The sequence below is a fragment of the Chlamydiales bacterium genome, assembly GCA_031292375.1.
GTDB lineage: Bacteria > Chlamydiota > Chlamydiia > Chlamydiales > VFKH01 > JARLHF01.
The window spans coordinates 1-45328 of record JARLHF010000020.1; the positions used below are offsets into that span (position 1 = coordinate 1).

Sequence of the window (45328 nt, forward strand, 5' to 3'; positions counted from 1 at the left end):
GAAAAAGAACATGCTGTCCACAAGGCTCAAGTATTAACCTATTTACGATTAACAAGACTTAAGCTAGGGCTGGTACTTAATTTTGGGCAAGGACGGCTTATTGATGGATTAACTAGAGTAGCTAATGATCTGTAACTCTCTACGCCATCGCGTCTCTGCGTAAAAGATGCAACGTACTCGTTGAAAACGCTATCACAAAATATACATAATAATTTTTTGCATTTTACGTTAACATGTCATTTTTATGAGAAGAATTTTCTTATAATTTCCTATTTTCTTTCGTAAAACATCCCGCTCCTAATTGCTGGCCTTAGCTGATCTTTTGCGACATGCTTTTACGACGTAAAAGAACAAATGGCGTCGTAAAAAATTGAAAACCTGATCGATAAAAGGGCAGGGCCCCCTATAGAAGACTAATTTGATACGTTACATACTCGCTCTAGTGCCGTCAAAAAAATGCGCACTTTCTTTTATTCAAGTTGCTCAAGGCATGTTCGCTCCCCTGAATGATGGGTATCTTCTCATGAAGAAAATAGTTTGCCCCATATTACCATATGCGCTTTTGAATGTGATGAATTTGAAAAAATAGAAAAGCTTTGTGAAGATTTGCGAAATTGCAAAGTTGATCCATGCCCAATCAAATTACTCTCTTACTCAAAAAAACGGCGATTTCCGAGCCGTTAATCAAGTGCCCATCCTCCCAAGAAATCCAAAGAACTTGCTTAATTTTTGTAGCAAGTATAGAAATAAGTTCATCATTTGGTATTTTCATAAGCCAAATAATGCTTATTTTTAGCTTTTATATACAAATAATTCTTGAACTTGTTTGTGTATACATCGTAAACGATTCTTCATTTACGATGTGTATAGATATTTACAGGGCATTTGCCATTTTATGGAGTTTATCACTGAGTGTAAGAAGGTCCTTTTTCATGTGATTGAGTTGTTTTTTGCCCTCAGGTGTTTTTTCAAGGTCTTGGAGGCGTCCTTGGAAATGCTGTAGAATATGTAGAGTGCTTGCAGGGTCTGAAATAAATAAGAATTCATCGCCATCTATCCTGCGGATACGGTTTAGAAGGGCAACGTCATCTTGATTATTGATTGTATCGGATGTGATAATATTGATGAATTCACCCCGTTCAAAAACTTCTTTTGCAAGGCGAATCAGTACAGAAAATTGATGTGCAATGTTCTTAAATAGATCATGTGATTTAGATCCTGCTAAAAGTCCTTCTTTTGCATTGCCTACAAGTAAGGATTCATAGAGGTCTTGGGTAAAATTTTGATTTCCTCCACTCAAAGATAGAATCAAGTTTTGAAGCTCACGAAATGTAGAGCGTGTAATTTTCATTGCAAAAATACGCTTTAAGGTATTTTCAAGGTGTAATAGTGCTTTTTCATCTAACATATTTTTACTCTATGTGGTTTTTTAAAAATTCATCTACTTGCTCTTCTGCCCTTCCAGATAACTTCTTGATATCTGAAAGCTTATCTAATTCATCTTTTGATAAATTGAATATAGGGTCATTGCTAATTAGTTCCAAGAGATTATTCGATTTTCCCTCAACTTTTATTTGATAAGAAACCGTTTGACAATGCCTTCTAAGAGCTTCGTGTAGTAATTGACGATCTCCACCTTTTTTTGTTGCCACCATTAAAATTTCTTCTGTGAGTAGAAAGGGAAGCTCTTCTTTAATGTGAGCTTCTATTATCTTAGGATAGACTGAAAGGTTATTAAAACAGTGTAGCATTAGGTTTAGGATGGCATCCGCTGTAAGAAATGCTTCTGGAAGTACAAGACGCCTATTAGCAGAGTCATCAAGAGATCGCTCTAGCCATTGTGTTGCAGCTGTATAGGATGGGTTTTCAGATAATGCAATGACAAAGCGAGAAAGAGAGCAGATGCGTTCCATTAAAATAGGATTGCGTTTGTGAGGCATGGCCGATGAGCCTACTTGTGCGCTTTCAAAAGGCTCTTCAATCTCTTTTAAGTGCGCCAAAAGACGCAAATCGTTTGCACACTTGTGGGCAGTGATGGCAATACCAGAAAGTACGTTTAAGATGTGCACGTCTTGCTTTCTTGTATATGTTTGTCCAGAGAGTGGGAGTACTTTTGAAAAGCCAAGTTCTTTTGCGATGAAATTTTCTAATTCTTGAACTTTTTGAGAATCCCCTTTTACAAGGGATAGAAAAGAGCTTTGTGTGCCAGTTGCTCCTTTTAAACCAAGAAAGCTGAGCGTGCTTTGCCTATAAGCTAGGTCTTGCATATCAAATAAAAAGTCTTGCAGCCAAAGTGCAGCTCTTTTTCCTACAGTTGTAGGGGTGGCTGGCTGAAGATGTGTATAAGAAAGGCAAATAGTTGCTTTATATTGCTTTGAAAAGGCTGCAAGGGATTTGCAAAGCGCTTTTAACTTAGTTTCAAGTAAAGAAAAAGCCTGTTTAATCAAGAGTAAATCGGCATTATCCGTAATGAATGCGGATGTGGCTCCAAGATGTAGAATAGGCTTTGCCAGTGGACAAATATCACCGTAAGCATATAAGTGAGCCATAACATCGTGTTGTGTGAGTTCCTCGTGAGTTTTTACAGCTTCATAGTCAATAGAATGGATTGCGTTTTCTAATTCATCAATTTGTTCTTTTGTAATGTTAAGACCTATGTGCTTTTCTGCCTTTGCAAGGGCTATCCATAACCTTCTCCAAGTGGTGTATTTGCTATGCTTAGAAAATAAGTATAGCATCTCATCACTTGCATACCTCAATTTAAGAGGACTCTCATAAACATGTTTAGTCATGTGGCGTCTTTCTCTTTTCCCAAAATAGCATAGAATGAATCTAGAATTGTTTCTAAATGCTTTTTTTGGTTTTTAGTGAGTTTTGCGTCCTTAAGAATAGGATGTATTTTTTCAAAAGTTGCAAGCAGCTTCTCGTAAGCGCTTGAGCCTCTTTTGTCTTCTGTGTGAATGGGAAAAAGTTCTCGAATAAGCATTAAAATTTCATGCTTTGTCTTGTTTATAAATGATTTAAGAACCTTTTCTTTTTTATCAAGTGGTGCATCTCTGCTTGCGAGTGTATAGACAGCTTGTCTTGGAAGTGTGTCGATAAGGGGATGTAATTCTTTGGAAACGGATATATAGAATTCATAGTATTGTAAGAAGTTATAGGGTGTTTGACGGTTTCCATAGATATTCATGAGCCAAGAAGAAAAAGCTCCTTCCTTATAGGTTTTGAGGAGTTCTTTTGCGCGTTTAATGCGCTCTCCATGAAGAAGAGCTGCTTGATTATTGATCGCTTTAACTTCTACTGTGATGTTTGTAAGAGATTTAAGATCAGATGATAAGTCATGAGATTCTAAGCTGTAGCGCTCGAGTAGAAGCTTTAGTTCGTGCATTTCGCCTTCACTGAGCTCGGAGGAGCCAAAGATCCCAGTAAAGCTTGTAAGAGAGCCAGATGCGCTTTTTTTTGCAAGGACTGCCATTTTGGGATGTTCTTCACTTGATTTTAAGCGCTCACTTAAAATAGCGTTCATTTTTGACATGAGGACTCCTGATGTGTAAAGCGGCTTTACATTCGTTTAAGTATTTCTTTGGTAAATGCTATGTAGTCTTCTGCTGCTCTACTTGTTGGTGCTGTTTCAAAAAGAGGTTTGCCAAAGATTGCGGCTTCAGACACTGTGATATCCCTTCTAATTTTAGAATCTAAAAGTTTTCCAGGAAACGTACTTTCAATGACTTCTAAAAAGGCTTGGTTGCTTTTACCTCGTGGATTCCAAAAAGAGAGGGCAACACCCAGGACGCTTAAAGGATGGCGCTCTGCTATGCTTTTAATAAAAAGAGCCAAGCGCTCAAGGCCTTTAATGCTGTAAAATTCGGGTGTTGCACAGATGAGAGCATGGTCTGCTGCAATGAGAGCGGATTCTGTAAGCCAGCAAAGTGAGGGAGGTGTATCAACAATGATGTAGTCATATTTTAAAGGCTCTAAAATGTTTTTTAGTCTTTCGTGGGAATAGCGATCGGAGGCAAGGTCGCCATAGACTTCAACTCTTTCTAAAAATGTATCCGCAGGGACAAGATCAAGCTTGGCGATATTAGTTTTACAAATGATCTGTTTTGCGCTTTTTTTGCCTTGCAATACAGAAGCCATACTATCAAGCTTGTCCGGATCAAATCCAAGGCCTGCAGTTAGATTCGCTTGAGCATCAAAGTCTACAAGAAGAACTTTTGCTTTATGATACTTTGCAAGGGCTGCACCTAGGTGAAGTGCGGTAGAAGTTTTTGCGGTTCCGCCTTTAAAACTGCTGATAGCAATACATTTCATAGGGAGCCTTCCTTGGTATAAGGAGAGAGAAGTGCTTTTGTATGCATTTCTTTTTCAATTGTTGAGATAAACTCGTCGATATTCAATTCCCCTATAACAAGGTTATCGCGGGTACGAAGAGAGCAATTTTGATGTTCAACTTCCTTGTCTCCAATTGTAAGCATATAACTTGTTTGCGCCACTTGTGCTTCTCTCACTTTTTTACTGATAGATTCGGACGTGTCATCTACTTCGCAAAGAATGCCTGCAGAATGAAGTTTTTTTGCAATTTCATTTGCAAATGGAACGTGTCTATCGGCAACTGTTAGTATGCGAACTTGTCTTGGATTCAACCAAAGAGGAAACCTTCCTGCAAAGTGTTCTATGAGTATGCCAAAGAAGCGCTCGATAGATCCGTAGATCACTCTGTGTAGCATAACAGGTCTGGGCCTTGTTCCATCATTACTTACATACTCTAGATCGAATTTTTGAGGAAGTGCAAAGTCTAGTTGAATGGTTCCACATTGCCAGGTACGCCCAATTGCGTCTTTAATGTGAATGTCTATTTTGGGGCCATAGAAAGCGCCATCTCCCTCATTGAGGCGGTAAGGCCTTTTCATAGATTCCAGAGCTTGTTTTAGACCACTTGTTGCAGCATCCCAATCTTCATCACTACCAATTGTATTTTTTTCTGGACGAGTAGAGAGTTCCAAATGGTAGGAAAGACCAAAAGTTGTATAGATTTCATCTACGAGGTGTAAGATGTTTTGAATTTCATTACCAATTTGTTCTCTTGTTAAAAAGATATGAGCATCATCTTGGTGAAATCCACGTACTCGAAATAGGCCAGAGAGCGCACCAGATGCTTCGTGACGATGAACATGGCCGATTTCGGCAATACGTAAAGGAAATTCCCTGTAGCTATGAGGAACAGATTTGTAGTAAAGCATGCATCCTGGGCAATTCATGGGCTTTATGGCAAATTCACGCTCCTCGATAGAGGAAGTATACATATTTTGGCGGTAGTTGTACCAATGGCCAGATTTTTCCCAAAGCTCTCTAGTCATCATGACAGGTGTTTTAATTTCTACATAATGTGCTTTTTTGTGACACTCTCTCCAGTATTCAAGGAGTTTATTCCAAATGATCATGCCTTTTGGATGGATGAAGGGCATACCAGGAGCTTCTTCTTTGAGTGAGAACAGGTCTAATTTTGGTCCGAGTACTTTGTGATCTCTCTTTTTTGCTTCTTCTTGCTGATGTAAGAACTCTTTTAAAGATTTTCTGTCAGGAAAAGATATCCCATAAATACGCGTGAGCATCTCGTTTTTAGAATCACCATGCCAATAGGCACCTGATGTCTTTAAAACCTTGAAAGCTTTAATTTTTCCAAGGTTTGGAATGTGTGGACCTCTACAAAGATCAAAAAACTCACCCTGACGATAGCCAGTAAGCTCTCCATTTCCAAATTTTTCAATGAGCTCTGTTTTATACTTATTGTTTTTAAAGGAGGCTAGAGCCTCTTCTTTACTTGCAAAGACTTCTCTTTTTGTTACATAGTTTTCATTGATAATTTTTTCCATTTCAGCTTCGATTCTTTCAAAATCAGTATCGGAAATCCAAAGATCAGCAAAATCATAGTAAAATCCATGTTCAATGGGTGGTCCAATTGTAGGTTTTGCGTTGGGAAAAAGACGCAATATGGCTTGTGCTAAGACGTGAGCAGTCGTATGCCAAAACATCTCTTTTCCAATAGGGTCATCAAAGGTCCAAAAAGTAACTAAATCGCCTTCATGTAGAGAATGAGATAAGTCAAGAGTTGTCCCGTTGATGCTTATACCAAGGCCTTGATTTGGCCCCGTTAGATTGAGCTTTTGCGCTAAATCTTTTGCGGTGGAATCATTATTGATTTCAACTTGTATGGTTTTAGAAGTTTTATTATCTATGACATTAATTAACATAATAGTGAATTCACACGGGTAAAGTTTTAAGTCGCCATAGTATACAAAATGCAGTCAAAAATAAAGATCAAAAAATATACACTGTAGATATGCGAAAAATACTTGAACAAATAACACAGCTTGCTGATCAACCAGGCTTTTTCTTGAGGGTATATGAGCTTGTTTGTGAGAAAAGAAAGAAAGATTCTTCTCTTGTTACATCGATTTTTGATCAAGATGTTGCCTTAAGTTTAGAACTAAAGGATTCATCTTTGCAAGAAAGTAGCCGCATTCGAAATGTAATTAAAACAAGAGCTATTGCAATTAGATTAATTACAGATAGCGGAGCTGTTCATGAAGAATTTTTAAAAGAAATGATAGCTTATCTTAGAGAGAAGCGCTTTCTTTTAGGGCCAAAAAGCATTCATGAAGCCCCTATGGAAGAGCATCTATTTAAATCGCTTCAATTTTTACAAGAGAGTAAAGAGGTAAATTTTTCTCTTAAGATGATTAGCAAGCCCCTTTCTTTTCCATACGTCGAACAGCTTGTTCGAGATACATTAGATCTGGATTTAAAACATGTTGTAACAGATGCGGATGTAAAAAGAGCTGTGCTCTCTGCGTGGCTTTGCTATTTTAGGCAAAATGTAGGTTCTTGTTTTGCAACGGCTCCTGCAATTGTAATTCATGATGAACAACCGATCCGCTTTTTGCATGATTGTAGAGATTTGTTCAGCACGGGCCGTCTTAAAAGAACATTTGGTGGTATTGAGTATTCTGTTCCTTTAAGTCCAAGTTTTGGTTCTGGATCGTTAAGAAAGCCTGTTTATTTAGCTCCTAAGGGCAAAGAGCTTTTGGGTGTCAAGGGACTTTTTATTGTCCTGAAGTCGTTGCAAATTAAAAAAAAATCGGAGAAGCTAATTGAAGAGGCATTTTCTGCCTATAGGGGCGGTATCATAACCGTAGAAGAAATTTTAAAAATATTGCTTCTTTATCATTATGAGTTGCAGGAAGATGAGATAAGAGAAATTGAAGACAAGCCTGTAGATCTACTACAGCAGAAGCTTCTTGCAGAAACTAAAGTTAAAATTTCAACAAAAAAGAGCAAAGCTCAAATTATCAGAGGCTTTCACGAGAGTTTTTCTAGAGCAAAAGTCATTTATAAGGCTGTGACGGACAATCCGATATTAAGAACATGGGAATTTACTGTTGCATCTTTTTCTGAAAGCAAAGCAGATTTTTGTACATGGAACATTTATTCTAGTTTAGGGATGCACTCCTCAGAGCCACAAGGAATTGGAGAGTGCATCTATAATTTTCTTTCTAAAAAATTGGAAGAATATAAAAAAGAGATAGATGAGATTCAGATTCACTATGAACAGGTATTCTACCAAGCAAAGACATTGGAATCTCAGTTAAAAAGAGCATCTAGTGAGTCTCAAGAACAGTGGGCTAGAATCGAATACAATTCGTGCCTAAGACAGATTGATGAGCTTTTAAATAAAAGAGATGCTTTTTCTGAAAAAACAAATTCAATTAATCAGTTCTATCAGTTTTTGATGAAAACATATGAACAGAAGTTTCCTGAATATTTTCAAGAAATTTATGATGCAGATATGCGCGAAGAAGCGGAATCTTTTTATGATGATAGCCCAGCAGGCTTTAGGTTGTTATTTAAACATGGAAGAAATAATCCATCTGTTTGGAGCATGATCTATACACCTAAGCAGTTTATTAATTATTTGGTAGAATTTTTTATTTTAACTGAAAATGAAATTATGCATTCAGAAGGTATTGACGATTTAAAAAAGGAGTATTCTGACCTTGTTGGAGAGATTACAAGACATATAAAGACAGATGAGTTTTTGGAGTCAGCATTTTATAGAGTTGCAAAAGTTCACAAAGTTGTACCTCAAAGTAAACCTCTTGAAAATCTTGACAAGATTTCAAAAAAGCCATGGGCATATACATCTGGAGGTTCAATGGCAACTTTAATTAGCTGCCTTTATAGTAGGGAAAGCCCCCCTACTGAAAAGTCAACATGGGTTGAGAGTGAAGAGGAGCTTTTGGCGTTTTATGTAGATTCTTTAAAAGAAGTGCCTCATTCAATTATTAAGGCGTTTATGAATGATGCAAAGCGTTCCATGCTTGCGTTTTCGCCGACACATGCTTTTACTTTAAAGCCTGGTCTAGAACCATTTGTTCTTAGCTGGATGGAGCAATCCTATACTTACACATGGGTTCGAGATCATTTTATTGTGCCAAGAAAAGACTTTGTTCAAAAAATTTATGTCTCAGAAATGATTTTAGAAGCTTTTTCAAATGTACTTTCTAAAAATTTACCAGAAGAAATTGCGCTTTTGCTAAAACGGTCTATAAAAAGTATTTCTGGAAATATGACATTGCCAGAATTTCGCTCTTCTTTGATTCAGCGCTTATCTCAAGAAAATTGGGTAAAGCGTATTGGAAAAGTTCCTCTCTCTTTAGAAGATATTGATGGTTCTCTTTATGAGCATTTTCCCTATATTTCAAGTGATCTTTTGGCAAATAGAGTAATAGATATTTTGAAGCATGTTTTGGGAGATCATTCTCTTTTAAAAGGCGATATAAGCTTATTATCAGAATATCTTAGTACAAATGTATCAAAGTATTCAGTAATTTCTTCAAGTGAATTGAGGGAAATTACTGAAGCTTGTCTCTTACTTTGTAAAAAAGATGTAAGTTTTGTACTCGACTACCACAATGAGATTGTTGTAGCAATGCAATCTCTTGGATTTTCCATGCCACGCCCCATTCTATTTGCTGACAGCAACTGGGTTAATACGCGTTTTGGCTTTGTTATTAACCCAGGAACCCTGGAATTAGAGTTTTGGGCTCTTGACTATGTTGGCTCTACAGGTCATCCACTTATGTCTTGGAAAAAATGGTTCAAGGGTTTTGGAAAAAAAACTTGGGGTCTTTACGTAAAGCCATTTGAATATGGGCAAGAGTAAAGTCTTTGCAGAGTCTTTAATTTCTTATTTACTTAATAATAGATAGAGGATATACATTTCCACTTAATTTAATAAAAGTGGGAGAATCATGAAACTTTATAAATACGTACTTCCTTTATTTGCATTATTACTTACAACAACACTTTTTGCTCAAATCGAAACAGACACCGAAGAAATTGAATCTGAACCATTTGAAGAATTAGAAGAGGCAGAAAGACGAGCTGCTGCAGAAGCTGCAAAGGGTGGTATATCTGTTACTGCCGACATTAGGCTTAAGTGGATTCCTCAACTTAAAAACAATTTGGGTTATCATACGAGAGGAGAGCCTGCTGTAAACCCTGTACAAGTCGATGGGGGTATACCATTAGTTACCACGGCTCCTGTTGCAACGCCTCTTAAAGCCCCCTCAAACTATTTTCAAGCAGAAGGCAATATCTATTTTGATTATGATGGCGGCAGAGATTGGGCTGAAACGCAATTTCAATTTAAAACGACAATGGGCGTAGAGAGTAGCGGTGTTACGGGTGTAAATGTGAGAAAAGCCTGGGTTGGTTATAGCTTCTACAGGGGTTGTAATAATTCTGACCTTTATGTAGAGCTTGGTCGCAAGGGCATGTCAAATATTTTTGATTCGCGTATTCAATACGATTCTTCATTTGATGGTATCTTGCTAAATTATGATACTGAAACTTGTATCGGTCCTTTTAAAACAGAAGCAGGCCCTTGTATTGTCGATTATAGGGATAGTCACTATGCATGGGCAGGAGAGGCTTTTCTCGATGAAATTATGGATACTGGTTTTTTTGCAAAATACTCTTTTGTCCATTGGAGAAAAAAAGGTGCTGATCGCTATGGTGTTTTAGATTCTCCAAAGTATCGTTTTGTCAATTCTCAGTTTATGCTCGGGTATGATTTTGTTCCCGACTACTGGGGCTTTGAAGGCAAAGAAGGAGCTATCTACGGTGCTTGGTTGATCAACCATGCTGCAAAAAAAGTTGTTACATCTAATTGGACGCGTGCGAATCAGGGCTGGTATATTTGTTTGGTATATGGAAAAATTGGTAAGACGGGTGATTACCTTTTTGATATTTGTTATCAAGAAGTGGGTTATCAAGCAGTGCCTAATTTTGATAGTGCAGGTATAGGAAGAGGAAATTCTACAGCTAGGGGTGACTATGCATGTACGGCAGACCCAACAGACCCCGGTAACTATGTAGACCCTCAGAGTGTAAATGTGGTCCCTGCATCCCAGGCAGAAGGTAATTCTAACTATAGGGGCGTAGAATTTCGCTCTTACTATAGTGTCACAGATCATGCACTTATCAGAGCAACATCTTCTTATTCTGTTGCAAAAGACAAAAACATTGGTGGCAAGAACAGATTTGTAAAGTTTGACCTTCAAGTGGTATACGACTTTTAAAATAGACTTCTTGCATAATTAGCTTTGCTTAGAAAAATTGAAATTTTAACAAGCAAATGTAATTATGTAAGAAGTCTAATCAAAGTTCTACGAAGAACATCATCAAATATCCAATTTAAAAAATAAATTTCCCAGGGGCCTCTCTCTGGGAGAAGCTGCCTTCTCTAGAACAATAGCTTTTCTTTTTCTAATAAAAATTATATATTTAAAGAAATAACTATAATTTTTTAGGGAGTTCGTATGGTGCTCAAATTTATGTTCCTCACAATTCTTTCCCTGGGTCTAATCTCAGTATCTTACGCTCAAACGCAGTCTAGAAGAGGCTATAATGTGCCTGCACAAGAAGAACGAGCTACTGAAAACACACCGAGAAGGTACAGAGTATATCAACAAAATGAGAACCCTACTTATGGAACTCGATATACAGAACCTTATATAGCACAACTAGATCCTGATGTTAAGTTTAGAGAAAGGCATGTTCGAAGAGCTATTCAAGATGTCAATGTAGAAGCCGCTAATAAGGGAAACTATGCAGTAGACTATGTTTTATCACGAGATGCTCATGGACGCTATATTGAGCATTATAATCGTTCAATGAGCAATCGAGAGTTAATGAAGAAAAGAGGACTTGCTTATTCCGAGATTCGAAATCCATCTGCTGCAACAGTAAGAGTTTTAAATGCTGATGGTTCTGAGGTGCGAAGGATTACTTCAATTAATGAAAAAGGACATTTAGCCATGGAAAATACACGAGATTATGTATTTACAGAGCCTCCCGATGCCCCAAATAGAGAGCCTTTCTCTTATTAACGCGAGTTTTGGATATATTAAATTTAAGTACTTTAATAAAAGTAGAGGAGATATTTTATGAAATTTACAGCACCTTTTGCGCTATTGTTAAGCACAAACCTTGCAGTTTTTGCACTGCCAGCACCAACAGATGCTCCTGGCACTGTTTTTACATCGCAATCGATGACAACAGAATCGTCATTGACTGTGCGTGCTACAGCTTTGAATTTTTCTAAGTGGAGCTCTTTGGCTCTTGATATCTATAGAAAAGATAATCAGCAAGGCTATATTGGTTGGTACGATCTTACTTCCAAAAGCTTTTCTGGCACATATACTTCTGGCTATCCTCAAGATACGTTAATGGGATCTGCGGATGTTGCAAGGCAGGCGCTTATTAATAATAGTGCAGCCTATGTGAGTGGTATTGTTACTATTTTAGATCCAAGCAACAAGCCAAGATGCAAGATCATCTTTATTGGAGCAAATGGTCAGCCAGATGCTAATGCTGCACAAAAGTTTGTAATACTTGTTAGTAGAAGTTCTGACTCTGTTCCAGTTCAATATCAACAATAAAAATAATCATTAAAAGAGGTAGTTATGAAATTTAAGTTAACGTGTTTTGCTATTCTAGGAGCTGTTGTTTCCTTTGTGATTTTTTCAAGCCAACAACAGGTTACTGCTACAAATCCACCTGCTAAAAAGGAGTCTCCAACGCTTACATCTGTAAATATAAGCCTTAAAGATGCAGAGAGCAGGATACATGATAAATTGTCTATTATTTTAAATGGGTATAATGAGGCAGGTGTTGCTGGAGGCGTTGCTGTATATGGAGTTACCAAAAATTCTAGTATGAGTGAGCCTACACTTACAGTACAGTTTTATCATGGTAGCGTAGCTTCCAATCCTAATACAACAGCTGTTCTTTGGAGTAATGCTCAAGCGGCTGCTAGTAGCGCAAACTATAGTGTTGCATTTCCTTTGGCAGACAAAAGTAATGCAATTGTAGGTTATGTTGTTGTAGGATCAAGTTCTCGTCCTGACTTGGATCAGCAAGCTATTATGAAAGCTTTACTGGTTGTAAAGGGAGTAAATCCTTTACAGCAAGATTTGCAAGCTCGGTCACAAGCAGAGCAAACAAGAAGCTCAAGGAGTTTTCGCTAGTACCCAAAAAGGCTTTTTAGAGGGAACCTTAAAAGATAGAAGAAGAGAAGGGTAACAAATGCTGTTATGATGCCAATGCACATAAAGCCAATATTGGCAGAAAACCCAAGAATATTGCCGATTAGATAGAGAAGAAAAGAAGCGAATAAAACGCCCGTAAAGCCCATTAAGTTGTTAGCAGCAACATTTTGCCCTCTCTTGTTGTTTGGGCTTGCAGCTTGTATGTAGGAGTCTAGTGGGATTAAATAGATTCCTCCAAAGGCTCCAAGAAAGAAAAGAGCTAAGAAGAGAAGGTAAAAATTTAGCTCACAAAAACTTAATGTGAGCGCGCTGATAGACATTCCAAGAGCGCCAATGGGTGATAGGCCAAGTTGAACTTTTTTTCCAGATAGCTTTCCAGCTACAAGAGATCCTATACCTATTCCAAGAGCCGTGATTAAAAAAAGATAACTTCCTTCTATTTCTGAAAGTCCAAGGCAGTATACAGCATAGGGAATAATGTTGAGCTGAGTAAAGCCTCCAATAAAAAGAAAATAAGCAGATCCAAAAATAGCTACAAGGAGATACTTGATGTTGCTTGCTTCTTTTAGATTATGAATAACTTCTAAAAAAAAGAAGGGGGTAAATTTTTTAGAGGAGCTGGCAGCAGGTGTATGGGGGATTTTTATAGCTGTAAGCATTCCAATAATTGCTAAGATTAAACAAGCAAAAGATGCAAAAAAATAGTTTCTGTCAGAGGCCTCTACAAGTGGTCCAGCAGCAGATGTTCCAATGATAATGGCGAGAAAGGTAAATGAAGATAGATAACCATTAGACTTAGAGAGCTCTTCTTTTTTAACAAGTTCTGGAACAATGCCATACTTGGTAGGACCAAAAATAGCACCAGATATTGCCAGTATAAAAAGAGCTGAGTATAGACCAAGAGCACTTTCTAGCCCAAAGGAGATGACACCGAGTATGGCCGCTGCAAGCTCAATTGCTTTGACATAGATAATGATGACCTTTTTGCTGATGCGATCTGCAAGTGTTCCTGCAGGAATAGAGAGAACAAGAAAGGGTAGCACAAAGATGGCTCCTGCAAGAGACAAAATTGTTTGACTTTGCTTTATACCCTGAATGTTGATGAGCGCAAAAATAAGAAGAAGTTTAAAGAGGTTGTCATTAAAAACCCCCAAAAACTGTGTCGCATTTAAAAAGGTAAAGGGTTTTATTTTCATGCTTAGTCTTTACGTTGTTTGTAACGAAGCAATTATATTAAGAAGAGGGAGTTATACACAAACAATTCTTGAACTTGTTTGTGTATAAAGTGAATGTCTTTCTTATTTGGAAGAATCGGGATAATATTGTAGAAAGGCTTTAACATTGCCTGCGTCTTTTTCCAAAATACCGCAAATTTTTGCCGTTTCTAAAGTCTCTACTTGGATTCTTAGCTTATTTAGTAAGTTAATATAGCCTGAGTAGTTATCTTTGAATCGTTTTGGGAGGATATGGGCATGTTTGTCAAATTTCTCTTTATCTATGGGCATAAGATTACCACCTAGTCCAGAATCAATAGTTAAGAATACTTGAGGTGTGGGATATTTAAATTGTGGATTTGTGCTTTCAAGAGATCCGAATAAGTGCTCAAAGTCGTGTCCATTTATGATCTCTGATTTAGGATCAATCATTTGAAATAGTTGTTTTGCCTGGTCTAAGGTATTAGTGGTTATCGAAGAGGAGGTTTTTTTGTCTTCATCACTAGTTTTTAGTAAATAGTCTGGGTCAGCCAAGATCCAGTTAACCTGGTAGCCAAGTTCTGTCAATTTAGCGTGTAATACGATTTCTTGGAAGCAAGAACCAGGAGCAATACTGCAAATCCAGAGAGGCTCTTTCTTAGAATGAAATTCTTTTGATATTAATTCTATCAGTTGTGTCTCGAAGATTCCGCGAGAGTCAGAGTCTTTATTTCTTGATAAAGAGGGGTGGCAATGGCATTCTGCAATGCCTGGATATTCCTTCATTTTTCCATTTTCATCTAAAAGTGAAGCTGGGTTTTGAGTAAGTGCTTGGATAAGGGCAGCTCTCTTGGGATTTAAAATATCTTGAGCCTTCTGGTCTGTTTTTTGCGTGGTTTGGTTCATGAGGCCAACTGTTATACGAAATGTAGCCAATGCTCCGATACCAACTGTTAAAATGCCCATTGTTAATGTGATTAAGGCAATCGCAAATTTTTTAAAAAAGCTACTATTCTTGTAAGTACTTAATGCATTTGTTTCTTTATAACGTGGATTGAAACAGTAAGATATGATATTACTTATGTTCACAAAAGCCTTCTTTATTTGTTTATATCACTATTGTAATTTTTATGTATAAAGATCAAGTAAATCAAGATTATGGTGCAGGATATAGTTTGTAATATTTCATACAGCTTTAGTTTTTTTAGCAGCTTGTAAAACTTCTTCAAGAAGAAGTTTTTCTGAAGTAGAATAAGATTTCATGGACTCACCTCATAATATGACAATAGTACAAGCAATATAATATTTGCCAAAACATATGCCCAATAGTCATTAAAAAACACAAAGAATATATCAAAAAAACTATATACACAAACAAGTTCAAAAAACAATTCTTGAACTTGTTTGTGTATATTTTATCTCGTTTACTAGCGTCAAAAAGATTATGGTGCTTATAGCTGTAAAAAATGATATAAGTAATAAGTTTTATTGCGTAAATTGCTTTAAATTCTAATCTGTTTAATTTTGCAACTCATTTAATATAAGTATATTGTGAAAACATTTCCTACCTACATATATAGCAATCGTGTAGAGGTCCTTTATGAGGGCTTGAGGAATCTGCTTTTTTGTGAAGATACAGATGCGTTTACAAAACGTATTGTTATTGTTCCAAGTGCCTCTATGAAGCGCTTTTTGATGCTTCGTCTTGCTGAGGATAAAAAGTCGGGCATGGCTATGGGATTGCATTTTACTTATGTAAAGCAAGCAGTTGGTATGCTTTCAAGGTCTTGTTTTTCTTATTCTTTTGATACTTTTACAAACAAGATGGCACTTGTATTTCGCCTTGAAATGGAAATAAAAAAAGCTTTTTTTTTATTTTCTACATTGGGTGTAGAGCAAAAGGCTTGGAATGAACTTTTTTCTTATTTGCAAGTAGATCCTCAAAAAAATGAAAAATGGCCTGAAAGTGTAACAAAAAGATTGCTTGGTATTTGTAATAGCCTTGCAGAGTTATTTTTGGAGTATGGAATAACAGCTGCACACATGCTTCAGAGATGGCAAGAAAATCCACTTTTAGATGGATACCAAAGCCTTTTATGGATGCGTATTTTTAGTGATAATTATCCTTATAAACATTTAGAAAATATACCTTTTCAAAGTACAAAAGAGCATAACATCCAGGTGCATATTTTTTGCTTAAGCTATATTGCAAAAATTTATTTCAACTTTTTTAAAGAGCTTGCAAGAACAACTCCTGTCTATATGCATTTATTGTCACCTACGCCCCTGTTTTGGACAGATACGCTGACAAGTCGAGAAACACTTTCTTTGCAAGGTAAGTGGAAGAAAAGAAAAGTTAAAGAAAACACTCAAAACGATCTTTTTGATTATGTAAGCAATACAAATCCACTACTTTCAAACTTTGGAAAAGTGGGAAGAAAGTTCTTTTCTATGATAGAAGAAGAGGAGTCTTTTGCCTACTCCTCTTATGTGCTTCCAAGTCCTTTGGCTCCTGTATATGAGGAGTGGGAAAATAATGAAGTTGTATTGTTTGAGGAAGCTCTTGATAAAAGATTGCAAAAGATACAGGCTGATATACTATTCATGCGTAATCCAAGAGCTTCTGTAAGGGTTGATGTTGCAAAAGATGATGATTCAGTACAAGTATATGCTGCCCCCTCAAAGTATAGAGAAGTACAAATCCTTTATGAAAAAATACTCTCGATTGTTTCAGCGAATCAATTCTTATTAGATGATGTTGTTGTTATGGCCCCATCCATTGCAGAGTATGCGCCTCATATTAAAGCCATTTTTGGTTGCAAAGAGAGCCTCATGGATTTTCAGTTGTTAGATGTTAAAGTTGCAGAACAAAATAGTTATGCAGAAGGTATGCTTCTTCTTTTAGGGCTTTTAGATAATAGATGGAGCGTTACATCGCTTATGGCCTTATTGCAGCACCCACAATTTCAAAAAAAGCATACATTTTCAGATAGTCAAGTTCAAGAGATTGAGAAGTGGACAAGAAAAATGCATCTTAGCTGGGGCAATGATAATGATCATAGAAAAGAGATGCTGCAAAGGCTTTATGGAAGAGATTTTGATGTCTCTATCCGTTCTACTTGGGAGCAGTGCTTTGAAGGCATTATGAAGGATCTTGTTGGATCAGATAGCGAATCCTTTGCTGAAGAAAGCTTTACAATGGCAAGCCTTCTTGGTAAATGGCAAGAATTGTTAAGATCTTTGAGGTCAGATTTAAGGGTTTTAGAAGATGGAAGTATGTTTTCTTTGAAAGAATGGAGCGCATACTTAAAATGCTTGTTACAAGCCTATTTTATTTTCAATGAAAGTAAAGTACAAATAGAAGAGTGGAATTATTTAATTGATAAATTCACGCTTCTTTCTAAAGCAGATTATTTTTTAGATAGTAGTGAGAACATAAAATTTAGCTTTGTGTCTATTCGTCCACATTTACAAGAAATGCTTCAAGAAGAAGTTTTTGCTGTACATGATAATAAGTTGAGAGCTGTTCGTTTTTGCTCTCTTTTGCCAATGAGAGCAATTCCTGCAAAAGTGATTTGTTTGATAGGCTTGAATGAGGAGGCATTTCCAAGAAAAAATCATAAATCTCTGCTGGATTTTAGAGGTCTTTATAAAGATAGTGACTATTCTCCGACAAGTGCCGATTATGATAGGTACTTATTTTTGGAAGCGCTTCTTTCAGCAAGATCACATTTTATTATGAGTTATTCTAAAGGTAAAGATGAGGATAGTGCAACGCATAGTCAATTTATTACGGAATTTTTAAGTTATAATAAAAATGCATTTACAGTACCACTTACAGTGGTAAATCATCCTTTAGATGCATTTGCCGCATCTTATTTTTCGAAGCAAAATATGTGCTCACAATCGGCTTATGCTTTAGCAAAGGCTTATTATAAAAAAGATAGATGCGCTCCCTTTCGTCCCTTTCCAGATTTTTTTGTGCATGCAGACGTAATTATCGATCCACATAGCAAAGAAAATGCTATTGTGAAGATAAGTGATTTAAAAGCGGCTCTTGCAAATCCCTTAAAGCTGTATCTTAACCAAGAATTGAATTTATATTTGTCTCAAGAAGAGAAAATGCAAGATAATGAAATTAGCCTACTATCCCCTCTCTTACTCTATCAGATTAAAAAAGCCTCTCTAAGACATCCACTAGAGAAAATTTTTGCTGTTTTAGAAAAAGAAAATAAACTTTCTCAGGGCTTGTTCAAAAATCTTTCCAAGAAGCACATCATAGAAGAAGTCGAAAAACTGCATCAGGAATTGTATGAACAAGGTATTGGATTAGAATCAATTGTAAAAATACATTTGAAAGAGAAATGTAGAAAGCAAACACAAGTTTCTTATAATACGATTCTGTCCCCTCCAATTAGTATACCATTTGAAAATGGGTCTGTATTGATTACAGGAAAAATTGAAGAAATCTCTTCTAAAGGGTTGCTTTCGTTTAGAAAAGATCAATTTAAAGAGGCTCTTAAAGAGCTTCCAAGCTATCTTGTACTTCATGCATTGCAAGAGGTTCCGTCTGAAAGGGCGCTACTCTTTTGCAAGGATGGAAAAAAGAAAAAGGCATTTTTTGAAAATCCTTTCCCTCTTTTGCAAAAGTTACTCTCTTATTACTATTTTTGTAGGAAAAATCCTCTTTTATTTTCTTCTGAATGGTCGGAAGATATGATGAAGAGTGCTTCTTTAAAGTTAAAAAATAAGGTAAAAATGGCTCTAGAAGAGTATATAGGGGTTGTTGATCCTTACATTAATTTTGCCTGTAACAAGGATGATCTACCCTCTTCTGATCTTTTAATTACAAAATGGCAAAATGCCCCTACAGATATTTTTAAAGAAGTCAAATCGGGATGGTATGGAAAAGATGCAGAGATTTGATGTTTTAAGTAGCAAGTTGAATTGCTTTCAATCGCATTTTTTAGAGAGCTCTGCTGGAACTGGCAAGACATTTTCTATAGAAAATATTGTAGGGCGTCTTTTGATAGAAAAAGAGCCTCTAGAATTACAAGAGATTTTACTTGTAACCTTTACAAAGGCTGCAACAAAGGATCTAAAGATACGTATTTATTCTCACCTTTGTAAATTATTGGATATTTTAGAGGGAATTAACAGAGAAGAAAGTATTCCTGAATATCTCTTAGAGCTGATGAAAGAAAACAAAACAAAGCAAGCAATTACTCGTATACAGATAGCTCTTTCCTGTTTTGAAGAGGCTCAAATTTTTACAATCCACGCATTTTGCGCGCGTATGTTAAAGGAGTATTTTGTATTTGCAGGCCTTCCTGTATCCGTGTTAAACCCAGATGATTGTAGTTATTTAGTAAAAGATGAGCAGCTTGTAAAAGACTTTTTACTGCATCTGTTGCCAGAATTATGTAGTACAGCGCAGCTACAACTGATTTTGAAGCAGTATTCTATAGAGAAGCTAATCAAAATAATTGCCTCGTATATGCAAAGAGCACAAAAAACAGAAAAATATGCGAATTTTTCGCAATCTTATCGTGCATTTTGTGCATGCGTTGATAGTTTAAAGAAAAATCGTTTAGTGGATGGCAGCAAGCTTTTAGAGGCATTTAAAACAATAGCTCCTTTTTATACTGAAATTTGCAGCCGCCAAGGCAATGTGAAAGAAGAAATTTTAGATCATATTGAACATTTTATACAGCTATTTGAAAAGGATAAAATTACCTACGAGGATTTTGATCAGTTGATTGAAGTGGGCCTGCCTATTGTTGAGTTACTTTTGGATAATAAGCTTAAGAAAAATATTTCTAAGCCCATATGGCCAGCCTGTCTAGATATGATTAAAGATATGCTTTACCCTATTGTAGAGGATGCAAGAGATGAAAATAAGATCATTTTACGCTTAGTACGAGGATGTTTGGAACTTAAATCTAGCTGCACTGAGGATGCATGTTCGCCAGATGATATTTTAAGAAAAATGCATGAGAGTATGGATAAAAAAGAATTTGTCCATGCTATCCAAGCGCGTTATAAAGCTGCAATTATCGATGAATTTCAAGATACAGATCCTTTGCAGTGGAATATCTTTCAGAAGTGCTTTTTAGATAATTCAGACAGTAAGACAATTTGCTACTTGGTAGGCGATCCAAAACAATCTATCTATGCATTTAGAAGAGCAGATATTTATACATATTTGCACGCAGGAGATGTGCTTGGAAGAGAAAATAGATATTTTTTAGACACAAATTTTCGCTCTTCTGCAAAATTGATTGGAGCTTTAAATGCCCTGTTTTGTGAAAAGCCTTGGATTAGTTTGCCCTCTCTTCAATCTTTTTTGCATGTCGAAAGAGTAAAGTCTGCTCCACATAAACAAGAGGGCTTTAATAAGCCACTGCGCTTTTTTATAGCAAGTTCTTCACCCGGAAGAAGTAAGGCCTGGCCTACACCTACAATTGAATTAGAAGCATTTTTTCCCTATATTGCTAAGGAAATTGCAATGCTTTGTAAAGATTGTAAATTCCTGTTTTCTGATATGGCCATATTGGTAAGAGATCGCTATCAGGGTGTGCGTATAGGCTCTTATTTAAAAAGTCATGGAATAAAAGTTCAATTTAAAAGAAGTGATTCTCTTGTGAATAGAGATGCCTGGAACTCTTTGAAGGCGGTTTTATACTTTTTTATGGATCCTTATGAGCCTTCTATATTGCCTAAATTATTAATGACTCCCCTCTTTGGTTTAACAGCCGTGCAAGTTGCAAATAAGGATGAACGTTTAGAATCAGAATTGTTAAGAGAGCTTCAGCAGTTGAAAGTAGTGCTTGAAGAGCATTCTTTTGCAGCATTTTTTCATGAATTACTCAATGAAAAGAGATCAGAAGAGATTTTAGCAAGAGATGCAGGTATTGAGTTCTATAGAGAGCTTATGCAGCTATTTGAATTGATTTTAGAAAATAAGAGCTTATCTTGGAGGTCTAGTGCGCATGCTATTTTAAGTTATTTAAGCGAATTAGAATTAGAAGAAAATAGTGATGGTTTAAAAATTTTGCAAGAAAGTGAAAATGCGGTTCAGCTAATCACTCTTCATGGAAGTAAAGGTTTAGAATTTCCTGTTGTATTTGCCCTTGGTTTGATTAATAGAACAATGCATGATGAAGAGGCTGTCTTTCAAAATGATAAGCTTGTTGCCGCAAAAAAGGGCTCCTTTTCCTATCAAAAATATATGAAAGAGGTAGATGCAGAAAAAGAAAGACAGCTTTATGTTGCACTTACCAGAGCAAAAGAGTTGCTCTATGTGCCTGTGTTGATTAATGAAGATCAAAAACAGGTGGCAGATGGGTTTGCATCGCCCATGGAATTATTTCTCAATGCTCATTTCGGAGCAGTTACAAAAAATAGCCTCAAACAGTTTTTAGAAGGAATGCATCCAGAAATTTCCTGTGAAATGATTGAAAATAAGATAGAGATATATGTACAAGCAAGTGAAGAGATACCTCTATTAGTAGAGCCAAAAGTCCTTGCAATTTCAAAAGAAAAGCTTGGAATTTATTCTTTTTCATCACTGCACTCTTCTTGTACTCCTGGAAGTAGTAATAAAGTTATCATGGGAAAGCATGAAAAAATGGTTCCAGGAGGTATGCTTACAGGTACGATCATTCATGATATTTTAGAAAATAAGGTAGGGATATGTAGTAAAGAAGAGATTTTGTCCTATATTTTAGGCACTGATTTGGAAGGGTATGAGGACTCAATTGCTTTGATGATTAATCATACAGTATCTGTGCATCTTCCCTCTGGATTTGCTTTAAAGGATATTCCTGATAATAAAAAACTTGTTGAAATGGAGTTTTTAATCCCTTGGGACAAAGAAGTTGTTATTGAAGAAATTACCCAGGAGTCTGGATTTTTAATGGGGTTTATTGATTTAATTATTGAGCAAGGGGGTAAGTATTACATTATAGATTGGAAAACTAATGTGTTAAATAGCTACGCCCAAGAAAATCTAAAATCTGCAATGAATGAATGTGGTTACTTGTTGCAAGCAAATATTTATACTGCAGCGTTAAAAAAGTACCTTAAAAAGGTTGATAAAAGGCCATTTAAAGAATGTTTTGGAGGCGTTTATTATCTTTTTTTACGCGGGATTTCAGAAGATCCTTACAATTTAAGTGGGATTTATCAGATATGACAGGATTTGCACAGCAAATTTTTTTAAAAGAGCAGAATAAAGAAATAGATGCTTTCTCCTTTTCTCTTTTTCAAACGCTTTTAAAAAAAGGGTATTTTTCTTATCTAGAAGCAGAATTTGCAAAGCAAGCCCAAACACCAGCAGAAGCAAATCTTCTTGCCTTTGTGCTTCTGGCAGCAAGAAATGGACATCTCGCGGTAAAAATTAATGCAGATGAGATTATCCCTTCTCCGCATGATTTTACGGGGTTTTCTACAGAAGTGGAAGTTGCAGAAGAAGAGACGAATGCTCTTATAGCATGCTTAAAAGTGGCTTGCTCGCCTCATTTACATACTTTAGAAGATTACGTTTATATACCCCGTTATTACTCTTATGAAACCCAGTTTCTAAGTCTACTTAAAGCTATTTTAGTAGATAAAGTAGAAGTTGAAATTGCTTTGGAGAAAGTAACTTATATGCTTGAGAGGCAATTGAAAGATAAAAAACTACTCCCCTTGCAAGCAAGAGCAATTGAGCAGAGTTTATTGAATCCTCTTACAATTCTTACTGGAGGACCAGGAACTGGTAAAACGTATACAGCAAGTCATCTGATACATACCCTTTGGGAGGCACTTTCTGAAGATGAGAAAAAATATTATGAAATTGTGGTGTGTGCGCCCACTGGAAAGGCTACAGCGCATTTGCATGCCAGCTTAGCTAAGTTATTAAGTGACGATACACTTCTTTCTTGCCTATCTTCAAAGACGCTGCATTCTCTGCTTGGGATAAAGCCCAGTTCAAGTAGCCTTTTAGATGATGAGCTAGAATCTATTACAGCAGATCTTATCATTGTAGATGAGAGTTCTATGATTGATGCAAGTTTAATGATTAAGCTTTTGTCTGCAAGAAAAAAAGGCTCTCGTATCGTGCTTATAGGGGATAAATATCAATTGCCTCCAGTAGAGTCTGGTAGTTTTTTTGCAGACCTTTGTGATATGCTTCCAGAATATACCGTAGAGCTTATTCATTGCATGAGAAGCGAGTTAAAATCAATTATCAATCTTTCTAAAGCAATTAATGAGGGTGACACTAAAAAAGTATTATCTTTGTTTCCTGCTCTGCAGCCATTTGATTTTAAGGAAGATGAAATTAAGCAAATGCAAGAGCAGATTATTCATCTCATGTTAGATCATTTTCCCTGTACACAAGAGGATGAAAAAGAGTTTAGTTCTTTTAGAGTGCTCTCACCTATTCGGAAAGGTTTTTTAGGAGTGGATGAATTAAATCGCCTATGTGCCTTAAAATTGCAAGATAGGGCAAAAAGTCTTCAGAAGCCCTTTGTTGCACCGATCATGCTGAGTGCAAACGATCATGTAAAGCGGCTTTACAATGGAGAAGTTGGTTTGCTTTTTTTTAGAGAGGATATGCAAATTGATTATGCGTGTTTTCAGGAAAAGAGGTTTCTACCAAGAGAGCTTCCCCCATATGAGTATGGTTATTGCTTATCGGTACATAAAAGTCAGGGAAGCGAATTTGATCATGTATTGCTCACACTTCCTGAGGGTTCAGAGCAGTTTGGCAAAGAAGCGTTATACACAGCAGTAACGCGCGCAAAAAAGTCTTTAAAAATCGTTGCTAGCGACAAAATTCTAGCTAATTGTGTTGCAAGGCCAAGCCGTAGGATCTCCTCTCTTTGCCATCGCTGGACTATATAATATAACGAGTCTCAGACAGAATAGAGTACATAGCATCTTCTTTATCAATAGAGTCCCATTTTCCTAGCCAATAATTTGCTGGCGTATCGTAAGAGCTCTGACCATTTACCATTCTTGTTCTTTCTAACTGTTTTGTATCAAGATCTTCTTCTGCTAAGTAATACACATGACTACCTATCTCGTAATCATGTTCATTTTTTGGAATAGGAATTACGCTAAATCTTGGAGCATCTTCTGGCTCAGAAGGTTCCTGAAGTACACAATGAGGCCAGGCTATGGTAATCTTGCGATTAATAGTAAGATTCATAATATCATCTTGATATCGGATATTTGTTCTACGAAGATCTATCCAAAGCAATTCTGTTAACTCCTGGATAGAGTTGATGTTTATGGGTCGCTCAATTTGTGAACAACAAGAAAGATCAAGTCCTTGAAGCTTTGGAGATCTTTTTAAAAAATCAAAATCGTGAATATTCCTACAGCCAGATAAGTATAGTGTAGTGAGGTTTGGAAAGGTAGCTCGTTGAACTGCATTGTTATTGCCAAAGCTGGACGCATCAATATTTGAGCAATTAGAAAGGCTAAGTGTTGTAAGTGACGCTTGTATTTCTTTTGGTAAGTTTCTAAGGCTATAAACATTAGTTTTATCTAACAGTAGTGTTTGTAGATTAGTATTTTTGCAATGCTTAAGCGCCCATTCATCAATTGTATTGCCTCGTAAATCTAGTTGCGTAAGAGTTGGTGGTAAAGAATTTAAATGTGATCCATCAAAGCCCTGGCAGCAAATAATACGTAAAGATGTTAATGGTAAATCTTTTAAATCTGTAATGCCAGCATCAGTGATATTAGGGCATTTATATAGGCAGATATCCTTGAGGTTGTTTTGATTTTGTAATTTTTTAAGATGCTCATCTGTAAGCCAATCACAGCCTGTGCCACTAGCCCAATTACATCCATGAATATTATAGATACTACGACTGCTATACAGGCATGTAAGATTTGGGTGTTTATCCAATAGATTGCCAAATTCTTCAGGAGATAATACAACAGAAGGATCTAGCACTAAAACTTTTGTTGATGCTGGTTGTTCGATATTTTTTGAGGGGTTAACCCTACATCTTTGGGGAGAGAGAGTATTAATTTTAGCAATACAATCTCTATACTTTTGTGAAAGTGCAGGATTCTTGCTCGCTAGTACAGCCCAAGAAAAAGTTTCTAATTTGTAAGAAGCTTCTTTTAAATCATTACTTGAATAAAATAACTTACAAATACGCCAAAATAGCTTTGTAAAAAATCCCTTTTTATGAACAGTAAGGTCTGCACTAAGCCAGCTTTCATTTTTATCGAAGTGCGCAAGTTCATCAAGCTTATTTTCAATTGTCTTCTCATCCCAGTGTTTGCTGCCCAAAGTAATATCCATATCGCACCTAATTTATATAAACATAATTGTAAATTGTTGTGCAATTAAGTGCAAGTTGGTTTGCGTATAATTTGTTTGTACGTATATGGCCTGGGTCGTCTAGCAGCCGGAATGGCTTGGAGAGAAAAGACCCAGGCAGTGGAGGAGAGATTTTATGCGTGCGCTGCAAACCTGGCTGCAACTCTTGACTTAGTACGGCTTGCTGTATTGATTTTGTAGATGCCTTTTTTAACACCTTGGTCCATCAGGCTGTATATTTCATTGAGATTTGCTTTTTTAGTCGCTGCATCAGCTTTAGAAAGTGTTTCATCAAATGTTTTTATAGCTGTGCGTACGCGTGATTTGAATGATTTATTGATAAGACGACGCTTTTCAGCTTGATCATCACGCTTTAGCGGTGTTGGACGTCTTGGTTTTTTTGCTTTAGGATCTTTTGTCATCGTTCCTCAATTCTTGTTTGTGTATTCAAGCCATGCACTATAGCGCGACGTAAGATAATTCGTCAAGTTGTTAAATTAAATGTTTGCATTGGATTTCCCTCTTTTATTTATGAGCTATGTGCTTTATGATTTTCTTGTTTAAGTTTATCTGTTTGAGGACAAGTTGAAAAAATATATATGCGAAGAGAAGAGTGCTCTCATTGAGCAAGTTGCTAAGTTATCCCCTGATAGTTCAAGAACTACGATACGTTCATTATTAAAAGAGATGCGTGTGACACTGAACGGCCGAGTTGTTAAAGAGGCTGCAAGGGAAGTGATTCCCGGAGATGAGGTGCGTCTTTGGCCAAAAGTTAAAAAAGTACAAAAAGATGTAGAAATTCTTTACGAAGATCCTTATCTTGTCGTGATCAATAAGCCAGCGGGGCTTTTAAGTGTAGAAGCAAATTATGAAGACGTGAATACAGCACACAGCGTTTTGAAAGATCTTTATCGTCCAGGAAGAGTATTTGTAATTCATAGACTAGATAGAGAGGCATCTGGCGTCATGATGTTTGCAAGGGACGATGCAACACTTTGGAATATTAAAGAGCAGCTTCAAAAGCATGAAGTGCAAAGAAACTATTCTGCAATCGTTGAAGGTGCAATCAAAGAGGAGAAAGGCGTTTGGCAAAGCTATTTGGTTCAAGATGAAAATTATGTGATGCATAGTCTTCCAGAGAGTCATGTAGGTGAATTTGCTGTGACGCACTATGAAGTTGCAAAGAGAAGTGCAAAATTTACTCAACTTGAAATAACTCTCGAGACAGGCAGAAAGAATCAAATTAGGGTGCAATCAGCCTATAATGGACATCCAATTGTTGGCGATAAAAAGTATGGGGCTAAGAGAAACCCTGTTGAGCGCCTTTGTTTGCACGCTTACAAGCTCTCCTTTATTCATCCAGCTAAAGAGAAGAGAATGTGTTTTGAAGTGCATCTTCCAGATGAGTTTTATACAATTTGGGAAACATGAAAGCTTGGTTAAAAGAGAATAGCAAAAAAATTGGTATATATGGCTTAGCTCTTATTGCAGGAATTGTTCTGTGGTATTGCTGTGGTACCATTAAAGATTTATATAGTTATTTTAGACTTAACAGTTCTACTAGTAGTCAGATTGAAGGATTGAGTGTTGGTCAAGTGGATGATGATCGCTTTGCTGTAGCTGTAAACTATTCTTATGTTGTAGAGGGAAAGCATTATACGGGTGAATCTTTTATACTTGACCATCTGTTTCGCAATGCTTTTGCTGCAGAGCCGCACAAAAAAGAGTTAGAGCGGCAAGTATTTACTGTTTTTTATAATAAGTCAGATCCGGCAATTTCCTCAGTGGACAAGCGTTTCCCAACAAAAAGAGCTGTTTATACAGTAATCTTGATCTTAGTCTTTGTTTACTTTATAAAGATGCGAGAATGGATTAAGCAGGGAAAGCAAAAAATATGAGCGAAAAAGAGTATGGTTCTTGGAGAGTTAAAGTAGGCCTTGCCGATATGTTAAAGGGGGGTGTCATCATGGATGTCACAACCGCAGATCAAGCAAAAATCGCAGAAGATGCAGGAGCTGTTGCTGTAATGGCTCTTGAAAAAATCCCAGCTGACATTAGAGCAAGTGGCGGTGTTGCTAGAATGTCCCATCCAGAGATGATTGTGCGTATTCAAGAGAGTGTAAGTATTCCCGTTATGGCAAAATGTCGCATTGGCCATTTTGTTGAAGCTCAGATATTGCAAGCATTGAAAGTAGATTTTATCGATGAAAGCGAGGTCCTAACGCCTGCGGATGAGGAAAATCATATAGATAAGCACAAGTTTACAATACCCTTTGTATGTGGGTGTAGGAGTCTTGCAGAAGCTTTAAGGCGTATTGCAGAAGGGGCGGCAATGATACGCACTAAAGGCGAGCCTGGAACTGGTAATGTTGTAGAAGCTGTGCGCCATATGCGCTCTGTTGTAAAGTCGATACGCATGCTTGCAGGATTGGATCAAACAGAACTTTATAGCGTTGCAAAGGATATGGGAGCGCCTCTTCATTTGGTTCAAAAAGTTGCAAAAGAGCAAAAGCTACCTGTTCCCAACTTTGCAGCAGGCGGCATTGCAACACCTGCAGACGCAGCTTTAATGATGCAATTAGGTGCTGAAACAGTGTTTGTGGGTTCTGGTATTTTTAAGTCAGAAGATCCTGTTGCAAGAGCTAAGGCTATTGTAAAGGCTGCAACTTATTATAATGACCCAGAAATTTTGGCAAATATTTCTATGGGGCTTTCTGATGCAATGAAGGGCTTAGATATTCATACTCTTAAAAAGGATGAGCTGCTTGCAACAAGGGGCTGGTAGATATGCTTACAATAGGTGTTCTTGCTTTACAAGGAGATTTTCGAAATCATATTAAAGCTTTTCAAAAGCTTGGTGTAGATGCAATAGAAATAAGAAAAGCTACAGACCTTGATAAGTGTTTAGGCCTTGTTATTCCAGGAGGAGAGTCTACTTGCATTACAAGGCAGTTGGAATTTAGTGAGATGGAGCAAAGTATTATTGCTTTTGCAAAAGAAAAACCTGTTTGGGGCACATGTGCAGGACTTATTCTAATGTCTAAAGATCTCTTCTCCAAGGGTGTTATTTCTTTAGGGCTTTTAGACATCAAGGTAGAGCGCAATGCTTATGGAAGGCAAAAAGAGTCTTTTGAAGATGAGATTGAAGTTCAATTAGATTCTAGCTCCTCTATTAAGTTTAAGGGTGTGTTTATAAGAGCTCCCCAAATACATGAATGGAATCCTGATACGGTGCATGTGCTTAGCTCTTACCAAGGTCGTCCCATTTTGGTAAGAGAGGGTAATCACTTGGGATCCACTTTTCATCCAGAGCTTACAGACGATCTGTTGATTCACAACTATTTTCTTTCAATCATCTCTTCTGTAAAAAAATAACTTGCATTTTCTCTATAAAACTTTTAGTTTTCTCTTTATACGAGGATCATAATGCAAACGATTACATTGAAAGAAAAGACAAAGAAAGGCCAAGAGATGCAAGTCACTTTTTGCCCTGAAAAGGGCATGAATCTTGTAAGTTTTAAGTATGGTAATGTAGAGATCATCGACCAGTCTACAGGTGTAATTTTTGAACAGAGATGTGCAGGTCTTGGCGCTTTAATTGGTCCTCACTTTCATCATCGTAAATTAGATACAATTCCCCATATTGAAGATGAAGATTTGTTTCCGCACTTTCATTTGTTACGAGAACAAGGTGTAAAAGAGCCTTTTTCCCATGGTATTGCACGCTATGTTCCTTGGAAAATTGAAAAACTTACAAATAAAATGGTGCGTGCAACGCTCTCTTCTAAAAGTGAATGGAAAGGTATTTCCCTGGGAAAGATTGAGGGACAAGAATTTAATATGGTTTACATTGCTGAAATGAGTAATGCAGGGCTTTGCATACAGTACTCTATTGTCAGTAGTCACAACTCTCTTGTAGGTCTTCACTATTATTATAATAAGGGGAAAAATGCAACAGTGGAAGCATCTGTTGGAAAGCAGTATAATGACCAGGGAATTATCAAAACAATACCTTCCAATTGGCTTAAAAATGGAAAGCTGAGATTTGATCTTGCTAATGCTGCCGATTATGGATTTTTGGCAAATCCTCATCCCCTAATGGCAAGTATTCGGCTAACAACTTCTGATTATCAGCTGGTAGTGCGCTACGTTTCTGCAACAAAAGAAAACTCTTGGCAACTTTATCATCCAAAAGGCTCCTCTTACGTTTGTATTGAGCCTATGAGCGCTGCAGATCCAAGAAAGCCGCAACTTAGCGTAAGTGGCATTCTTGTCAATATTGAAGCCGAAGTATAGCGTCTTTATAGTTTGTTAATAAATCCTATTTATAATAATGTTATTATAAACTTGGGAGGAATGATGACTATAAATGGATATAACCTAGATAAAGCGCTCTATTTGCTAGGACCTTTAAAGGAATCTGGTGCAAAACAAGGCATAATCACCCAAGTAATTTCTCATATTTGGATTGTGGCACAAAGAATTTTTAATTGTATGTTTGGAGATGGCAAATGGTACAATGAAGAGATCGCAAAAGGTCTTGTTGTTACCTATTATAATGATTCCAATCTTCATACGGCGGAATTTCTTGATAAAATAACACTTATAAGAAATGCCCTTTTGTCAGGAGGATGCATTGATAAATTGGATATAATATTTACAACGCTTCCGCCCAATCCTATACCTCCACAACCAAAAGGCGCTCCTGTAGAAGAGGAAGAGCCGAAGCCAGATCCTAATCTTCCTAAGAAGGAAGAGCCTCTTCGAAAAAGAAAACCTGGTACTAATTCAATAGAACAGCAAGAGGCTTTAAGAGTTATAAGAGTGGAATTTTGTGGGCTGAATATTGTAATAAAACATCTTAGGGAGAATTTAGAGAAAATGGCAATGCCTGTAAAGCTTGCACGGGTTGAGTTAGATAAGCCTTACACTTCTGAAAATGGTCCATTAGTAAAACCTCAAGATGTATATTATGCAGAGGTACGTAAGTTAAGAAAAGAGTTGCCTAAAATTGTTAAAGCAGTAGAAGACTTATTACTACAATTTAATGAGTGTTCTGAAAAATGTAAAAAACAGGTAGATGAGTGGCAGTGTGCTTTTGATAAACAAGAGGAGTTTCGAAAGAGCATAGAAGAGCTACAGAAATTGTGTGAGGAACAACAAGAGGTGGCCACTACTTTGGCAAAATTAAATAAAGAGGATATTGAAAATATAAAGAAGCTTAAGAGTATTTCAAAGATACGTGATGAGATAAAGGGTCTGGTTCACTACACATTTGAAGATGAGAATGCTACGGAGAAGATTCTTCAAAATGATATTCATCTATTAAGAGTATTGGTTTATCGGCGCTTAAGAAATGGTTAGCGGCATGTACGCTCAAGAATCATATTCATAAGTATGCTACAGAGTGTCTTGGCCTTCTTTGTAAGAGATAGAATGGATGAGTGTTTAATGGAAGAGGGGATTTTCTCCTCTTCCATTATTTTTTGAAGAAGCTTTTCTTTCTTTTGTATGAGAACTAGATCCATTAAATCCCCTTTAAAATAGTAGGGCCATAGTGTAGAGCGCTTTTGAAGAGATGGTAGATGAGGAGCGTTTATTGCTGGCAGAGGATTTATGTCATTTAGTGATACTGGAAAGGGTTTTAATATGGATGTTCTTAAATTATTTTTACATAGATCAAATTGATCATAGATGATGCCATAGCCCTTTTCGTTAAAGTTAGTCCTGAAAAAAGGATGGTGGATAAGTGCTTTTTCTGCTGCTAGGTAAGTGTGTTTGTTGAATGTCTTGTCATGCAAAATCCAGATGACTTTGTAGTCCAAAGATGCGTAATCGAGGTTTCTTTGTAAAAGTTCTTGTTTGCTGATAAAAGAGCATTGAATTTCAAAAATGAGCTTTTTCTCCTCCCAGACAACATCTGCAATGCGCCCAATGGAGGGCATTCTCTTTTCTAATAGGCATGCTGGAATGATTTTTTGCAAGTGAAGCTGCAGTGCAATGTGTGTTTCACTCTTACCGCTTTGGCTGCAATGTAAAGGTTTTTCTGGGTGATAAAAGTGTGCATGCCTCTGTTCTCCTAGGCGTACACGCAGATTTGAGCCACACTCAATGCAGATATAGTCTTTTTGCTTTAATGCATCTTTTACAAAGAGTAGCTTTTGGTTTTCATCGAGGGCGTATAGTTGCATAGTGTTTCATTTTTTAAATAGTAAGGAGGCTGTAACAGATAGACCCAAAATGGTGGTAATAACAAAAAGGGATGTAAGTGTAGGTATGGGATAAAAGTTGCTTAAAAGCATTTTTATGCCAACAAAAGAGAGGATCAATCCAATTCCATAGTGCAGGTAATGAAATAAGGGAAGAATATGTGCAAGAGCAAAGTAGAGAGCTCGTAAGCCGAGTATAGCAAGAATGTTTGAGGTATAGGCAAGAAAGGGATCTAGTGTGATTGCAAGAACTGCTGGTATAGAATCGAGTGCAAAAATTACATCCGTGGATTCAATCATGATAAGGACGATGAAAAGCGGTGTTGCAAGCCATTTTGCATTTTCTTTGATGAAAAACTTGTCGCCCACATATTCATTTGTAATGGGAATATACCTTCGTATAAACTTTAAAACGGGGTTTTTCTCAATATGGACTTCTTTATCTTTTTTAAAGAGGATTTTTATGCCAGCTAGTATAATAAAAATGGCTAATAGATAGAGAATAAAGTGAAAGTGTTGAATTAAACTAATGCCTGCAATGATAAACAGGGCCCTAGAAATAAGAGCCCCCAGAATTCCCCAAAATAAAATTTTATGCTTTAAGGATTCTGGAACTTTGAAGAAAGAAAAAATAACGATAAAAACGAAAATGTTGTCGATACTTAAAGATTTTTCAACTAAATAAGCTGTAAGAAAAGTGAGGGCTTGTTCTTTTCCCTGCCAAAGATAAATCCCAAGGCAAAAGAGCAAAGAGAGTGCGATCCAAAATAGCGTCCAATAGCACGCTTCTTTGATGCGCACTTCATGAGGTTTTTTATGAAACACATTCAAGTCTAATACAAGAAGAGCGATAACAGCTATATTGAAGATAATGAGTTCTGTCCACATCAGTTGCTTATGATCCCTTGACAAAAAGTGTGTAATTAACAGAATATCATACCACCGTAGGTCTATACAAATTTAAAATCAACAGGGCTTATCCTTCTCAACTTTTAGGAAGAAATGAGTAAAGCAAATTTTAATCATTCTACAATCGACCCTCAAAATCAACAAAAAGTTGAAGAGCTTGTAGCCCTTGCCAAAGAGCAAGGCTACTTGACTTACGAGGAAATTAATGAAGTTCTGCCCATGTCCTTTGACTCCCCTGAGCAGATCGATCAAGTACTCATTTTCTTGAGCGGGATGGACATCCAAGTACTCAACCAAGTTGAAGTAGATCGTCAAAAAGAGCGCAAAAAAGAGGCTAAAGAGCTTGAAGGTATTGTAAGAAGGGCTGAGGGCACTCCAGACGATCCTGTTAGGATGTATTTGAAGGAGATGGGATCAGTGCCTCTTCTTTCTCGTGAAGAAGAAGTAGAAATTTCCAAACGTATCGAAAAAGCTCAGATTCAAATCGAACGTATCATTATGCGCTTTCGTTATTCCACAAGAGAAGCTATCTCTATTGGTACATTTTTGATACAAAGCAAAGAGCGCTTTGATAAGATCATTGCAGAAAAAGAACTTGAAGACAAACAAGAATTTTTAAAACTTCTTCCCAAATTAGGAATGCTTTTAAAAGAAGAAGATTCTGTATTGGAAGGGCTTCTTTCTACTCTTTTAAGCCAAAACCTTAAAAAGAGTGAAATTGTAAAAGTACAAGAAGATGTTGAAAAGTGTCGCATCCGTACTCAAGCCTATCTTCGACGGTTTTGCTTTAGGCACAACATTATCGAAGATTTTGGCGAAGTTATTTTAAGAGCCTATGATCGCTTTTTACAGCTTGAAAAAGAAATTCGTGATTTAACTCCAAGAGCTGAGAAAAATCGCTTTGCCGCAGCTAAGCTTATGGCTGCAAAAAGAAGGCTTTTAAAAAGAGAGCTTGCTGCAGGAAGGTCTTTGGATGACTTTAAGAAAGATGTGCGCATGCTTCAACGCTGGATGGACAAGAGCCAAGAAGCAAAAAGAGAGATGGTCGAGTCAAACCTTCGTCTTGTCATATCGATAGCAAAAAAATACACGAACAGAGGGCTTTCATTCTTAGACCTTATCCAAGAGGGTAATATGGGTCTTATGAAGGCTGTAGAGAAGTTTGAGTATAGAAGAGGATATAAGTTTTCTACTTATGCTACGTGGTGGATTCGTCAAGCAGTTACAAGAGCCATTGCTGATCAAGCAAGGACTATTCGCATTCCAGTGCACATGATTGAAACAATTAATAAGGTTTTAAGAGGCGCTAAAAAGCTCATGATGGAGACAGGAAGAGAGCCTTCTCCTGAAGAACTTGCAAATGAGCTTGGTATTACCGCTGAAAGGGTAAGAGAAATTTATAAGATTGCTCAGCATCCGATCTCTCTTCAAGCTGAAGTAGGTGATGGTGGTGAGAGTCAATTTGGCGATTTCTTAGAAGATACTGGTGTTGAATCACCTGCCGAGGCAACTGGCTACTCGATTTTAAAAGATAAGATAAATGAAGTTTTAACATCTCTTACAGATAGAGAGCGCACTGTATTGATTCAAAGGTTTGGATTGCTTGATGGTAAGCCAAAAACTCTTGAAGAAGTAGGTGTTGAGTTTAATGTAACAAGAGAGCGTATTCGTCAAATTGAAGCAAAAGCCCTTCGAAAGATGCGCCATCCTACGCGTTCTAAGCAATTAAAAGCATTTTTAGATTTGATCGAAGCTGAGTAGCATGAATGATTCTGAGGCTATAGAAGGGGGTAAGTCTTCCCTTTCTATAGATAAGCTAGCAACTCTTTCTATCTTACGCCCAGGTGGTGCGCTTAGTGCTCATATCAAAGGATATGAGGCAAGAAGCGCACAGGTAGAGATGATGGCTGATGTAATCGATGCTTACAATGAGCAGTCGATTGCACTAATTGAGGCGGGTACTGGGACTGGAAAAAGTGTTGCTTACTTGATGCCAGCGCTTGTGTGGGCTGCAAAGAATCAAGAACGCACAGTTGTTTCTACACATACAATTACTCTTCAAGAGCAGCTTCTTAATAAAGATATTCCCTTTCTTCTTGATGTTTTAAAATTAGATCTTAAGGTTGTTTTAGTAAAGGGTATGAATAATTATCTCTGTCTTAGAAAACTAGAAGATACTATTCAAGAAAAAGTTTTGCTTCCTATCGAAGAGCAAGAAGAAGTAGATAAATTAGCTCTCTGGAGAGAATCTTCTCATGGTGGGTCAAAGTCAGAACTTCCCTTTACAGTTTCTTCTGCGACCTGGGAGCATGTTTTAGCAGAGTCAGATGCTTGTAGTCATGCTGAGTGTCCTCATTACAAAGAATGTTATTTTTTTAAAGCGAGAAGGAATGCTTCGGATGCGCATGTTCTTGTTGTCAATCATCACCTATTATGTGCGGACTTATCTAGTCGAAAAGAGTCTATAGGACAGTTAGGAGGAGGGATTTTGCCTCCTTATGAGCATGTGGTAATCGATGAAGCACACCATCTTGAGGATGTAGCTACAGAGTATTTTGCAAGTCGCATTATTAAGTTTGATTTATTAAAGTTGTTGTCCAGATTGTCTTCTGATAAAAAAGGCCCTACAAGACAAAGTAAGCTGACTTTTTTATTAGAAAAGCTCCAAGAAGCATTTAGAAAAAATCATGAGCAAATTATATCTATTGTCAATCGAATAGAAATAGACCTTACTGCAGCAAAATTGGTGCTTTCACATTTAGTTCAAGATCTATTTCAAGCAGCTTATTATTTTTTTAATCATCTTGGAAGGAGCAAGAGTGAAGAAATAGGAGAAGTTAAGTGGCGTCTTTATCCTGAGCATTTAGAGCACGCATTTTGGTTGAGTGAAGTGCAGCCTAAGGCGCAAGCATTGGTTATAGATTTAAGGCGCTATATAGATACACTCATCCATTTGGAAAGTGATCTACACGCACTTAAAAATGATAAGCTAAATGAAAAAACAAAGAGCGTGCGTCTTGATATTCAAGGCATTGTATCTAGATTAAAAAAAGTTATGCTGGATTTAGAAAAATTTGTTTCTAAAGAGTTTTTTGAAAACCATGTAAAATGGATGGAAATGCGCAGCTTTAGATCTGTGACAAACATGTTTCTAGTAGGCGCAGATTTAAATATAGCAAAAGTGTTACAAGAAGCACTTTTTAACCCATTTTCTACGATCGTTCTTTGTAGTGCAACACTTACGACGAACAAATCTTTTCATTTTATTAAAAAGCGCTTAGGACTTATTGAAACAGATAAAAAAGTGATAGAAAAAGTATATGACTCGCCCTTCAATTATGCAGAGCAGGCGTTGTTAGTCATTCCTAAGGACGTTCCTTTTCCAAACGATAAGGATTTTGTTGAAAAGGCATCGGAAATCATTTGGAACGCATTGCAGGCAAGTCAAGGTCAAGCATTTATTCTTTTTACATCGTTTCAGATGCTGCAGAAGTGTCATGCTTGTCTTAAGGATAGGCTTGTGCAAGCGCGCTACCCCATCTTTGTTCAAGGAGAAGGGATGCGCAAAGCTATGTTAGATGATTTTAAAAAGACAAAGCACTCAGTTCTTTTTGGTACAGATTCTTTTTGGGAAGGCGTGGATGTCGTAGGAGATGCTCTTCGCTGTGTCATTATCATGAAATTGCCCTTCAAAGTGCCCAGTGAGCCGATCATTCAAGCAAGAAGTGAGATGATAGAAAAAGAAGGTGGAGATCCTTTTATGGATTATTCTGTGCCAAGTGCTATTGTAAAGTTTAAGCAGGGATTTGGAAGGCTTATACGTAATCGCAAAGATAGAGGCTGCGTTGTTTGTTTAGATGCGCGCCTTTTAAATAAAGCTTATGGCAAGCTTTTTTTGCAGAGCCTGCCTGCTTGTGCTACATGCTTTGAAGAGAGCTCTCTCATCCAAGAAAAAATGAAAGCCTTTTACTATAGAAAAAAGGCTAATAACTTTTAGCAAAGATAGCATCGAGTGTTGCAGGTTTGCCTGTCAAAATGCAAGTGCCTGTTGTACCGCTTTGTTTGATGGGTAAACAGCGAATAGAGAGCTTGTGTTCGTCGAGTAGCTTTTCACTTGCTTCATCTTTGCACCATTTTGCAAGAACAAATCCGCCATGAATTTCTGGGTTTTCCAGGTTTTTTGGTGTAAAGAAGCGTATGAGTTCTTCAAGAGTAGTAATATCGGTTTTAATGTTTGCATCCCTTAGTTGAAGGGCTTTTTGGAAGTAGTGATCTTGAATTTCTTGGAGTAATAAAGTTGCAGATTTTCCAATTTGATTGAAGGGTACAGAAGTCTTTTCTTTATGTGATTGATCGCGCCTTGCAACCATCATCGTTTGGGCTTCCAAGTCGCGAGGACCTACTTCTATGCGTAAAGGTACCCCCTTTTTTATCCATTCCCAATTTTTTTCACCACCGCGCTTATCACGTTTGTCGACAATAACGGAGAGAAATTCGCCATAAAATTTTTCTTTTCTAAGTTCACTGGCAATTCTTTCTGCATAAGCAAGGACAGCTTCTTCTAGTTCAGGTTTTGGCACAAAGGGTATGATGACAATTTGCTTGGATGCAATGCGTGGTGGAAGTCTGAGACCATTATCATCTCCATGACACATGATGAGAGCTCCAATTGTTCTGGTAGTCATTCCCCAGGATGTGGTGTAAGCATGTTGCATGCTTCCTTCTTTGTTGCTAAAGCGAATATTTGCAGCTTTTGCAAAGTTTTGGCCTAGATAGTGAGAGGTTCCTGCTTGAAGAGCTTTTCTATCTTGCATCATAGCTTCGACAGTGTAGGTGTTGAGAGCTCCTGGGAAACGCTCTCCTGGAGATTTCTCTCCGACAATCACGGGTATAGCAAGCACATCTTCTAAAAATGAGCGGTAAACTTCTAGCATGGTGAGTGTTTCGCAAATAGCCTCATCTTCATTTGCGTGTGCAGTGTGTCCTTCCTGCCATAAGAATTCAGTTGTGCGTAAGAAAATACGTGGACGCATCTCCCAGCGCACCACATTGGCCCATTGATTGATTAAAAGAGGTAAGTCTCGATAAGATTCAACCCAGCGAGAAAAAGACTCTCCAATAATTGTCTCAGACGTAGGGCGAACGATAAGGGGTTCTTCTAACTCCCCTGCTGGAATGAGTTTTCCATTTTTTTCTTCCAATCTGTGGTGTGTGATTATAGCACACTCTTTGGCAAATCCAGCAACATGAGAGGCTTCCTTTTCAAGGTAGCTTAAAGGGATAAAGAGTGGAAAATAAGCGTTTTGATGTCCTGTTTCTTTAATGCGTCTATCAAGTTCTTTTTGTATGTTTTCCCAGATGGCGTAACCCCAAGGCTTTATAACCATACAGCCACGTACGGGGGAGTTTTCTGCCATATCGGCATGTTTAATTATTTGTTGATACCATTCGGGGTAATTTTCATGGCGCTTGGGAGTAATTGCTGTTTGTTCGTCTTCTTTTGTCATTATACATCTCAATAATAAATGAGGCTATCATAACAACTAAAACGATTTATACACAAACAAGTTCTTATTTAACGCATGTTACGCAAGAGCCTATTTTAAAGTTTTTGCATAACAAACATGAGTTATTTAAGAAGAGTGTTGTCTTTCCAAGAGCGGATGATCATTTTCATCTCATAAGTTAAATCATCTGAGAAGATAGGATCGGAAGAGAGGTTTTTAAAGATAGTTCTTTCTTCTTGTGCCTTGAGCCCTTCACACATTAGGATAAGGTAGGTTGCAAGCTGTGGATGCGCTACAATTGAATGGGCTTGCAGCTGTTGTAGTGCTAGAGGGGCAATCTCTTCATCCTCTGAAAAATAGGTGAGAGCCATAGCAGCTTTTTCATTGTCAAGAGTAATAGGACGGGAAATAAGTGCTTGGATAAGAAAGTTTTTTGCAGAGGCTCCTATATTTTTAAGAGCTTCGAGTATAGCTTCTTCAATAAAGAACCCTTCCCTTCCAAGAGTTTCAAAAAGGGGGATGATGGCTGATTCATGACCGATTTTCCCAAGGGCAATTGCAGCAAGTTCTGGGCCATAGCCATATCCTGGGAAAAGAGGATCTAGGAATTCTTCTGTTGTCAGTAAATTAATAAGGCCAGGTAGCATGGAAGAACCCTCTTTTACTATGGCCGCAACTTCTTTTTCTGGAATTTCTTCTTCTGATAGGATAAGGTCTGCAATTAGTTTTAAATGGGAGTTTTCGCTTGTTTCTGTTTCATATAGATCTCTAAGTTGCTTGTATGCAGTTTTTGCTCTAGCAACGCTTTCTGCATCTTTTCCAGAGAGCAATAGAGGGCTTAAATTTTGCTGCCCTATCTCTTCTGCGTGGGCAAGATAGGAAATGCGCTCTAAAGGTATTTCTACAAGAGCTCCTTTTCCTTCTTGCGCATAGTAGTCGATCATAAATGAGAATTTACCACTAAAGTGAGCGTCTCTATGCATCAAGATGGTGCAATCGATGTCATCTGCTAAAGGATAGCTGTCAAATAAAATAGCGTTGTCGTCGTTCATGAGTTTTTAATTTTGTTGAAAAATTCAGATGCGTTGTAACTAGAGCGAACAAATGGTCCTGAATAGATATGAGGAATGCCTATTTGATGGCCATACTCTTCATAGTGTTTAAATTGTTCTGGTGTAACAAAAGATTTGACTAAAAGTTTTTTCTTGTCTGGTTGAAGGTATTGCCCGATTGTAACGATAGAGCAGCCTGCATGCTTTAAATCTAAAAGAGTTTCTTTTACCTGTTCCTCTGTCTCTCCAAGACCTACCATGATGCCAGATTTTACATGTATCGATGGATCTTTTATTTTAACATAGGAAAGAAGAGTAAGAGTTCTTTCATAACTTGCTTTATGGCGCACTCTTGGTGTTAATTCTTTTACAGTTTCAATGTTATGGTTGTAAATTTCTGGCTTTGCTTCAATTACAGTGTCAATAGCTGTATAGTTGAGAGAAAAATCGGATGTAAGAACTTCAATACTAGTATCAAGGCAGGTATTTCTTACTTCTTTCATGATAGCAACAAGATGGTGAGCTCCCCCATCTGGAAGATCATCTCTTGCAACCATTGTGATGACTACGTGTTTAAGGCCAAGTTCTTTTATAGAAAGAGCAATTCTTGTGGGCTCTTCTGGATCGAGTGGTTTGGGAGCCTTTGAAAAGTCAATATCGCAAAAGCCGCAATTTCTTGTGCACTCTTTACCCATAGCAAGAAAAGTAGCTGTCTTTTTTGACCAGCACTCAATTAAGTTAGGACATTTTGCTTCTTCGCAAACGGTATGAAGGCGGTGTTTTGTGAGTACGAGACCCGTTGTTGCAAGAGAGCCTCCCTTTGGCAGTTTTCTATGCAACCAAGAGGGAAATCTTCCAGGTCCAACGACACTTTCTTCTTCTTTTTTTTCTGTATGTGAGGGCAAAACATTTAATTTATGTTTCATAAGACTTTAAACCGAAGCCTTTTTTTGAGGTGGAAAATGAATAGGTGTTCCCGTTGCAATAAGAGCTGCTTCCAACCAGCTTTCTGCTGTTGTTGGATGCGCATGGATAGTTTCTGTAATGCTTTCGAGAGTAAGTTCATTTTGAATTGCAAGAACCATGGGAGCAATTAAAATAGATGCTTCATGACCTATGACTTGGGCACCTAAGATACGGCCTGTTTTCTCTTCAAAAACAAGTTGCGAAAATCCTTCTGTATGTATGCTTGCAATAGACTTTCCAAGTGCTTGGAAAGGAAATTTTGAAGAGTTTGCTTTAAAGCCCATTTCAATGGCTTTTTCAAGGGTAAGACCAACGGTTGCAATTTCTGGATTTGTAAAAATTACATTGGGAACCGCTTCATAATGCATTTCTGTTTTTTTCCCAATAGCATTTGCTGCAGCGACAATACCTTGATGAGAGGCTACGTGTGCAAGCATTACTTTTGCTGTAATATCGCCTATTGCAAATATATGCGGAACGCTTGTTTGCATATGTTTATTCACAGGAATGGCTCCATTATCTTCTACCATAACACCTGCCTTTTCAAGGCCGATACCATAAGTATTAAGGGATCTTCCAACGGCAACAAGGGCCATATCTGCGTGAATAGGCTCTTTAGAATCTAGCGTTACTGTAACACCCTCATGCGTGGTATCGATACCTTTGACAGTTACTTGCGTATGGAATTGAATCCCTTTTTTTGCAAATAGAGCGCTTAAATTACTTGCAACTGATTTGTCTTCTAGGGGTAAAAGGGATTGAAGAGCTTCTAATATAACAACTTCTACTCCAAGTTCTGCAAAAAGAGAGGCAAATTCACAGCCTATGACACCACCACCCACGATAACTAATTTTTTTGGTAGGGAAGTAAGTTCTAAAATAGAGGTGGAATCATGAATTTTTTTATGGTCAAAGGGAAAGGCTTTAATATTTTTAGGAGAAGATCCTGTTGCTATGATGATCTGTTCTGCTTCAATAATTTCATTATTTTGCCCGGATACTTTGATTTCGTGAGGAGAAATAAAGGAGCCTGTTCCCCTAATAATGGTTACTTTGTGAGAGGTAATAAGACCTTCTAGACTTTTTTTTATTTTTGCTACAATTTCATTTTTTCGTGCATTCATAGCCGCATAATCAAAAGTTATAGAGCCAACATGGATGCCAAATTTTTCTGCGTTGCGAACTTGATGAAGGACATCTGCACTTGCAAGAAGAGTTTTTGTTGGAATGCATCCCCAATTTAGGCAAGTACCTCCCACGTGTTCTTTTTCGATAAGTGCAACGGAAGCGCCACTTGCTGCTGCGCGGATAGCTGCAACGTAGCCGCCCGGACCACCACCAATGATTGCAACTTTAAATTTTCTTTTTGTCTCCACTGCTTTTTCCTCCATTGCCAGATGATTGAGCAGATGATACCATGTTTTTCTTCCTTCCTGCAAGCACACATTTAATGCCAAAATTTCCACGCTCTCGCCAGCCTATGTAAAAGTCAAAGAGTCTTCCATAATCAAGCCTTAGAGAAACAAAGGGTTTCCAGCTGTGAAAGCCTATGAAAAAGCTGGTGCTTTCTCCTGCAAAAACGGTATGCGCTTTTTTGTGGTATTTTAATAAATCGCACCCTTCTCTTGCGAGTTTGATGAGTGCAAATTCATCATTTTGTTTGTCTGCGCTGCCAATGACATAAAAGCAGAAGTTATGCATAGGGTTGCGCCACCACCATAAAAAGGCTCTTTTTGAGCAAATTTTTTCTTGAGTCCAATTTCCAGCAGAGGGTTTTTCTCCATAAATTCCATCATCATCGTTTCCAAAAAATGCCCATGTGAGCCATGTTCCAGGGTTGCGTATGTGATATCTATTTTTAGGAATGTATTTGTAAGCCCCATATTGGCAAGGAAGTTCTCCTTGGTGTACAGAAACTGTGCTTTTTATTTGAGGTACGCCTTGATTCTTATTATGGTTGCAATGATGGCAAGATGTAAGCAATAAGATCAAAGCGGTAAATATAAAATATTTGGATAGTTGCATGAAAATAAGAATTAAGTACATTATGTAATTTTAAGATTCGCTATATAGTAATACGCATGAACTCTAAAAGAAATAAAAAACTTTGCTGGAACTGTGAAGGTGAAATTGATAAAGATGCAATTCATTGTCTTTTTTGCGGTACAGAACTGATGGATCAGGAAAAAATAGCTTCTAAAGAGCCACCAGAACCACCATATCGACAAAAGCGCCCTCCTAAAAGTAAGGAAGAGGTAAAAGAAAAGGTGCAAGTTCTTCAAGAACCTATTCAAGAAGTTCAAAATGAAAGTACGTTTTCTTTTATTTTGTTGTTAATGGGCGCTGTATTTTTTGCATTCTCATTTTTTCTTTTATTTTTTGAGAACAAGGGTATTTTAACACTCTCTTGGAATGCAAGCTACTGGTTTGTCTATCTTATTATCTCGGCGCCACTTTTTTTCTTTGGCTGGAAAATATTAAAATAATATTTAATTCCCTGTAGATTTGTAGTGCCAAACACCCATTTTCCAAAACTGTAAAGATAAAAAAAGAAACAATACTCCAGCTAAAGGCGTACTTACCCCAAGCCAAAAGGGAAGAGTACCTTTGTGCAGCATTGTAGCAATAGGATAGTAGCCAACACAGGCCAGGGGTACTAGAAAAGTAAAAAACCATTGAAAGCCTTGCTTGTAGAGCGACATAGGGTATTGCCCAGACTCTACACTACCATATGTTAAAACATTCATGAGCTCTAAAGTTTCGATAGTCCAAAAGGATAGGGCTGCTTGTATGACAAAAAGTGCATAAAAAAAGATAACAGTTCCAAAAATTGCAAAAAGGATGATAAAAAAGGCAGTCCAAGGAAGCTCAAGAGTTATAAAACCCCAGCAAAGAACGGTTAGGCCCTGCAAGAGCCTTCCAAGACGCATGAGGTGTATTTCACGAGATGCAACTTGCAAGATAATACTACAAGGTCTTAAAAGTATACGATCAAATGTTCCTGCTCTTACCATTCTATGAAAGGTGTCAAAGCCCCTAGCTATACATTCAGCTATAGCAAAGCCTATGTGAATAGTTCCGTAGATGATGGCAACTTCTGCAAGAGTCCATCCTTGCACCATTTTAAAGCGATCAAATAACACCCATATCCCAGAAATCTCTATAAACGTAGAAATAAAAAGTGCAAAAGTGCTCATCAAAAAAGAAGCTCTATGCTGCATTTGCTCTTTTAATGCGATGTGGGCTAGTCTGAAATATAAAAGCATGAAATTTAGCCTCCGTGGATGACAAATTTTTTAAGAGCTCTTCTTGTTAAAAACTGGCCATAAAGAATGCAAATAAGTCCCCAGGCAATTTGTAGAAGGAGATATAAGGGAGCTTCTTCTAGGGAAATAACACCTGTATAGATACGAGAAGGTATGTCGATAAGGCAGCGAAAGGGTTGTAAGCTTAAAACAGGTTGCATCCAATTTGGAAAAAGAGGAAGTGGTACGAGCATGCCGGAGAAAAAAAAGGAAACATTTAAGAGAATACGCTGAACACCATCTCCTGAAAATGTCCAAAAAAGAGAAAGTAGAACAAGGGTTGTGATTGCTGCTGCAAGAATTAGGGATAAAATTAAAGAGAACAGAAATACGAAAAAAGCGAATAGTGAAACGGGTGGTAATAGATCGAAAAAAAGACTTGCTATAATAAAAACAGGAAGGGCCCTCAAGAGCGTTGGGGCTACTCGAATGGCGACTGATTTTGTATACCAAAGTAAATAGAGGTCCAAAGGGCGCAAAAGTTCATAAGCTACGTTGCCCGATCGAATTTGCTCTTCAGCATCCTTATCAAAATTCCAGGGAAGTAATTGTAAAAGAGCTTGAGATATCCATATAAAGGCGATCGCTTCTTGTTTCGAGAGGGGCTCATTTCCAGAGGCATTTTGATAAAAGGCCGTTAAAATCATGGTTTTAACAAGCCCCCAGAAAATTTGTGTACAGAGGCCTGCAAACGCAGCCATACGGTATTGAAAGAGTGTAGCCATCCTGCATTTGAGTATGGCTAGATACATTTTCATAAGTTGATATCTCGATAAAGCTTTGCAATCATTTCTTCAACAGGCAAGTTTTCTACATAAAGATCTGTGATATCATGATTTGAAGCGACTTCTTGAATTAACTTTGGGGTAGAAATTTGAGTGGGATCATAGCTAAGCCATACACGGTGTCCCTCTTGTTTTACAGCTTTTACATGTTTTGATTGAATGGAGTCGCAAGGTTTAGCAAGATCAACGATAAGATAGCGCTCTGGAGCCATTTTATTACGCAAAGAATCAATTGTGCCATCTAAAAAGATTTTGCCTTCATTTAAAACAATAACACGTTTGCAAAGAGCTTCAATGTCATCCATGTCATGGGTTGTTAAAATAACAGTAACATTCATTTCTTTGTTGAGATTCTGAATGCACTCACGAACTGCAAATTTACTGACGACATCTAGGCCAATTGTAGGCTCATCTAAAAAGAGAATTTTAGGTGAATGTAAAAGGGATGCTGCAATATCACAACGCATTCTTTGGCCAAGACTTAAAGTCCTTACAGGCACATGATAGAGTTTAGATAGCTCTAGTATGTCTGTAAGGTGTGAAAGTTTTTTCTTATATAGCGTATCTGGAATGCGGTAGATATGTTTTAGAAGGTTGAAAGATTCAATGACGGGTAAATCCCACCAAAGCTGTGTTCTTTGGCCAAAAACAACACCAATTTGAGCAACTGTTTCAATTCTATTTTTCCAAGGAATATGGCCCATGATGTATACATCACCACTTGTTGGAACAAGTATGCCAGACAAGATTTTAATTGTAGTGCTCTTACCAGCGCCGTTAGGACCAATATAACCTACAAGTTCACCCTCGTCGACATGAAAGGAGATGTGATCGAGTGCAGTTTTTGTAGTGTATTCTCTGGAAAATAGGCTCTTTATGCCTGTGCGCGCCCTTTTAAATTGCTGACATAAATTCGTGACAGTAATCATAAATTAAGAGAATCTCTTGAGAAATTGCAAGCAATTAAAGCATAATACTCCATTTTTTGCTAGCACAATTGTTACACAATTTTTGAGCATCATGTTATACACATCGTTAATGAAGAATTGTTTGTGTTATAGAATTCCACGCCCGACCCCCCCTGCACTAAAGCAAATCTAATTCAGCGTCTATATCAGCCAGACCAACATCCTTTTGTTCCATACTAAAAACTTTGGCCTGTTGCTTTATAATATCAACTACTTCATGAAAAGCCATAAGATAACTAATTTTATAACTAGCATCATCAGATCTTAACGACTTATCTTTGCTATGTTTTGCTTTCCTAGCTTTTTCTTTTAATAAACGTCAGCTCGATTTTTAACTAGGTTATTGTTAACAACTTAAGCTCTTGTTCATTAAAATTTAAAGCTGGTTTTTTGGGTTGTATATTAGGAATAGGAATGACTCTAACGAAAATAAATGAAACACGGAGCCACAGAGACACGGAGAGTGCTTTTATACATAACGATTTGTC

At 37.3% G+C, this 45328-nt stretch carries 37 protein-coding genes; 17 read left to right on the forward strand and 20 right to left on the reverse strand.

Translation table 11 applies throughout. From position 1 onward, the window contains the following. Positions 1–637 precede the first annotated feature (637 nt). From P4L16_03135 to thrS, 6 genes are all read right to left on the reverse strand, one after another. Entirely contained in the window at positions 638–772 is a 135-nt protein-coding gene (locus P4L16_03135; protein ID MDR3624117.1) for a hypothetical protein, read from the reverse strand. 102 nt (positions 773–874) lie between these two features. Further along, on the reverse strand, positions 875–1408 hold the full coding sequence (locus P4L16_03140; protein MDR3624118.1) for a DUF5414 family protein: 534 nt from the start codon (positions 1406–1408) through the stop codon (positions 875–877). 4 nt (positions 1409–1412) lie between these two features. Then, on the reverse strand, positions 1413–2792 hold the full coding sequence (gene purB, locus P4L16_03145) for an adenylosuccinate lyase (GenBank protein ID MDR3624119.1): 1380 nt from the start codon (positions 2790–2792) through the stop codon (positions 1413–1415). Further along, on the reverse strand, positions 2789–3535 hold the full coding sequence (locus tag P4L16_03150; GenBank protein MDR3624120.1) for a CT583 family protein: 747 nt from the start codon (positions 3533–3535) through the stop codon (positions 2789–2791). The genes purB and P4L16_03150 overlap by 4 nt, the downstream gene beginning before the upstream one ends. Positions 3536–3561: 26 nt before the next feature. Further along, positions 3562–4314 carry a ParA family protein gene (locus tag P4L16_03155; GenBank protein MDR3624121.1) on the reverse strand — a complete coding sequence of 251 codons (753 nt, stop codon included), beginning with the start codon at positions 4312–4314 and terminating at the stop codon, positions 3562–3564. Continuing rightward, the gene (gene thrS / locus P4L16_03160) at positions 4311–6254 is read right to left on the reverse strand and encodes a threonine--tRNA ligase (GenBank protein MDR3624122.1); all 1944 of its coding nucleotides are present in this window, start codon (positions 6252–6254) and stop codon (positions 4311–4313) included. The genes P4L16_03155 and thrS overlap by 4 nt, the downstream gene beginning before the upstream one ends. Before the next feature lie 89 nt (positions 6255–6343). Here thrS and P4L16_03165 point away from each other — a divergent pair, with 89 nt between their 5' ends. The 5 genes from P4L16_03165 (at position 6344) to P4L16_03185 (ending at position 12596) form a co-directional block, all read left to right on the forward strand. Next, complete coding sequence (locus P4L16_03165) at positions 6344–9226, forward strand: hypothetical protein (protein MDR3624123.1); 2883 nt, start codon at positions 6344–6346, stop codon at positions 9224–9226. An 88-nt stretch (positions 9227–9314) separates the two neighbouring features. Beyond that, positions 9315–10646, forward strand: a complete 1332-nt coding sequence (locus tag P4L16_03170; protein ID MDR3624124.1) for a hypothetical protein — start codon at positions 9315–9317, stop codon at positions 10644–10646. Between the two features lie 240 nt (positions 10647–10886). Then, complete coding sequence (locus P4L16_03175; protein ID MDR3624125.1) at positions 10887–11456, forward strand: hypothetical protein; 570 nt, start codon at positions 10887–10889, stop codon at positions 11454–11456. Positions 11457–11513: 57 nt separating this feature from the next. Continuing rightward, the gene (locus P4L16_03180; protein MDR3624126.1) at positions 11514–12008 is read left to right on the forward strand and encodes a hypothetical protein; all 495 of its coding nucleotides are present in this window, start codon (positions 11514–11516) and stop codon (positions 12006–12008) included. Positions 12009–12032: 24 nt separating this feature from the next. Beyond that, complete coding sequence (locus tag P4L16_03185) at positions 12033–12596, forward strand: hypothetical protein (GenBank protein ID MDR3624127.1); 564 nt, start codon at positions 12033–12035, stop codon at positions 12594–12596. Here the strand turns inward: P4L16_03185 and P4L16_03190 are convergent. Further along, positions 12593–13813 (reverse strand): MFS transporter, encoded by a 1221-nt coding sequence (locus P4L16_03190; protein ID MDR3624128.1) that lies wholly within the window; start codon positions 13811–13813, stop codon positions 12593–12595. The genes P4L16_03185 and P4L16_03190 overlap by 4 nt on opposite strands. 102 nt (positions 13814–13915) lie before the next feature. Next, positions 13916–14899: a hypothetical protein gene (locus tag P4L16_03195; GenBank protein MDR3624129.1), complete on the reverse strand. Its 984-nt coding sequence runs from the start codon at positions 14897–14899 to the stop codon at positions 13916–13918. A gap of 462 nt (positions 14900–15361) precedes the next feature. On the opposite strand from P4L16_03195, the gene P4L16_03200 reads away from it, so the two are divergent. The 3 genes from P4L16_03200 to recD are packed head-to-tail and all read left to right on the forward strand — an operon-like array spanning position 15362 to position 23701. Further along, a complete protein-coding gene (locus P4L16_03200) occupies positions 15362–18736 on the forward strand; it encodes an exodeoxyribonuclease V subunit gamma (GenBank protein MDR3624130.1) in 3375 nt (1124 codons plus the stop codon). Further along, entirely contained in the window at positions 18714–22007 is a 3294-nt protein-coding gene (locus P4L16_03205) for a UvrD-helicase domain-containing protein (protein MDR3624131.1), read from the forward strand. Before P4L16_03200 ends, P4L16_03205 begins: the two co-directional genes overlap by 23 nt. After that, positions 22004–23701 (forward strand): exodeoxyribonuclease V subunit alpha, encoded by a 1698-nt coding sequence (recD, locus tag P4L16_03210; protein MDR3624132.1) that lies wholly within the window; start codon positions 22004–22006, stop codon positions 23699–23701. The genes P4L16_03205 and recD overlap by 4 nt, the downstream gene beginning before the upstream one ends. Here the strand turns inward: recD and P4L16_03215 are convergent. Then, positions 23694–25121 (reverse strand): hypothetical protein, encoded by a 1428-nt coding sequence (locus tag P4L16_03215; GenBank protein MDR3624133.1) that lies wholly within the window; start codon positions 25119–25121, stop codon positions 23694–23696. The two genes, recD and P4L16_03215, sit on opposite strands and share 8 nt — an antisense overlap. 152 nt (positions 25122–25273) lie before the next feature. Next, positions 25274–25561, reverse strand: coding sequence for a 30S ribosomal protein S20 (gene rpsT / locus P4L16_03220; protein MDR3624134.1), 288 nt, complete (start codon positions 25559–25561; stop codon positions 25274–25276). A gap of 163 nt (positions 25562–25724) precedes the next feature. Here rpsT and P4L16_03225 point away from each other — a divergent pair, with 163 nt between their 5' ends. From P4L16_03225 to P4L16_03250, 6 genes are read left to right on the forward strand one after another with little or no spacing between them, the layout of a single operon-like run. Further along, entirely contained in the window at positions 25725–26570 is an 846-nt protein-coding gene (locus P4L16_03225) for an RluA family pseudouridine synthase (GenBank protein ID MDR3624135.1), read from the forward strand. Then, a complete protein-coding gene (locus P4L16_03230) occupies positions 26567–27037 on the forward strand; it encodes a hypothetical protein (GenBank protein ID MDR3624136.1) in 471 nt (156 codons plus the stop codon). Before P4L16_03225 ends, P4L16_03230 begins: the two co-directional genes overlap by 4 nt. Then, entirely contained in the window at positions 27034–27924 is an 891-nt protein-coding gene (gene pdxS / locus P4L16_03235; GenBank protein ID MDR3624137.1) for a pyridoxal 5'-phosphate synthase lyase subunit PdxS, read from the forward strand. The genes P4L16_03230 and pdxS overlap by 4 nt, the downstream gene beginning before the upstream one ends. Before the next feature lie 2 nt (positions 27925–27926). Beyond that, positions 27927–28514 carry a pyridoxal 5'-phosphate synthase glutaminase subunit PdxT gene (gene pdxT, locus P4L16_03240; GenBank protein MDR3624138.1) on the forward strand — a complete coding sequence of 196 codons (588 nt, stop codon included), beginning with the start codon at positions 27927–27929 and terminating at the stop codon, positions 28512–28514. A 51-nt stretch (positions 28515–28565) separates the two neighbouring features. Beyond that, positions 28566–29435, forward strand: a complete 870-nt coding sequence (locus tag P4L16_03245) for a hypothetical protein (protein MDR3624139.1) — start codon at positions 28566–28568, stop codon at positions 29433–29435. Positions 29436–29495: 60 nt separating this feature from the next. After that, positions 29496–30503, forward strand: a complete 1008-nt coding sequence (locus P4L16_03250; GenBank protein ID MDR3624140.1) for a hypothetical protein — start codon at positions 29496–29498, stop codon at positions 30501–30503. On the opposite strand, the gene P4L16_03255 is transcribed toward P4L16_03250, so the two are convergent. Continuing rightward, positions 30500–31330: a competence protein CoiA family protein gene (locus P4L16_03255; protein ID MDR3624141.1), complete on the reverse strand. Its 831-nt coding sequence runs from the start codon at positions 31328–31330 to the stop codon at positions 30500–30502. The genes P4L16_03250 and P4L16_03255 overlap by 4 nt on opposite strands. A 6-nt stretch (positions 31331–31336) precedes the next feature. Beyond that, positions 31337–32236 (reverse strand): TerC family protein, encoded by a 900-nt coding sequence (locus tag P4L16_03260; protein ID MDR3624142.1) that lies wholly within the window; start codon positions 32234–32236, stop codon positions 31337–31339. Positions 32237–32350: 114 nt separating this feature from the next. Here P4L16_03260 and P4L16_03265 point away from each other — a divergent pair, with 114 nt between their 5' ends. Both P4L16_03265 and P4L16_03270 read left to right on the forward strand, forming a co-directional pair. After that, the gene (locus P4L16_03265; protein ID MDR3624143.1) at positions 32351–34018 is read left to right on the forward strand and encodes an RNA polymerase sigma factor; all 1668 of its coding nucleotides are present in this window, start codon (positions 32351–32353) and stop codon (positions 34016–34018) included. Between the two features lies 1 nt (position 34019). Continuing rightward, positions 34020–36254: a helicase C-terminal domain-containing protein gene (locus tag P4L16_03270; GenBank protein MDR3624144.1), complete on the forward strand. Its 2235-nt coding sequence runs from the start codon at positions 34020–34022 to the stop codon at positions 36252–36254. Here the strand turns inward: P4L16_03270 and proS are convergent. The 5 genes from proS to P4L16_03295 all read right to left on the reverse strand — a co-directional run bounded on the left by proS (position 36241) and on the right by P4L16_03295 (position 41828). Next, positions 36241–37764 carry a proline--tRNA ligase gene (gene proS / locus P4L16_03275; GenBank protein MDR3624145.1) on the reverse strand — a complete coding sequence of 508 codons (1524 nt, stop codon included), beginning with the start codon at positions 37762–37764 and terminating at the stop codon, positions 36241–36243. The two genes, P4L16_03270 and proS, sit on opposite strands and share 14 nt — an antisense overlap. Positions 37765–37886: 122 nt before the next feature. Then, positions 37887–38816, reverse strand: coding sequence for a HEAT repeat domain-containing protein (locus P4L16_03280; GenBank protein ID MDR3624146.1), 930 nt, complete (start codon positions 38814–38816; stop codon positions 37887–37889). Next, complete coding sequence (gene lipA, locus P4L16_03285) at positions 38813–39742, reverse strand: lipoyl synthase (protein MDR3624147.1); 930 nt, start codon at positions 39740–39742, stop codon at positions 38813–38815. The genes P4L16_03280 and lipA overlap by 4 nt, the downstream gene beginning before the upstream one ends. 6 nt (positions 39743–39748) lie before the next feature. Further along, on the reverse strand, positions 39749–41158 hold the full coding sequence (gene lpdA / locus P4L16_03290; GenBank protein MDR3624148.1) for a dihydrolipoyl dehydrogenase: 1410 nt from the start codon (positions 41156–41158) through the stop codon (positions 39749–39751). Then, the gene (locus P4L16_03295) at positions 41136–41828 is read right to left on the reverse strand and encodes a hypothetical protein (protein MDR3624149.1); all 693 of its coding nucleotides are present in this window, start codon (positions 41826–41828) and stop codon (positions 41136–41138) included. Before P4L16_03295 ends, lpdA begins: the two co-directional genes overlap by 23 nt. 35 nt (positions 41829–41863) lie before the next feature. Here P4L16_03295 and P4L16_03300 point away from each other — a divergent pair, with 35 nt between their 5' ends. After that, positions 41864–42268: a zinc ribbon domain-containing protein gene (locus tag P4L16_03300; GenBank protein ID MDR3624150.1), complete on the forward strand. Its 405-nt coding sequence runs from the start codon at positions 41864–41866 to the stop codon at positions 42266–42268. Positions 42269–42271: 3 nt separating this feature from the next. On the opposite strand, the gene P4L16_03305 is transcribed toward P4L16_03300, so the two are convergent. The 3 genes from P4L16_03305 to P4L16_03315 are packed head-to-tail and all read right to left on the reverse strand — an operon-like array spanning position 42272 to position 44801. Beyond that, entirely contained in the window at positions 42272–43003 is a 732-nt protein-coding gene (locus tag P4L16_03305; protein ID MDR3624151.1) for an ABC-2 family transporter protein, read from the reverse strand. Positions 43004–43053: 50 nt separating this feature from the next. Continuing rightward, a complete protein-coding gene (locus P4L16_03310) occupies positions 43054–43845 on the reverse strand; it encodes an ABC-2 family transporter protein (protein MDR3624152.1) in 792 nt (263 codons plus the stop codon). After that, positions 43842–44801 (reverse strand): ATP-binding cassette domain-containing protein, encoded by a 960-nt coding sequence (locus P4L16_03315; protein MDR3624153.1) that lies wholly within the window; start codon positions 44799–44801, stop codon positions 43842–43844. Before P4L16_03315 ends, P4L16_03310 begins: the two co-directional genes overlap by 4 nt. Positions 44802–45328 lie beyond the last annotated feature (527 nt).

Coding starts and splice junctions, on each gene's coding strand:
- P4L16_03135 (MDR3624117.1), bottom strand. CDS start 772: ATGAAAATACCAAATGATGAACTTATTTCTATACTTGCTACAAAAATT.
- P4L16_03140 (MDR3624118.1), bottom strand. CDS start 1,408: ATGTTAGATGAAAAAGCACTATTACACCTTGAAAATACCTTAAAGCGT.
- purB (MDR3624119.1), bottom strand. CDS start 2,792: ATGACTAAACATGTTTATGAGAGTCCTCTTAAATTGAGGTATGCAAGT.
- P4L16_03150 (MDR3624120.1), bottom strand. CDS start 3,535: ATGTCAAAAATGAACGCTATTTTAAGTGAGCGCTTAAAATCAAGTGAA.
- P4L16_03155 (MDR3624121.1), bottom strand. CDS start 4,314: ATGAAATGTATTGCTATCAGCAGTTTTAAAGGCGGAACCGCAAAAACT.
- thrS (MDR3624122.1), bottom strand. CDS start 6,254: ATGTTAATTAATGTCATAGATAATAAAACTTCTAAAACCATACAAGTT.
- P4L16_03165 (MDR3624123.1), top strand. CDS start 6,344: ATGCGAAAAATACTTGAACAAATAACACAGCTTGCTGATCAACCAGGC.
- P4L16_03170 (MDR3624124.1), top strand. CDS start 9,315: ATGAAACTTTATAAATACGTACTTCCTTTATTTGCATTATTACTTACA.
- P4L16_03175 (MDR3624125.1), top strand. CDS start 10,887: ATGGTGCTCAAATTTATGTTCCTCACAATTCTTTCCCTGGGTCTAATC.
- P4L16_03180 (MDR3624126.1), top strand. CDS start 11,514: ATGAAATTTACAGCACCTTTTGCGCTATTGTTAAGCACAAACCTTGCA.
- P4L16_03185 (MDR3624127.1), top strand. CDS start 12,033: ATGAAATTTAAGTTAACGTGTTTTGCTATTCTAGGAGCTGTTGTTTCC.
- P4L16_03190 (MDR3624128.1), bottom strand. CDS start 13,813: ATGAAAATAAAACCCTTTACCTTTTTAAATGCGACACAGTTTTTGGGG.
- P4L16_03205 (MDR3624131.1), top strand. CDS start 18,714: ATGGAAAAGATGCAGAGATTTGATGTTTTAAGTAGCAAGTTGAATTGC.
- recD (MDR3624132.1), top strand. CDS start 22,004: ATGACAGGATTTGCACAGCAAATTTTTTTAAAAGAGCAGAATAAAGAA.
- P4L16_03215 (MDR3624133.1), bottom strand. CDS start 25,121: ATGGATATTACTTTGGGCAGCAAACACTGGGATGAGAAGACAATTGAA.
- rpsT (MDR3624134.1), bottom strand. CDS start 25,561: ATGACAAAAGATCCTAAAGCAAAAAAACCAAGACGTCCAACACCGCTA.
- P4L16_03230 (MDR3624136.1), top strand. CDS start 26,567: ATGAAAGCTTGGTTAAAAGAGAATAGCAAAAAAATTGGTATATATGGC.
- pdxS (MDR3624137.1), top strand. CDS start 27,034: ATGAGCGAAAAAGAGTATGGTTCTTGGAGAGTTAAAGTAGGCCTTGCC.
- pdxT (MDR3624138.1), top strand. CDS start 27,927: ATGCTTACAATAGGTGTTCTTGCTTTACAAGGAGATTTTCGAAATCAT.
- P4L16_03245 (MDR3624139.1), top strand. CDS start 28,566: ATGCAAACGATTACATTGAAAGAAAAGACAAAGAAAGGCCAAGAGATG.
- P4L16_03250 (MDR3624140.1), top strand. CDS start 29,496: ATGATGACTATAAATGGATATAACCTAGATAAAGCGCTCTATTTGCTA.
- P4L16_03255 (MDR3624141.1), bottom strand. CDS start 31,330: ATGCAACTATACGCCCTCGATGAAAACCAAAAGCTACTCTTTGTAAAA.
- P4L16_03260 (MDR3624142.1), bottom strand. CDS start 32,236: ATGTGGACAGAACTCATTATCTTCAATATAGCTGTTATCGCTCTTCTT.
- P4L16_03265 (MDR3624143.1), top strand. CDS start 32,351: ATGAGTAAAGCAAATTTTAATCATTCTACAATCGACCCTCAAAATCAA.
- P4L16_03270 (MDR3624144.1), top strand. CDS start 34,020: ATGAATGATTCTGAGGCTATAGAAGGGGGTAAGTCTTCCCTTTCTATA.
- proS (MDR3624145.1), bottom strand. CDS start 37,764: ATGACAAAAGAAGACGAACAAACAGCAATTACTCCCAAGCGCCATGAA.
- P4L16_03280 (MDR3624146.1), bottom strand. CDS start 38,816: ATGAACGACGACAACGCTATTTTATTTGACAGCTATCCTTTAGCAGAT.
- lipA (MDR3624147.1), bottom strand. CDS start 39,742: ATGAAACATAAATTAAATGTTTTGCCCTCACATACAGAAAAAAAAGAA.
- P4L16_03295 (MDR3624149.1), bottom strand. CDS start 41,828: ATGTACTTAATTCTTATTTTCATGCAACTATCCAAATATTTTATATTT.
- P4L16_03300 (MDR3624150.1), top strand. CDS start 41,864: ATGAACTCTAAAAGAAATAAAAAACTTTGCTGGAACTGTGAAGGTGAA.
- P4L16_03305 (MDR3624151.1), bottom strand. CDS start 43,003: ATGCAGCATAGAGCTTCTTTTTTGATGAGCACTTTTGCACTTTTTATT.
- P4L16_03310 (MDR3624152.1), bottom strand. CDS start 43,845: ATGAAAATGTATCTAGCCATACTCAAATGCAGGATGGCTACACTCTTT.
- P4L16_03315 (MDR3624153.1), bottom strand. CDS start 44,801: ATGATTACTGTCACGAATTTATGTCAGCAATTTAAAAGGGCGCGCACA.